General features: G+C 34.8%; 62 protein-coding genes, 3 pseudogenes and 4 riboswitches (1 of these 69 running past the window's edge). Of the genes and pseudogenes, 9 read left to right on the forward strand and 56 right to left on the reverse strand.

Translation table 11 applies throughout. The features are described 5' to 3' along the window. The first annotated feature begins 130 nt into the window (after positions 1-130). Positions 131-316, forward strand: a complete 186-nt coding sequence (locus tag ACFHWD_RS13730; RefSeq protein WP_179977302.1) for a hypothetical protein — start codon at positions 131-133, stop codon at positions 314-316. Between the two features lie 658 nt (positions 317-974). On the opposite strand, the gene ACFHWD_RS13735 is transcribed toward ACFHWD_RS13730, so the two are convergent. Together ACFHWD_RS13735 and ACFHWD_RS13740 are read right to left on the reverse strand one after the other, a co-directional pair. Further along, positions 975-1490, reverse strand: coding sequence for a DUF4829 domain-containing protein (locus ACFHWD_RS13735; protein WP_236035195.1), 516 nt, complete (start codon positions 1488-1490; stop codon positions 975-977). Positions 1491-1637: 147 nt separating this feature from the next. Next, on the reverse strand, positions 1638-2006 hold the full coding sequence (locus tag ACFHWD_RS13740; RefSeq protein WP_179977301.1) for a BlaI/MecI/CopY family transcriptional regulator: 369 nt from the start codon (positions 2004-2006) through the stop codon (positions 1638-1640). A gap of 406 nt (positions 2007-2412) precedes the next feature. Between ACFHWD_RS13740 and ACFHWD_RS13745 the strand changes: the two genes are divergently transcribed. Continuing rightward, positions 2413-3036: a TetR/AcrR family transcriptional regulator gene (locus tag ACFHWD_RS13745; RefSeq protein WP_378062345.1), complete on the forward strand. Its 624-nt coding sequence runs from the start codon at positions 2413-2415 to the stop codon at positions 3034-3036. Positions 3037-3062: 26 nt separating this feature from the next. After that, positions 3063-5429: a PEP/pyruvate-binding domain-containing protein gene (locus tag ACFHWD_RS13750; RefSeq protein ID WP_378062347.1), complete on the forward strand. Its 2367-nt coding sequence runs from the start codon at positions 3063-3065 to the stop codon at positions 5427-5429. 173 nt (positions 5430-5602) lie between these two features. Here ACFHWD_RS13750 and ACFHWD_RS13755 read toward each other — a convergent pair whose 3' ends face one another. The 4 genes and pseudogenes from ACFHWD_RS13755 to ACFHWD_RS13770 form a co-directional block, all read right to left on the reverse strand. Then, positions 5603-6076: a DUF3888 domain-containing protein gene (locus ACFHWD_RS13755; protein ID WP_150357769.1), complete on the reverse strand. Its 474-nt coding sequence runs from the start codon at positions 6074-6076 to the stop codon at positions 5603-5605. Between the two features lie 125 nt (positions 6077-6201). Continuing rightward, a pseudogene (locus ACFHWD_RS13760) lies at positions 6202-6813 on the reverse strand (undecaprenyl-diphosphate phosphatase); the annotation flags it as partial. Next, entirely contained in the window at positions 6794-7177 is a 384-nt protein-coding gene (locus ACFHWD_RS13765; RefSeq protein ID WP_229982004.1) for an alpha/beta fold hydrolase, read from the reverse strand. The gene ACFHWD_RS13765 and the pseudogene ACFHWD_RS13760, both read right to left, overlap by 20 nt. Positions 7178-7254: 77 nt before the next feature. Beyond that, a complete protein-coding gene (locus ACFHWD_RS13770; RefSeq protein ID WP_229982005.1) occupies positions 7255-7680 on the reverse strand; it encodes a GNAT family N-acetyltransferase in 426 nt (141 codons plus the stop codon). 226 nt (positions 7681-7906) lie between these two features. Between ACFHWD_RS13770 and ACFHWD_RS13775 the strand changes: the two genes are divergently transcribed. Beyond that, positions 7907-8230, forward strand: a complete 324-nt coding sequence (locus ACFHWD_RS13775) for a hypothetical protein (RefSeq protein WP_150357764.1) — start codon at positions 7907-7909, stop codon at positions 8228-8230. Between the two features lie 115 nt (positions 8231-8345). Here ACFHWD_RS13775 and ACFHWD_RS13780 read toward each other — a convergent pair whose 3' ends face one another. Both ACFHWD_RS13780 and ACFHWD_RS13785 read right to left on the reverse strand, forming a co-directional pair. Further along, positions 8346-9161, reverse strand: coding sequence for a GyrI-like domain-containing protein (locus ACFHWD_RS13780; protein WP_378062351.1), 816 nt, complete (start codon positions 9159-9161; stop codon positions 8346-8348). Positions 9162-9380: 219 nt separating this feature from the next. Next, the gene (locus ACFHWD_RS13785) at positions 9381-10313 is read right to left on the reverse strand and encodes a D-alanyl-D-alanine carboxypeptidase family protein (protein WP_378062353.1); all 933 of its coding nucleotides are present in this window, start codon (positions 10311-10313) and stop codon (positions 9381-9383) included. 238 nt (positions 10314-10551) lie between these two features. Between ACFHWD_RS13785 and ACFHWD_RS13790 the strand changes: the two genes are divergently transcribed. Beyond that, on the forward strand, positions 10552-11256 hold the full coding sequence (locus tag ACFHWD_RS13790) for a VanZ family protein (RefSeq protein ID WP_229982008.1): 705 nt from the start codon (positions 10552-10554) through the stop codon (positions 11254-11256). Here ACFHWD_RS13790 and vanS read toward each other — a convergent pair. The 18 genes and pseudogenes from vanS to ACFHWD_RS13880 all read right to left on the reverse strand — a co-directional run bounded on the left by vanS (position 11246) and on the right by ACFHWD_RS13880 (position 24859). Then, positions 11246-12391, reverse strand: a complete 1146-nt coding sequence (gene vanS / locus ACFHWD_RS13795) for a vancomycin resistance histidine kinase VanS (protein ID WP_378062355.1) — start codon at positions 12389-12391, stop codon at positions 11246-11248. The genes ACFHWD_RS13790 and vanS overlap by 11 nt on opposite strands. Further along, on the reverse strand, positions 12369-13067 hold the full coding sequence (gene vanR / locus ACFHWD_RS13800; protein WP_150357754.1) for a VanR-ABDEGLN family response regulator transcription factor: 699 nt from the start codon (positions 13065-13067) through the stop codon (positions 12369-12371). The genes vanS and vanR overlap by 23 nt, the downstream gene beginning before the upstream one ends. A gap of 119 nt (positions 13068-13186) precedes the next feature. Further along, entirely contained in the window at positions 13187-13318 is a 132-nt protein-coding gene (locus ACFHWD_RS13805) for a GNAT family N-acetyltransferase (protein ID WP_229982009.1), read from the reverse strand. A 25-nt stretch (positions 13319-13343) separates the two neighbouring features. Continuing rightward, entirely contained in the window at positions 13344-13550 is a 207-nt protein-coding gene (locus ACFHWD_RS13810; protein WP_150357752.1) for a hypothetical protein, read from the reverse strand. A 398-nt stretch (positions 13551-13948) separates the two neighbouring features. Continuing rightward, positions 13949-14338 carry a VOC family protein gene (locus ACFHWD_RS13815; RefSeq protein WP_150357750.1) on the reverse strand — a complete coding sequence of 130 codons (390 nt, stop codon included), beginning with the start codon at positions 14336-14338 and terminating at the stop codon, positions 13949-13951. 18 nt (positions 14339-14356) lie between these two features. After that, positions 14357-14569: pseudogene (locus ACFHWD_RS13820) on the reverse strand (hypothetical protein). Between the two features lie 75 nt (positions 14570-14644). Further along, the gene (locus ACFHWD_RS13825) at positions 14645-14875 is read right to left on the reverse strand and encodes a hypothetical protein (RefSeq protein WP_229982010.1); all 231 of its coding nucleotides are present in this window, start codon (positions 14873-14875) and stop codon (positions 14645-14647) included. A gap of 657 nt (positions 14876-15532) precedes the next feature. After that, on the reverse strand, positions 15533-16132 hold the full coding sequence (locus ACFHWD_RS13830) for a DUF2971 domain-containing protein (protein ID WP_229982011.1): 600 nt from the start codon (positions 16130-16132) through the stop codon (positions 15533-15535). A gap of 64 nt (positions 16133-16196) precedes the next feature. Then, positions 16197-16679, reverse strand: coding sequence for a GNAT family N-acetyltransferase (locus ACFHWD_RS13835; protein ID WP_150357746.1), 483 nt, complete (start codon positions 16677-16679; stop codon positions 16197-16199). A gap of 320 nt (positions 16680-16999) precedes the next feature. Beyond that, positions 17000-18730 carry an ABC transporter ATP-binding protein gene (locus ACFHWD_RS13840; RefSeq protein ID WP_378062395.1) on the reverse strand — a complete coding sequence of 577 codons (1731 nt, stop codon included), beginning with the start codon at positions 18728-18730 and terminating at the stop codon, positions 17000-17002. After that, positions 18723-20504: an ABC transporter ATP-binding protein gene (locus ACFHWD_RS13845; protein ID WP_229982012.1), complete on the reverse strand. Its 1782-nt coding sequence runs from the start codon at positions 20502-20504 to the stop codon at positions 18723-18725. The genes ACFHWD_RS13840 and ACFHWD_RS13845 overlap by 8 nt, the downstream gene beginning before the upstream one ends. A gap of 107 nt (positions 20505-20611) precedes the next feature. After that, complete coding sequence (locus ACFHWD_RS13850) at positions 20612-21571, reverse strand: helix-turn-helix domain-containing protein (protein ID WP_378062360.1); 960 nt, start codon at positions 21569-21571, stop codon at positions 20612-20614. Positions 21572-21614: 43 nt separating this feature from the next. Continuing rightward, positions 21615-22001 carry a CPBP family intramembrane glutamic endopeptidase gene (locus ACFHWD_RS13855; protein WP_273345408.1) on the reverse strand — a complete coding sequence of 129 codons (387 nt, stop codon included), beginning with the start codon at positions 21999-22001 and terminating at the stop codon, positions 21615-21617. Positions 22002-22085: 84 nt separating this feature from the next. Then, entirely contained in the window at positions 22086-22259 is a 174-nt protein-coding gene (locus ACFHWD_RS13860) for a hypothetical protein (RefSeq protein WP_273345409.1), read from the reverse strand. A 173-nt stretch (positions 22260-22432) separates the two neighbouring features. Continuing rightward, positions 22433-23125 carry a zf-HC2 domain-containing protein gene (locus ACFHWD_RS13865; RefSeq protein WP_273345411.1) on the reverse strand — a complete coding sequence of 231 codons (693 nt, stop codon included), beginning with the start codon at positions 23123-23125 and terminating at the stop codon, positions 22433-22435. Beyond that, entirely contained in the window at positions 23122-23592 is a 471-nt protein-coding gene (locus tag ACFHWD_RS13870) for an RNA polymerase sigma factor (RefSeq protein WP_273345413.1), read from the reverse strand. Before ACFHWD_RS13870 ends, ACFHWD_RS13865 begins: the two co-directional genes overlap by 4 nt. A 273-nt stretch (positions 23593-23865) precedes the next feature. After that, positions 23866-24066 (reverse strand): ribosomal protein L7/L12, encoded by a 201-nt coding sequence (locus ACFHWD_RS13875; RefSeq protein ID WP_273345415.1) that lies wholly within the window; start codon positions 24064-24066, stop codon positions 23866-23868. A gap of 463 nt (positions 24067-24529) precedes the next feature. After that, the gene (locus ACFHWD_RS13880; protein ID WP_378062397.1) at positions 24530-24859 is read right to left on the reverse strand and encodes a winged helix-turn-helix transcriptional regulator; all 330 of its coding nucleotides are present in this window, start codon (positions 24857-24859) and stop codon (positions 24530-24532) included. 141 nt (positions 24860-25000) lie between these two features. Here ACFHWD_RS13880 and ACFHWD_RS13885 point away from each other — a divergent pair, with 141 nt between their 5' ends. After that, the gene (locus ACFHWD_RS13885) at positions 25001-25813 is read left to right on the forward strand and encodes a nitroreductase family protein (protein WP_378062399.1); all 813 of its coding nucleotides are present in this window, start codon (positions 25001-25003) and stop codon (positions 25811-25813) included. Between the two features lie 418 nt (positions 25814-26231). On the opposite strand, the gene ACFHWD_RS13890 is transcribed toward ACFHWD_RS13885, so the two are convergent. The 7 genes from ACFHWD_RS13890 to ACFHWD_RS13920 all read right to left on the reverse strand — a co-directional run bounded on the left by ACFHWD_RS13890 (position 26232) and on the right by ACFHWD_RS13920 (position 30835). Further along, complete coding sequence (locus tag ACFHWD_RS13890; protein WP_150355515.1) at positions 26232-26675, reverse strand: alpha/beta fold hydrolase; 444 nt, start codon at positions 26673-26675, stop codon at positions 26232-26234. Between the two features lie 25 nt (positions 26676-26700). Further along, positions 26701-26961 carry a TfoX/Sxy family protein gene (locus ACFHWD_RS13895; RefSeq protein ID WP_150355514.1) on the reverse strand — a complete coding sequence of 87 codons (261 nt, stop codon included), beginning with the start codon at positions 26959-26961 and terminating at the stop codon, positions 26701-26703. 103 nt (positions 26962-27064) lie between these two features. Continuing rightward, on the reverse strand, positions 27065-28045 hold the full coding sequence (locus ACFHWD_RS13900; protein ID WP_378062364.1) for a serine hydrolase domain-containing protein: 981 nt from the start codon (positions 28043-28045) through the stop codon (positions 27065-27067). A 222-nt stretch (positions 28046-28267) separates the two neighbouring features. Further along, entirely contained in the window at positions 28268-28720 is a 453-nt protein-coding gene (gene def, locus ACFHWD_RS13905) for a peptide deformylase (protein ID WP_150355512.1), read from the reverse strand. Beyond that, entirely contained in the window at positions 28701-28958 is a 258-nt protein-coding gene (locus ACFHWD_RS13910) for a helix-turn-helix transcriptional regulator (RefSeq protein WP_150355511.1), read from the reverse strand. The genes def and ACFHWD_RS13910 overlap by 20 nt, the downstream gene beginning before the upstream one ends. 346 nt (positions 28959-29304) lie before the next feature. Next, positions 29305-30120: an MBL fold metallo-hydrolase gene (locus ACFHWD_RS13915; RefSeq protein WP_378062367.1), complete on the reverse strand. Its 816-nt coding sequence runs from the start codon at positions 30118-30120 to the stop codon at positions 29305-29307. A 199-nt stretch (positions 30121-30319) separates the two neighbouring features. Further along, positions 30320-30835 (reverse strand): hypothetical protein, encoded by a 516-nt coding sequence (locus ACFHWD_RS13920; protein WP_378062368.1) that lies wholly within the window; start codon positions 30833-30835, stop codon positions 30320-30322. Between the two features lie 528 nt (positions 30836-31363). Between ACFHWD_RS13920 and ACFHWD_RS13925 the strand changes: the two genes are divergently transcribed. Beyond that, positions 31364-31447: a putative holin-like toxin gene (locus ACFHWD_RS13925; protein ID WP_229982018.1), complete on the forward strand. Its 84-nt coding sequence runs from the start codon at positions 31364-31366 to the stop codon at positions 31445-31447. 246 nt (positions 31448-31693) lie between these two features. Here the strand turns inward: ACFHWD_RS13925 and rlmH are convergent, their stop codons facing one another. Then, a complete protein-coding gene (rlmH, locus tag ACFHWD_RS13930) occupies positions 31694-32173 on the reverse strand; it encodes a 23S rRNA (pseudouridine(1915)-N(3))-methyltransferase RlmH (RefSeq protein WP_150355507.1) in 480 nt (159 codons plus the stop codon). Between the two features lie 256 nt (positions 32174-32429). Between rlmH and ACFHWD_RS13935 the strand changes: the two genes are divergently transcribed. Next, positions 32430-34124, forward strand: coding sequence for a M3 family oligoendopeptidase (locus ACFHWD_RS13935; protein WP_378062371.1), 1695 nt, complete (start codon positions 32430-32432; stop codon positions 34122-34124). A gap of 89 nt (positions 34125-34213) precedes the next feature. On the opposite strand, the gene ACFHWD_RS13940 is transcribed toward ACFHWD_RS13935, so the two are convergent. From ACFHWD_RS13940 to ACFHWD_RS13965, 6 genes are all read right to left on the reverse strand, one after another. Continuing rightward, complete coding sequence (locus tag ACFHWD_RS13940; RefSeq protein WP_378062373.1) at positions 34214-35086, reverse strand: glycyl-radical enzyme activating protein; 873 nt, start codon at positions 35084-35086, stop codon at positions 34214-34216. Positions 35087-35098: 12 nt separating this feature from the next. Beyond that, a complete protein-coding gene (locus ACFHWD_RS13945) occupies positions 35099-37471 on the reverse strand; it encodes a glycyl radical protein (RefSeq protein ID WP_378062375.1) in 2373 nt (790 codons plus the stop codon). A gap of 214 nt (positions 37472-37685) precedes the next feature. Continuing rightward, a complete protein-coding gene (locus tag ACFHWD_RS13950) occupies positions 37686-38864 on the reverse strand; it encodes a PLP-dependent aspartate aminotransferase family protein (protein ID WP_150355503.1) in 1179 nt (392 codons plus the stop codon). Positions 38865-38991: 127 nt separating this feature from the next. After that, positions 38992-39822 carry a MetQ/NlpA family ABC transporter substrate-binding protein gene (locus ACFHWD_RS13955; protein WP_150355502.1) on the reverse strand — a complete coding sequence of 277 codons (831 nt, stop codon included), beginning with the start codon at positions 39820-39822 and terminating at the stop codon, positions 38992-38994. A 25-nt stretch (positions 39823-39847) separates the two neighbouring features. Beyond that, complete coding sequence (locus tag ACFHWD_RS13960; protein ID WP_150355501.1) at positions 39848-40528, reverse strand: methionine ABC transporter permease; 681 nt, start codon at positions 40526-40528, stop codon at positions 39848-39850. 39 nt (positions 40529-40567) lie between these two features. Next, positions 40568-41644: a methionine ABC transporter ATP-binding protein gene (locus ACFHWD_RS13965; protein ID WP_150355500.1), complete on the reverse strand. Its 1077-nt coding sequence runs from the start codon at positions 41642-41644 to the stop codon at positions 40568-40570. A gap of 124 nt (positions 41645-41768) precedes the next feature. Beyond that, a riboswitch (SAM riboswitch) is annotated at positions 41769-41870 on the reverse strand. Between the two features lie 145 nt (positions 41871-42015). Then, positions 42016-42129: riboswitch (SAM riboswitch) on the forward strand. A gap of 68 nt (positions 42130-42197) precedes the next feature. Between ACFHWD_RS13965 and ACFHWD_RS13970 the strand changes: the two genes are divergently transcribed. Then, positions 42198-43397 carry a M20 family metallopeptidase gene (locus ACFHWD_RS13970; RefSeq protein WP_378062378.1) on the forward strand — a complete coding sequence of 400 codons (1200 nt, stop codon included), beginning with the start codon at positions 42198-42200 and terminating at the stop codon, positions 43395-43397. A gap of 109 nt (positions 43398-43506) precedes the next feature. On the opposite strand, the gene ACFHWD_RS13975 is transcribed toward ACFHWD_RS13970, so the two are convergent. The 16 genes and pseudogenes from ACFHWD_RS13975 to ACFHWD_RS14050 all read right to left on the reverse strand — a co-directional run. Further along, positions 43507-45114, reverse strand: coding sequence for a gamma-glutamyltransferase family protein (locus ACFHWD_RS13975; RefSeq protein ID WP_150355498.1), 1608 nt, complete (start codon positions 45112-45114; stop codon positions 43507-43509). A 41-nt stretch (positions 45115-45155) separates the two neighbouring features. Then, positions 45156-46862, reverse strand: a complete 1707-nt coding sequence (ade, locus tag ACFHWD_RS13980) for an adenine deaminase (RefSeq protein WP_150355497.1) — start codon at positions 46860-46862, stop codon at positions 45156-45158. A 68-nt stretch (positions 46863-46930) separates the two neighbouring features. Beyond that, positions 46931-47028: riboswitch (purine riboswitch) on the reverse strand. Between the two features lie 33 nt (positions 47029-47061). Then, positions 47062-47442 (reverse strand): annotated as a pseudogene (locus tag ACFHWD_RS13985) (PhzF family phenazine biosynthesis protein); the annotation flags it as partial. Between the two features lie 39 nt (positions 47443-47481). Beyond that, positions 47482-48234, reverse strand: coding sequence for an A24 family peptidase (locus ACFHWD_RS13990; protein WP_150355495.1), 753 nt, complete (start codon positions 48232-48234; stop codon positions 47482-47484). 163 nt (positions 48235-48397) lie between these two features. After that, a complete protein-coding gene (locus tag ACFHWD_RS13995; RefSeq protein ID WP_378062381.1) occupies positions 48398-49765 on the reverse strand; it encodes a sensor histidine kinase in 1368 nt (455 codons plus the stop codon). Then, complete coding sequence (locus ACFHWD_RS14000) at positions 49756-50415, reverse strand: response regulator transcription factor (protein ID WP_273345431.1); 660 nt, start codon at positions 50413-50415, stop codon at positions 49756-49758. The genes ACFHWD_RS13995 and ACFHWD_RS14000 overlap by 10 nt, the downstream gene beginning before the upstream one ends. A 17-nt stretch (positions 50416-50432) precedes the next feature. Further along, on the reverse strand, positions 50433-51188 hold the full coding sequence (locus ACFHWD_RS14005) for a lantibiotic immunity ABC transporter MutG family permease subunit (protein ID WP_150355492.1): 756 nt from the start codon (positions 51186-51188) through the stop codon (positions 50433-50435). Next, positions 51189-51938: a lantibiotic immunity ABC transporter MutE/EpiE family permease subunit gene (locus ACFHWD_RS14010; protein WP_150355491.1), complete on the reverse strand. Its 750-nt coding sequence runs from the start codon at positions 51936-51938 to the stop codon at positions 51189-51191. Between the two features lies 1 nt (position 51939). Further along, on the reverse strand, positions 51940-52647 hold the full coding sequence (locus ACFHWD_RS14015) for a lantibiotic protection ABC transporter ATP-binding protein (RefSeq protein ID WP_150355490.1): 708 nt from the start codon (positions 52645-52647) through the stop codon (positions 51940-51942). A 58-nt stretch (positions 52648-52705) separates the two neighbouring features. Beyond that, positions 52706-53512, reverse strand: coding sequence for an ABC transporter permease subunit (locus tag ACFHWD_RS14020; protein ID WP_150355489.1), 807 nt, complete (start codon positions 53510-53512; stop codon positions 52706-52708). Further along, positions 53506-54078 (reverse strand): hypothetical protein, encoded by a 573-nt coding sequence (locus tag ACFHWD_RS14025; protein ID WP_378062385.1) that lies wholly within the window; start codon positions 54076-54078, stop codon positions 53506-53508. Before ACFHWD_RS14025 ends, ACFHWD_RS14020 begins: the two co-directional genes overlap by 7 nt. 106 nt (positions 54079-54184) lie before the next feature. Continuing rightward, on the reverse strand, positions 54185-55099 hold the full coding sequence (locus tag ACFHWD_RS14030) for an ABC transporter ATP-binding protein (RefSeq protein ID WP_150355487.1): 915 nt from the start codon (positions 55097-55099) through the stop codon (positions 54185-54187). 171 nt (positions 55100-55270) lie between these two features. Further along, positions 55271-56464: a sensor histidine kinase gene (locus tag ACFHWD_RS14035; RefSeq protein WP_150355486.1), complete on the reverse strand. Its 1194-nt coding sequence runs from the start codon at positions 56462-56464 to the stop codon at positions 55271-55273. A 31-nt stretch (positions 56465-56495) separates the two neighbouring features. Beyond that, a complete protein-coding gene (locus tag ACFHWD_RS14040) occupies positions 56496-56627 on the reverse strand; it encodes a hypothetical protein (protein WP_378062387.1) in 132 nt (43 codons plus the stop codon). After that, a complete protein-coding gene (locus ACFHWD_RS14045) occupies positions 56618-57343 on the reverse strand; it encodes a LytTR family DNA-binding domain-containing protein (protein ID WP_150355485.1) in 726 nt (241 codons plus the stop codon). Before ACFHWD_RS14045 ends, ACFHWD_RS14040 begins: the two co-directional genes overlap by 10 nt. Before the next feature lie 166 nt (positions 57344-57509). Next, positions 57510-57609, reverse strand: a riboswitch (TPP riboswitch). Positions 57610-57645: 36 nt separating this feature from the next. Next, positions 57646-57671, reverse strand: the 3' end of a protein-coding gene (locus ACFHWD_RS14050) for a TetR/AcrR family transcriptional regulator (RefSeq protein ID WP_106010202.1). Its footprint extends 535 nt past the window's final position; only the last 26 of its 561 coding nucleotides appear in the window; the start codon falls outside the window, past its right edge; its stop codon occupies positions 57646-57648.

The raw sequence follows: 57671 nt of genomic DNA on the forward strand, positions 1-57671 counted from the left end.
GATTCATGGTTAAAATTTATGCTATAATAATTATCAGGAGAATAAAGTGTTTTTAGTTAGTCACTCCCCAGGGTTTATCTCTTACAAAGGAGTCGTTGCGGTTAATTTGACAGCAGAGGGGGTGACATAAATGAGTGATTCTATTACTATTACATCTATAGTATGCATTACAATAGTAAGTATAGTAGGCATTTTTGCTATGCTTGCATACTTAAAAGAAAGAGCCATTCTTAAATATAAGAACAGCTCTAAACACAGTAATAATGAAATATCTATTACTGCGGATAGTGATAAAGAAAATAACTCAAAAAACTAAAATGCACCCNTCTAAACACAGTAATAATGAAATATCTATTACTGCGGATAGTGATAAAGAAAATAACTCAAAAAACTAAAATGCACCCATTCCACTAAGTGCATTTTAGCTAACTAACAAACATTAATTTTACTTAAAACCGTAACGGCTTCTTAAGATATATTATATCTACTTTGTATCTATATTATACCACAATAATTTTATTTTTAAATACATCTCATGTTAAAGTTCAACTTTAGAAAATGTCTCATTTCTATAAAAAGTAAATTGGTTTAAATACGCCTTATGATAAAGTTTAGTTACGCAATAATATAACAAAAATAATCTAAATAAATAATACTCTAAATAAGTAACTTCATTGTTTCTAAGTTGTTTAACAATAATCTTATTAACTTATTCAGGATAAAAAAATAAACACCCGGCATTAACCAAATGCTTATTTTCCCCTCTAAGTATTTTACTTAGGACATATACTATTATATATGTAAATTATTACCAAATCAAGTGTTTATTACTATTTTTTAATTAAGGAAATGTTTTTGCTCTATAATCAAAAGGGTTATACAAGTATGCGAACAATAAAATTTTGGCATTAAATAATTTTTAAAATATGTATCAGCACCATTCGTAAAGCGTGTGGTGCTGATGCATAATATACTTATCCTTCTCCTCCATCATCAATCAACCAGGGTGAATTTTTATCTTTTCTAACAAGAATGATCCATTTTTCATATGTTCCACTATCTTCAGGTCCGATTCCATCCTTTTTATATTTAACTGTGTAATTGACTTTATAAATTTTTACATTCTCTGCTTTTGCACCATTTATTATTCCCCTGCCATATTTCATATACCCTTCTTTCTCTGATGGACTTGTATCTTCCACTATGCTGTTAAGTTTAATAGATTTAAGATTTTCATCTAATGACGGCCCGCGAAGCCATTCTGTGTGTGTTGAATTCACCCCTTTTACGTTTTTTTCATTATAATATCCAAAATAATTTTTTATTACCTGCTCCGGTTGAAGCAATTGGCCTTTAGCAGTTATTATATTGCTGCTTTTATTCATGTCTTTTTTAAAAACAATATTAAAACCTACCAATGATATTACAGTTATTACCACAATCAGCACTGCCAATATTATACCCCTTTTTTTCTCTTTCATATTCAACATATTCTCCAGTCTCCCCTTTAATATTTTCTTATTATTAAATCCTGTAATCAGCAGTAAGATATTGTATATCATATCATTTCTTTTATAATGCATGAGCTCATGTTTTAAAATAAACTCCATTTCTCCGATATCATATGAAACCCTTCATCACCTGCTTTTAATCCAATGATCCAGTTCATCCAGATCATCATCGGTAATATCATTGTCCTCATGCAGCGTAGTAATAAAACTTTTTAAAGAGCCTTTATGAAATTTACGGAAAAATTCTCTGGTTTCAAATTTACGATATTCCTCTTCAGTCACAAGGGTTGTATAATAGGTTCTCCTTTTCCCTTTTGCTGCAGTTATAAATTTCTTCTTTGCCAAACGGGACAAAAGAGTCAGTATGGTTGTGTTTTTCCAGCCTTTTTTCTTTTCCATAATACCCACAATTTGCTTGGAAGATATTGGATTCTGGCTGTTCCAGACAGCCTCCATAACTTCCAGCTCGGATTCAGGAATCTTTATAATTGACAATATAAGTCGCCTCCACAGTATCAATTTTACATTTGTAGAATATATTTGTAAAGATTTTTTATTCCCTGAAGATATTGTAAATATGACAAATAAGTATAAATTATTAAGTCCGCTTTTTTATCAAGTGATTCTTAGGTTCAGATGGAGTTTGCTAATAAGGAATACTTTACTCCACCTGAACCTTAGCAGAACTTATCCAGGCGCATAGCGGTGCTTATCTCCCACTTTGAGAAAAGCAGATGTCCCAAATCTTTGATTTGATAACAGTCGCTTTCACAGAGTGTGCTGGGAGTATTAGCACTGGTAGCGTTCGGATAAAAAACTATAGACTATTTTGGTCGACAATGCTATAATGTTTTATAGACCAATCAGGTCGATTAAATAAATTGAATTAGGAGGCCGTCAGATGTTTGAAAAGTTTCATGCATTGGAACCCCATAAGCAAAATAGAATACTCAACGCAGCAATGAATGAATTCAACTTAAGGGGTTACAAGAACGCATCCACCAACAATATAGTAAAAGAGGCCAGTATAGGCAAGGGAATGTTATTTCATTACTTTCACAGTAAAAAAGATCTGTATTTATATCTATACGATTATTCAGTAGAAACTTTGATGAATGAGTTTTATGGGAAAATAGCTCTGAGTGAAAGAGACATCTTAAAAAGGCTGAGGCAGGTGATTGTCATGGAATTTGCCTTGATAAACAAATATCCGGATATGCTTGACTTTGTAAAGTCCTCATACTTCGAGGAAGCAGAGGAAGTGAAAGATGAGCTGGATATAAGAAACAGGAATTATATTGCCAATGGAAGCAGTAAAGTGCTGCAGGATGTGGATGTTTCCAGATTTAAAGCTAATGTAGATAAGGACAGGGCTGTTCATGTAATTATGTGGACTCTGGAAGGCATTTCAGCAAGAGAGCGGGAAAAATTAAAAGTTTCCTCCCTGAATGAATTGAATTATGATGATTTGCTCGTGGAACTTGACAGCTATCTGGACTTGTTCAGAAGCACTTTTTATAAATAAACAATGCGAAAGGAACTTGTATAATTATGAGTAATATGATAAGAAGTTTCAAAAATCTGACTCCTGAGGAAAGGCCGCTTGCAGGCGGCAAAGGTGCAATGCTTTCAAAAATGTATCAGGATGAGTATCCGGTGCCGGAGGGATTTGTGGTTTTACCCTCTGCTTTCCATGAAAATAAACTTAGAGATGAGGCCTGGAGTGAAATACAGAGTCTGCTGAAACAAATCAGAGATAAAAATGCAGGCTGCCTGTTTGCAGTGAGGTCCTCCGCATTAAGTGAAGACTCTGCAGCAGCTTCCTTTGCAGGAGAATTTGAAACTGTTTTAAATAGAAATACAGATGAGGAAATAAAGGAAGCTATCTATAAAGTGTTTCAATCAAAGGAATCATACAGAGTAAAAGCTTATACCTCTGTACAAGGCATGGACCAGTCCCATCAAATTGCAGTAGTTATCATGCTGATGGTTCCATCTGAGATATCCGGCGTATTATTTACTGCAGATCCAATTACCGGAAGCCACGAAAGCATGTCCGGTAATTATGTATACGGGCTGGGAGAACAGCTTGTATCCGGAGAATCCAATGCATATCCCTTTAAATTATTCAGGCCAAAGGGAAAATACGAAGGGCCGAAGGATTTTAAAAAATATTCTTCAAAATTATTCAGATATGCCTCCAGACTGGTAAAAGACATGAGATGTCAGCAGGATATTGAATGGGCAGTTTCCAAAGGCAGACTGTATATACTGCAGGCAAGGCCAATTACCACGCTGAAAGCATATAATCTGGACACCTATGAGATGAATGCCTCTTTGGACGGGGATTATCTATGGACAAATACCAATGTAGGTGAAGCCATGTCTGATGTTTTTACTCCCTTAAGCTGGTCTGTAATAAGAACACTTGATGAGGAACAATCAATCATTCCAAATTATTATCTGTTTTCAGGCAATATATGCGGAAGAATGTACTCCAATGTCAATGTGGCGTTGTCCATGTATAAGGCATTTGGCAGAGATTATAAACCGGTGCTCAAAAAAATGAACTATATATTTGGAAAAACCACAAAGAACATGGATATTCCCGTATATCCCTTTTCAGGTTTGCAATTATTAAAGGTTATGCTTCCAAGAATAGGACATATGTTAAAATGCTCAAGAAAAATTTCAAGATCAATACCTCTCTATATAAAAGATACACCTGCATGGTGCAGAAATATGAAAAAACGTATAGAACAGGTAAATGACGGGAATGAATTACTTGAATTATGGAAAGAAGAACTCTGGCCCTACAACTGTAAAATATTATTGGCGGGCCGCTATGCACCCAGAAAAAAAATAATGGCCCTGTTCAAGCTCAATGAAAAACTTCCAGAGCTTTTGGGAAAAGAAGCTGCAGATGCTTTGCTTTCCAGTTTAGGCGGCAATTCCAGCCTTGAAAGCCTGGGGCCTGTTGTTGGAATTTCAAAAATAATCAAGGGAGAAATGACCAAAGAAGAATACATGTTGAAATATGGTCACAGGAGCCCTCATGAATTTGAATTATCCATACCGGATCCATCAGAGGATAAAATGTGGCTTGAAAAACAGATAGAAGAAAATAAAAGAACGGGAGTGGATGCGGAAAGCCTGCTGAAAAATCAGGAAAAACAATATATCCTGGAAATGAAAAGATTAAAGAAGAATTTTCCATCTAAGTATGCTCAAATAAAAAAGCAGATTGAAGAGGCCTATGAGGGAAGTTACATCAGAGAGGCACTGCGTTCGGAATGGACCAGGGTATTCAGTGTCAACAGGACTTTTGCACTTAAAGCCGGCCAGATGACAGGTATTGGCAATGACGTCTTCTTCCTGTATATTCATGAAATCCTTGATTTACTGACAGGAGACAGATCAGCTCTGGAGCACATACCTGCAAGGCAAAAAAATTACGACAGCTACAGAGCTCTGCCTGCCCTTCCGTCCATTATCAGAGGTCGCATAGATCCTTATAAATGGGCCAAAAATCCAGATAGAAGAGTGGATTATTACGATTTTACCTCACCTGCTGATACAATGAGTTCAAATTTTGAAACACTGAAAGGTTTCCCGGGAGCTGCAGGCAAAATTGAAGGTCCGGTTCGAATTCTTAAGGATCCGGAAGACAGCGGTCTGTTCCAGCCAGGTGAAATATTGGTAGCATCAACCACCAATATAGGGTGGACTCCCATATTTCCGAAAGCCGGAGCTATCATTACGGATATAGGTGCACCATTATCCCATGCAACAATTGTAGCCAGAGAACTCGGTATTCCGGCAGTTGTTGGATGCGGCAGCGCCACTTCAAAACTTAAAACCGGTGATAAAGTTTTGGTTGACGGAAGTCGTGGAGAAATTCAGATTTTAGATAAATAACTGCATGTAAATATAATCAGATTTTCCGGACTTGCCTGCCATACAATTACAGAAGTATAGAAAAATATAGTTCAAGGCAAAAGGCAATCAGCTTTATTCTGCTTAAAAGAAGTGCTACATTGAACCTGCTGAAAAACAGTCAATATAACACTTCTTTAATGAAGATTTTTACATTATGGCAGCTTCTTTTTTATAATATCTTGATAGTATGATGGTAATTCATAATTTCTGATATGCTCAAATTTTTCAACTTTAACTCTGCCTGTTGAATTTATTTTAATAGTAATATAATCAAGTCCTACATCAAGGTGTGGACCAACATAGGGATGAAGTTCTAATTTCACACAAAAATCAACTGTTTCATTCCCACCCAGTCTATCTATGCTCAATACAGAAATATCATAAGGTGCTATTACAGGAGATACTGATAAATATTCTTTATAGTAATTATCCACTGCATTCTGTAAAATAGGCAGTAATAGCGTCACAAGCATATCCTGATATAATTTCTCTTTTGAATTTTGAAGTGCAATACAATGTTCTCTCAATCCAAATTTAACATAATTATATGAAGCAGCCTTAATATTTAACGGAATATAGAAAATTATCAACAACGCTAAAAATAAAGTGTATAGTGACTTTTTCAAACCTATCACCTCAACAAGGGCTTTTTTAATAGACTGTCATTATTTCAAAGCAATTATACAATAGTCTGATATTTCATATTATCTGCTCATTTAATTACTAAACTTTTTAAAGCAAAATTACCCCGCTAATGAAATATCCCTGTAAATCCTGCAGCTAATACCACCACTGCAAATATCATTCTATACACTGCGAATATTCTCATAGGTTTCCTTTTCAAATAAAGTATAAACTTGTTGACTACTATCAAAGCCACTAAAAATGATACCAGAAATCCTACAGCAAGAGATATTATTTCCATAGATGTAAGGTTTGCCATACCGCCAATCTTCAATATCTCCAGGGCGCTCATCCCCACCATAACCGGAATTGCCAGGAAAAAGGAGAATTCCGCAGCAGCAACTGTAGAAAGCCCCGATACCCATCCGCCTATAATTGTTGAAGCCGAACGGGACATTCCCGGAATTATGGCCAGGCATTGAAATGTGCCAATTATCAGGGCCTGTTTTGCTGTAACATTCAATCCACTGTCTCCGACACTTTTATTCCTGAATTTATTCTCAGCATATATCATCCATATACCGCCTAAAAACAAAGTCACTGCCACAGATACCGGTGTGAAAAGGTATTTGTCTGCCAGATCATCCAGCAGCAGCTGACAGATAACTCCAGGAATGCAGGCAATAAATATGACAAACCAGAATTTGAATCCGGATTTTTCATAGCCCACCTTCTGCGGAAGAACAAACTGACAACGTGGATACCCACATAGAATTTACACTAGAATTTTCATTGACAACTTCATCAAATATTCCATTTACAAAATCCTCTTCCTTATAGGTTCCAAATTCATAACTTGATGAGCCACGGCTACTTTTATCCAAATTAGCTTCACTGAGAATGATTGTTTCGATATTCTCCCTGCATTTATTGGCAAGTTCAAGTGCAACAGGCCCGCCCAAGCTATGTGCAAAAACAATTTCGGGATAATCAAATGATCCGGCACAGCCCAGGCCATGAATAAATAATATTGGCGTATCTTCACCAGGTAAGTCGTGATACCTGATCTTGCTGTTCATATTGTCTACTATGTATTCTTTCATATAAAAGATCCTCCTATTAAATATAAATACTTAAAATCTTCTTAAGCATTAAGCAGATTGGAAATTTACAAGCTTTATTATTCATCATATTTTATCCACATATTCATACCAGCGCCATCGTTTTCATTGGGACGTTTGATAAAACCAAGCTTTTCATAAAATGGTTCTTTGCCTTTAGCTGATATTAATACAATTTTAATTTTCCATTCTGATTTAAGTTGAGATTTTAAAAACAATATTAATTCTCCAACCATTTTCTTGCCGATTCCGAATCCTTGATGTGATGGTAATACCATCACATCAGCTAAATAGGCAATATATCCACCATCCCAAAGGATTCTGGCGCTGCCAATTATTTTATTTTTTTCATAGCAACTAACCACCATCCTTGAACGGTTAATGCCAGCTTGAGCCTGCTCTTTATTTAAAGTGTCCCAACCTACCGCATCTCTGAGTCTATTATAATCATCAACACTAATTCCATTTTTATATGAAAAGTCCATTTTATCATCTCCATCACAAATTACTAATTTGTCTACATTTTATTTAAATAATCTTTACTACACATTTAAGTACTATAGGTAGATTATAGCATTATATACAATAACCTGCCCCACTGAATAATTTTTTTATATAGCCAAATTTTAAGAAATCACTTACCCACCTATATTATGACTTACCTTTAGCGACTCAATACCATTTGAAAAATCCAGCATAACACCCATACTTATGACACTTCCTCCCCTGGATTACAAAAGATATTTCAAGTGGATTACGAGAGGAGACGAGACAGCTGAAAAAAATGTTTTAAAATGGCTTGGATCGGAAGAGAAAATTTACAATTGGCACAAAACGTACAGTGAAATGATCACAGAGGTGGCTCATAGGACAAAAACTGCTTTGATTGACGTGAGATCGGAAATTCTCAAACAAGATGACTACAATAGATTTTTGTGTATAGACGGTATTCATCCTAATTTAGATGGACATTCCCTGATTGCCAGTGTAATACTCAATTTTCTTAAAGACAATTACAGCTTTTTATTGATTTAATCAATTTAATACTGCTGGATTAATCAAAAAACTGGTTTCTATATTTTGAAAGAAACCAGTTTATATTTCTATATGGGCAAAATTCACCCAAACTCAAGAATCAATTTGACAGCTTTTATTCCTTGCCTATTGGAAAATAAACTTCCGTTATAAATTCATCGGGGCTGCATTTAGATTCGGGACCCTTTATATATTCATCATGGGGGGCTCCAATTATTTTGTAGGAATTTTTGTCAATCCAGTCTAGGATTTCCCTGTAGGATTCACCAATTTCACTATAGGGACCTATAAAGGTGGTATGGCAGTATAGGCCTCCTTTTAGAATTCTTGTTGATATTTGGGGCGTTTTCAATTCTCTGTCCACAGGTATGCAGATCTCTATGTCCGCATTATTTGGATCAAAGTCTTCATCATAGTACAGAGTCATTATGTTTCCCTTAATGGATAAGTTGTTACTGGAGACAGCTTCGAAGACTTTACCGATTAAATTTCCTATATTGTCCATTAAAATAGTATCTCTCAGACTCAAAACTCTTGTGTCCTTTAAGGTATTTATTGAAATATTGAAATTTCGCTTTGAATTCATTATATCTTCACCTTTCTCTAATTTATTTAAAGAATCTTTTAATTCAAGCAGAATATTCTTGGAAGACTGTATTTGAAATTCAATTTCATGTATCTGCTTTGACAATAGTATGGTCAAAGTGATATTGGTACTGTCTTCCATAATTTGTTTTATCTGATTTGATGAAAATCTGTATCTTCTGAGTTTATTTATTTTCAATATATCCTTTACCTGGTGCTTTTCATAATATCTGTATTGATTTTCAGGGTTGATAAAGCTTGGCTTTATCAATCCCAGGGTATCGTAATACCTGAGCATCCTGGTGGAAATTCTTCCAATTTTCGAAAATTGACCTATATTATACATAGAATCCTCCTAAATCTTATTCCTCTTCGAAGCGGTTAATTATATATTAAACTTTCACATAATGTCAAAGTCAATAGATTTTTGTAATTTTCTTATAAAAAGCTGACCTTCTGAGTTTATTGAAAAAAATGAACTCAATAAATTTGAAGTACAGGACTTAATTCAATATTTTGAGTGTACTTTTGAGCTGAGCCGATATGGAAAACTGTTTAGAACTTATTATTTTCCCATACTGTTGTATACAGCCAATGCATCGGTAATATTATATTGTTCCGAAGGGTGATCCCCTCTGGCACCAGCTGAAATCAGAATATATTCTTGTCTTCCCACCTTGGCGAGACTGGCGAGACATAGGCCAGCTTCATCGGTATATCCGGTTTTTCCTCCTAAAATTTTTCCGTCAATAATATCTTGATTTTTGAGCTCTTCAAACATGGTACTGTAAAAGGTTATCCCGTCGGAATGCCTATTGGTAGGTGGTGTGGAATGACTGGAGGAAGTAAAAATCTCCCTGAAAGTATCATTCTGCAATGCATAGCTTAAAAGGACAGCCAGATCCTTCACTGTTGTGTAGTGGTTCCCATCATGAAGTCCGGTGGTATTTTCAAAATGAGTATTGTCCATACCAAGATCTGCCGCCTTTTGATTCATGATTTTTACAAAATTCTGCTCTGATCCCGCAATTTGATCTGCAAGCCCGATACAGGACTCCGCACCGCTTGGCAGCATTACTCCGTATAACAGATCCACTGCCCTGACCTGCTCACCAGGCCGAAAACCTGCCATTGATGCACCTGCCCCGTACAACCCCTGAAATGTGGAGTTGGTAAGTCTTATTTCCTCATTAAGATCAGGTAAGTTTTCTATTGCAACAATAGCTGTCATAATTTTAGTCAAGGAAGCAGGATAGATTTTTTCTTCGCTGTTTTTCTGCATCAGGATAGCATGATCTTTTAGACGGATCAGAATTACATTGCTGCTGTTCAGCTTATTAGGAGATATGGAGACAGTTGAATCTGGATCCACCTTGAAAATATGTTGGCTTTCTGGGGTGATGATGGCTTTATAAACATCAGAGGCAATAACAGCTATCAGTAAAAATATTATAAATATGCATATTATTGAGTTTCCATTTTTTACCTTTTGCATCATATAAAACAGCTCCTTATTCTGTACTGATATTATTTAACCACAGAAAAAAGAGCCATGTTGGAATTCTATCTTATGAATTTCTTAAGATTTTCTTATGACGGTAGCTGTATGTTCATGGCTGTAAAAATAGGAATAGAACTTATTAAGGAGGAAATCACCATATCTTAAGGTTTTATTAAGACATTTCTTTTTTTAATATGCTATTATAAACGAGTTAATTACAACGGAGGTGAATTTAATGTTTATTATTATGATCTCGATTACATGTTTTATTGGTACTTTGCCATTCTTGATTCCATACTACATGCTGCTTACTTCTCAAAGCAAAAAGATTGGCTGTAAACTGTCAATTGAACATTTCATAATGGTATATATCTTTGTGTACTACCTTACTGCTGTGCTGAGTTTTACTGGTATTCCTTCCATAAGTGATATTGTTCATAACAGCTCTGGAGTAATAACCTCAAAGGGGTTGAATCTTTCGCCCTATGAGGTTAATCTGATTCCATTTCTCTGGATTACAGAGGGTGCTCGTCCATATATAGAAAACATATTGCTTTTTATACCCCTTGGATTTATGCTTCCATGTATCTGGAAAAAGTATGAAGTGTTATGGATAACAGTACTATCCGGTATTACATTCTCTCTTGCAATAGAATTGAGCCAGCTGTTCAATAGAAGAATAACGGATATTGATGATTTACTGATGAATACTATAGGAGCGTTGATGGGATGGGTAATTTTCAAGCTGCTGAAAGAACATTTGTCAAAATTGCAGGACAGGGCTTCTGCCCAAAGTACCAGTATGGAAAAAATTCCATTGCTCCTTGATACAGAGGAATGCTTTTATATGGCCAGCGCATTTGCCGGTATGCTCTTTGTGTTTCACCCATTTTTAGTACCTTTACTGCAATTGGTATTTAAAATTAGAATTAATGTATAAGTGGAAGCACCACAGTAAAGACTGTGTTTTCTGTATTACTTTGCACGAAAATATTGCCTCCATGGGCGTTTACTATTTCTTTGGCAATAGCCAGCCCAAGTCCCGCACCACCTGTATTGGTAGAACGGGATGTGTCCAGCCGAAAAAATTTCTCAAATATAGTCTCCAGTTTTTCCTGAGGGATAGGATTACCTTGATTGGTAAAAGTTATAACAATATTTTTGTCCTTCCGTTCAGCAGAAATGTCAATGACGCTGTTTTCATAGCTGTAGGCTATTGCATTTTTCAGAATGTTATTGAACACGCGGGCCAGTTTGTCTGCGTCTCCCCACAGAGTGAGGCTGTCAGGTACATTGACAGACACCTGTTTTCCCTGTGGAGTCAGTATTGGATAGAATTCGTCCGCCATCTGCTGGAGCATGAACAGTAAGTTGATTTTTCCTTTATTCAAAACAATAGCTTGAAGATTAAATCTTGTGATCTCAAAAAACTCATTTATAAGCTGTTCTAGTCGATAAGCTTTTTCCAATGTGATACCCACATATTTTGCCTTCTGTTCAGGAGGCATATCAGGAGCTTCATCCAGAAGACTTAAGTAGCCTATAACGGAGGTCAGAGGTGTTTTTATATCATGAGCCAGATAAACTACCAGATTATTTTTGCGCTGCTCCGCATCAAGAGCAGCTTTCTTTTGCTTTTCCAGGTTGCTTTTTATCTGATTAAGCTTATTTTCCATAAAATCCAATTCCGGCGATAATGTAATTTCTTCATCGGATTCCTCAGTAAGCTTATCCATTTCAGTACTTATTTCATCGAAATATTTGGTGAACCATGAAACAGAAAACCGAAAAAGGATAACTAAAAATATTAGAATTGCAACAAAAAGAATCATTTCCATATTGTTGCGGATCACCAGCTGATAGATTTCCTGTGCATCCGAATTTTCAAAATGAAAAGTGATGACTAAATATTGAACGATACGATCTCCGATCTGTCCGCGAAGGATATGACGCAGTAGATAAACAGTCACAGCGGCGGCAGCTGTAATCAGAAGCATTTGAAAAAATACTTTCTTTTTCAATTTCGAATAATCATTTCTTCGTTTATGTATCTTACTTTTCAATTTTATAGCCAACCCCCCATACCGTTTTGATATATTTAGGATGCTCTGCGCTGTCCTGCATTTTTTCCCTTAAATGCCTGATATGAACCATTACAGTATTATTGCTGTTGGTGAAATACTTATCTCCCCATACCTTATGGAACAATTCATCTGAACTCACCACCCGTCCGCGTTTGGAGCAAAGGACCCAGAGGATTGAAAACTCTGTAGGAGTGAGAGACAGCTTTTTTTCATTCAGCGTACATTCATGGGTATCCATGTCCAGTACCAGACCGGAAAAGGCAATCAAGTGTTCTTTCTGGTTTGGCTCTGCAGAATTATATCTGGTAAATCTCCTGAGCTGCGCCTTGACACGGGCAACAAGCTCCAGAGGGCGAAAGGGTTTTGTTATATAATCATCTGCACCTAATGTCAATCCGGTAATTTTATCAATTTCCTCTTCTTTAGCAGTCAGCATGATAACAGGAAAATTATGATTTTTCCTGATTTTCCGGCAGAGAGTAAAGCCATCAATATCCGGCAGCATGATATCAAGTATCGCAAGCTCTAACCGTTCCGACTCAACACACCGGATAGCATCTTGGCCGTTATAAAATTTGTATATTGTAAAACCTTCATTTTTTAAATAAACTTCAATTAAGTCCGCTATGGACTTCTCGTCGTCTACAACCAAAATATTGATACTCATAGGTTCTGTCCTTTCTTCCTGATTAAACATTTATTATTATAGTACTGCAAAACAAAAATTTACATCATAATAATTTTCTTATAATTTTTCAAACAAATTGGATTTTACCTTTCGGGCATTTATTCTAAAACCATTTGAATATGTGGAATTCCATCTTCTAAAAACTCCTCTGATACTTGCTTAAATCCTGCTTTTTCATAAAATTCCTTTGCGTAAGATTGAGCCTCTATTTTTATTCTATCTGCATTCATCCTCTCTTTTGCAACCTTTATACCCTTAATCAATTCTATTAAAAATTACTGTCCGTTCCTTAAGAGAAATCTTCCCAACTTGATATCCATATTGAGTTAGCTCCTTTTTATATCTTAAAAAAGAATGATCCATCTCAATTCCTGCTATATCATGTATTTCATCGAAAGATAATTTCATTGACGGGCTGCCATTCCTTTGGATGTATTCCCATAAAGCTGTATATTTACTCATAACATTTCGCTCCTTTGTCAATTGAGTAATTCGCTTTAATTTAATATAGTGAATTAATTCTTACTTAATGCCCTCTATTTCAGATTTGAATTTATTCTCCCAGTTCTTTTCTTAAATCTTCTATATAACGCGATTGCTGTCTTTTTAGATAAAAACCTGCAAATAAATTCATTATAGGATTATTTACTGATATCTCTTCTGTAAATTTAACCTGCGTACCATCATTAACAGGACTAAAAACCCCAATCCAATGACCATTCATATTTACTGTTACTTACAACTACTTCCCACACTATTTTAACATCTGCTTTAAATGCAGCAGTAATTGTTGATTTTCTCATAGTATACATTCTCCCTGATAAATTACTAATCTATAATACCCAACGTTAAATTGGGATTTATTTATTAAATGAACCAATCTCAATAAGATTGCCCTCTGGATCTGCAATATAACATGTCCTTTGACCCCAAGGTTCTGTTGTCGGTTTCATCACTGAGTCTACTCCTTTAGAAATGATATTTTCATATACTAAATCCACATCCTCATGTTTAGGAACACTTAAAGCAATCTCATAATGACCATTTATACCATTAGCATAATTGAATCGTTTATTCGTCATTTTTTCAAAATCATTTCTTCCGTAAAACATAAACAATATTCCATCTTTTTTTAACATTACATTTGGTTCTTTTCCATCCCAATGAATTTCAAATCCAAGGATATTTTTATAAAACTCAACCATGATTCTCATATTACTAACAAATATTCCAATACCATCCAATTTCATTTTAATCTTCCTTTCAAGTCACTTTTTCTTTTTTAATTTTGGAGTAGGAAGTTCTTCATACATCTCCATAATCAGTTGATATAGGAGCTCTTTATTATCAACATTCTCAACCAAAAGCATTGCTTTTGCAACATCATAAGGTTATTCTCCCATCATTTTTCTAAAAGAAATATCATCCAGTAAATCTAATTGTCCAATAATAAAATCTAAATATTCCTGACTAGAAGCCATATCTTACTCCTTTGCAAACTTACTATTTATATCACTCAGCCTTAAATTATTCTTATTTATCATATAAAAATCAAGTTACTTTTCATCTATTTTTACTCTTAACATTTTATTCTTAACTTTTACTGCATATTTTAATTCATATGCTGGTACACCATTATTAATTGTTTTTACAATTCCATCCATTTCCTTTTTTATCTTTTCTTCATTAACATACCAGACAAGTACAATTGATTTTTCTCTCCAAAATGCCCCGTTATTAATACCAAGTAACCAATATTTAGGTTCATCATTTTTTGCCTTATACATTACACGTGACGCTAAAACTTTATAAAAATCGATTTTCCATCATACGATTTAATTATGATTTTTCCTGTTGTTACAATTACATTATTAGATAAAGTTTTGTTATTTTCAGTGTTATTTATCTCACCTAGCATTAAATAATCTTTATTTCTCATTTTAACAATAATGTGTCATAAAACTGTATCGGCTAATCTCAATTAAGGTATAATACCAAATCCCATAACAATTAATATACAGTATATAAATAAAATTATATTCCCACCAAACCCTACCTTGGACAAAACTCTACCAACCTTATTTTCTTGTATATTTGAAGGTTTGATATAGCCTATACCTAATACCCAGTAAACAAATAATAGAAATAAATTCAAACTACTTAAAACCATTATTGGCAGCCATTCAGAATCGCTTATTCTTAATTTCACCATCCAGGCATATATGCTAAAAATAAGTAATAAGCATGATAAAATAACTAAAGTGGTTCTAACAAATTTAATGATCTTTTTAATAATAACACCTCCTAAAATTCATATTTTTTCTTTTTTGGTTGGTGTATAATAAATTACTTTTGCGTATCAACTACTAATAAAACCATTTTAATCTCATTTCCCAAATTACTATTTATAATATTCAACATTAAATTGGAATTTGTAATTACCACTATCTATAACTTGATTTTGACTCTATAACATCTTTCTCCACACCTAATAATTTCTTTAGAATATGCTTTATATCATTTTTGCTTAATAAACATTTCGGTCCTATACATATTTCTTCTATAGAATCAGGATCAAAATCTAGTTTCACAAACTCTGTGATATTATTACTTTCAATAACCCTAAAATCATGTTTTAATTCTATTGATTTCCATTTTTCTTGAAATGCACCATGGCTATCAACTATTTTTAGCTTTTCTAAATCAAACCCAATAGAAACCCCTTTTCCGCCTTCTGCATATGCTCTCCATTGACTTAATATATCTGATTCTTTTGAAAAGCAACAAATATATATGCTCATCTGTCCCTTAGAATTTAGACACTTTACTAATTCCTCAAAAGTGAAATCTATATTTGAGCGCATTTTCATCATATTGAAAACTGATTCAAATTCATTCTCATTGCTTTTCTCATCGTTCAGTCTATCCAGATACCACTTTATTTCTAAATTATCATTCATTTTCAATGGATCTGAAAGATAAATTTGTTTACTTTTTAAAATGTTCAAAAACGTGCTCAAAGAGCAATAGTAATAGCCTATCATAAAATACCTCCATTACAAATTACTATTTTATAAATGCTAGGCTTTAAATTAGAAATTTATCAACTTAAAAAGTCAAACGCATATCATACCAAACTGCTCCGCCATGTGTTGATTCTGAAATCCCTTCATTTTTAAAACCAAATTTTGCATAGTAGTGCAGCAGTTTTTCTTTGCAGGTAAGCACTAACCCCTTACGTCCCTGCGTCCTGGCATCGGCAATAACCTTATCGATTATTTTTTCTGCACAACCTTGTCTGCGATACTCGGGGATAGTATTTACACCAAAAATCATCTGCCACTGACCATTTTCATCATGTAAACTGGCATCTTCAAACATCTCATCGCATAATTTTGATTCATTTGTCACCATTCCATTTACAAAGCCAACTAGTCTTCCATCATCCTCCAAAAGCCAAAAATGATTAGGATACACAATTAATCTCTTTTTAAAATCGCTTTCTGAAGCAGCTTCCGCTGCCGGGAAGCATATTGACTCAACAGCAGTAATGGCTTGTAGATCTTCAATGGTTGCAAGTCTTATATTCATATTTATTAACCCCTTTATTTATTACAATTACTATTTGTCTACATATTGTTCAAATATTTTTTACTACACATTTAAGTGCTATAGGTAGATTATATCATTTTATACAATATCCTGTACCTTTGAATAGCTTTTTTTACATATATTAAAGATATTAAAAAGCCTTAATCACTGGCAAAACAGCAATTAAAGCTTTTTAGTTCTTTAGATATAAAAATAAATTTTTCCGGATTTTATCATTTCCATATACCCAATTATAGAAATAGATGACATACAAAAATCAAATGAGCAGGTAAAATACAAAAAAACAAAATTATATACCATTATAATTTCCATGAAGCAGCCTCCATCTGTATCTTAGCCATATGCCTGTATATCCCATCTTTTCCGGCCAGCTCTCCTGGCGCACCCTGTTCAGCTACAATGCCATTTTCCAATACTACAATTTTGTCAACACCTGCTACCGCTCTCATTCTATGCGCAATGACAAGTACCGTTTTGTTTTTAATAAGCCTGGATAATGATTCCTGTATCATAGTTTCATTTTCAACATCCAGTGAAGCTGTGGCTTCATCCAGCAGTATAATAGGTGCATCCTTCAAAAATGCCCTGGCAATAGATATCCTCTGACGCTCACCGCCGGAAAGCTCAGAACCATTCTCACCAATTACAGTATTCCACCCCTGCGGCAGTTTCTCCACAAACTCACTGCAATGAGCCAGCCTTGCGGCCTGTATGACTTCTTCATCCGAGGCATCTTTTCGGCCAATACGGATATTCTCCATGATGGAATTATTAAATAGTGTGACATCCTGAAAAACAACAGCATATAGAGACATGAGAGTTTCGGGATCGATTTTTGAAATGTCCATACCGCCCACAGTAATTTTCCCTCTGCTGACATCCCAGAATCGCAGAGCCAATCTTGATACAGTGGTTTTTCCACCTCCGGAGGGGCCAATCAGTGCAGTAACTTCCCCCTGTCTGGCAGTGAATGATACATCTTTCAATACAATTTCACTGCCATTATAGGCAAATGCAACATGATCAAATACGATATCACAACCTTTATTTGTAAGTTCTTTCGATCCCGTCTGTATTTCATGTCCAAGAATTTCATCCATACGCTGGCACTGGATATCGGCGGAAATAATTGCTGCCAGATTCTGCAGTGACATCTGCAGAGGATCGTATAATCTTGATACCAAAAGCAAAAACATAAAGAAGGTCAAAACATCCAGGCTTCCATCTACAAGAAGTATTCCACCAACCAATGCAACTGTGGCAATTCCAAGTTTTAGAACCATCTGTGCAGCTACAACAAAAACAGCAGTTCCAAGTTCTGTAATAATTGCACGCTTCTCAACAGCTTTAATTTTTATATCGAGCTCATTCATATATGCCCTTTCCGCATTGTTTGCCTTAAGATCCCTCAAAGATTCCAGGCATTCCTGAATTCCATCTGCGCAATCCATCTTTACCTTCATCTGTTTTTTTCCCAAACTGTGCTGTACTCTTGATGAAAAAAGGACAATTATAAAGGAAACAGGAAGCACCCACAGTGCTGCAATGGCCATACGCCAGTCAAAGAAAAACAAGCTCAGTGCAATGATAAAAGTTGAAATAATGGAACCGGCAAGTTCCGGTATCCAGTGAGATGATGCTGTTTCCAATGTGGAACAATCTGCCATAATGGTACTTGTCAAATCCGATAAATCCTTCTTCCCGAAGAAAGAAAGTGGAAGCTTCCGCAATTTCTCAGCAAGTGATATTCTCCTGACACCACTCTCCAGATATGTTGCAAAAAATGTTGAATTATATTGAAAATACGTTGCTGCAAATATAAGTACAAGACACACTGCAATTCCAAATACATAAAGTGAAATATGACCATCACCAATATTTTTATCCATCAAATCATAAACCAGATAATAAAGAAGACCTACAGGCAGTATAAGTACAATATTTGATAATGTACATGCAGCAAATGCTTTTATCATATCTTCTGCGCCTTTTTCAGAAAGGGCATATTTATGCCGCAGTCTTTCAGCCAATGTCATTTTGCACACCAACCTTCCATTTTACAGCACTGTTATACTCCCTCCACATATTTGAGTATAATCCTTGCTGCCCTATTAATTCAGAATGACTTCCGGATTCACATATTTCCCCGTTTTTCATTACATAAATGCGATCCGCCCTCATTACGGTGGACAACCTATGTGCTATCATAATTACCGTTCTTCCCTTTGACAAAGCAGAAAAGGCAGCTTGAACCTTGGATTCATTGTCGGGATCGGCAAATGCTGTTGCCTCATCAAGTATAAGAATTGGTGCATTTTTAAGCATTGCCCTTGCAATGGAAATACGCTGCTCTTCTCCACCTGAAAGATAATTTCCATTTGTTCCAATTATGGTGTCTATTCCATCTGAAAGTTTTCCTATAATATCGTCACACCTGGCATCCTTCAAGGCCTTAAGCACTTCCACTCGTGTTGCATCCGGCCTGGAAAGACGGACATTTTCAAAAATTGACATTTTTAAAAGTTTGCTGTTTTGAAAAACAAAAGAAACATTATCCATCAATTCTTCTTTGGATATATTTTTTACATTCACCCCGCCTATGGTAATCCTGCCGCTGTCAACATCCCAGAAACGCGGTATTAAACTTGCCAGGGTTGTTTTTCCGCCGCCGGAGGGACCTACAAAAGCCACATGCTGCCCGGAGGCAATGTGGAGTGAAACATGGTTCAGTGCATTTTCCTCTGCACCTTTATAACGAAATGACACGTCATAAAACGCAACCGAATTGTCCTGCGGATGTTCATGTTCTTCACTGTCATGCAATGGTTCCATCTTCATTATGCTGCCAATTCTCTCCATTGCATCCTGAACAATCATAATATTTTCACTGGAGTACATAATCTTGTTCAAAGTAACTGTTATAACAGGTGTGATGATTATATAGAACAGCAGATTCAACAGGAACTCTCCCGTGACCCCATCCGCTGTAAAAAATAAGGCCGCCGATATCAGCACTGCAAAAACAGCATTAATAGCTGTGGTGTAAAATATCATGGGCAGACGCAAATCTTTTGTATAGGAAATTACCCATTTCTGATAATTATCAATTGATGCCTTAAATCGCTTAAAGGAAAAAACAGATTGTCCAAATGTTTTTAATACCGATATCCCCCTCACGTATTCAACCGCCTCATTTGACATTTGCTCCAAGGAATTCTGATATTCCTTCATTTTTTGCTTCATTCTGCTTCCAGTCATTACAGACATAATTCCAAAAGCAATTACAACTGGTATCAAGCTCAGAATACCAAGCCGCCAGTCAAATACTAAAAGCATTGCGAGAAGACCAACAGGTGCAGCCATGGCACCTGCACGATCAGGCAATTGGTGGGCCAGATAAGTTTCCGTAGCTGCACTGGACTCATTTACAATTCTCCTTATCTTTCCGCTTCCAATATCATCCATAAATCCTAAAGGCAGTGTACTGATATGGCGCATGGCCTTCGATCTTATATTTGCCTGAACCCGAAATGCGGCAATATGGGAGCATAGTAAAGCAGCTACATAAATAAGTATGGACAGGGCAGAAAAAATTACAGCCATCCAGCCGTACTGCACCAGGTTTTGGGAATAAGTAAAACCCGTGGCAGCTTTCAGAACCTCCCTGATAATCCTCCATATATATATAAATGGTATCAGCGCCACAAGTGCACTTGCTGCAGACAATACCCAGGAGGCCATTGTCAGGTATCTGAATTTCCCTGCATATTCAAATAGAGCTGACATAATAGATCTTTTCTCCATTTCAAATTCTCCTTTCCTGCAATTCTTGAAGTACATTCCCCGTTACACAATTTATTCTAATTTATTATGTCTTCACCTTCTACTCTATTCAGACCCCGATGCTCCATTTAGACATTTTTTCGATATATGCTGGGATTTATCCCAATCACCTCTTTAAATGCCTTTGAAAATTTGCTCGCATTGTTATATCCAAGGCATACTGCAATATCATTGATCTCCCTGCCGGTGTTTTTCAAAAGCTCCACTGCCTTCTGCATTTTATATGTCCTTATAAAAGAATATATACTGTCTCCATACATTTCTTTAAATACAAGTTTCATGGTGGTAAGTGGAATTTTGAATTGTGATGACAGTTCATCCAAAGTAACTTTTTCAGAAAGATCCACTGTTAAATATTTTTTTATCTTCTTCACTGTATCCACCTGCTTTTTCGGGTAGTACCGTTTGCTCTGCTTCAATTCTTCTTCCTCCAAACTGCTTAAGAAAAGGAGAATTTCTAAAACCTTCACTTTGTAATATCCTTTTCTTATCTTCTCAGACACTGAATACAATTCAGAAAAAATATGGTGTATACTTTGATTTTCCCTTATTATTAAAAAATTTTCATTATTTCCGAAAAATTTACTCTTCAATTTTGACAGATCAACTGAAACTTCATCTAAAATACAGGACAAACACTCGGGTACTTTATCAAAATCCAGAGCAACGGTAATTCCATGAAAGTGACTCAATGGAAAATAAGAGCTTTTATTTACACTGAATTTTCGATTTATTGCAAGACTGCCTCTAGAAAGATACAAATACTCTCCTTTTCTGCTTTCACACTCAATTATCCCTTCCCTGCAGTGATTGATTTCCAAAATATTTTTTGGAGGTTCTACATCAACGCTTACAAATTGTGCATGAACGTCATTATAAATCAGCTCAATACCGGGAAATACCGAATAACTCGTCATAACGGCACTGCCTGTAGGATTGTCAATTTTATAAATCGCACAGTCTTTATCTTTTTTAACTACACATACCTGACTTCCATATAATTGCTTGTCTCTATCTGTTACATACACAATACCACCTCACATACAAAATATATATAAGTTAATCCACTCACTAAAAATAATCCAACAAAGCATGTACCAATATAGGAATATAAATTGAATCTGTCTTCTTCAACAATTTCACAAAAACATAATTTGCGATTATATATCCTATTATCATAGACAAAACAGATACAGAAACTGATCTATGATATAGAATAATACCTATAATTGAATGTGCAGCTCCCCACAGAGTTCCTGAAACAATTACAGATAATTTTTCTCCGAGCCTGGATTCCAAAGAAGTAAAGAGATATGCCCTGAACAAAAGTTCCTCTGTAAAAGCAACTGCAATTAAATAATGCACAGCATTATATACACTTTTAATGCCATCGTATTTTATAATAAAAACAGCCGCATAAATCAAAATCAATACAAAAGTAATTACTGGATAATTCAATTTAAATCTCAAAGTTTGAAATGATCTTTTTTCTACAAGACATCCTATTCCGACAAGAATTATACACATTATAATAAAAATACTTTACTGTACAGCTTTATAGATAAAATTTTTGTCGGATAGATTTTTTGACAATATCAAATGATTTCCAGTATATAACGCATATATGTATAAAAATACAAATAAAATATATGATATACTAATCACTATAGGAATCCACAATTTTTCTTCAGCTAAGTCTTCCATAACTTTTGTCATACATCCTGTGCTCCTCTGCAATTATTTCTATAGATTAATAATGAGAATTATTATCAACCTATAGAAATAATAATATCATCCACATCTAAAACAGTCAATAAATATCCACCAGCTTAGCTGGTGGATATTTATCTTCTCTCTTTGTATTTATATTACAACACATTTTTATACGTTTATTTTTTCCAAAGAAGAACTGCTTTCGAGGAATTCTTTTGCAATTCTTCTGTAGATAGCTTTGGAATGTGCGAGTAATCCAGATAATACACCGCTGATATATCTTTTTTTACCTCTATAAATCTGGACCCATCATAATTTAAAAAATCATTATTGTTAATTGTATACTTATATTGCTTATCTTTTTGTGGCTTAGAAAAATACTTTGTCCATATAGTATCTGTGTAATAAATATATGCAACATGTTGTTTTACACCATTTTTTTCAATTGTGGTATTCCATTTATACGAACAGTAGTAATCATCCCCGTTAAAATAAGCATCAACCATCCCGTTATCTCCCTTTTTCACACTCACTAGGCCATTTTCGTAGGGAATTGGCATCTGGTAGTGAAAGATAAATGAAAATCCTCCTAATAATACAGCAATTGTACATATAACTGAAATAACTGACACCATAACATTTTTTCTAAACAGCTGCCTTTTTATTCTTTTTAATATATCAAATTTTGCTTGCTCTGCTGCTTTCTCGTCATTAGTTTGAATGAAATCGTCCTCCATATCATCAAGGTATTTTTTGCAGGTATCACACTCCAGCAAATGTTCCTCGATAATGGTACGACTTTCGTCACTGCAAACATTATCATGATAGAGCGGCATTAAATCTTTAACTACTTCACAGGGAATTTTCATTTTAACACCTCCTTGATTTTGATCTTTGCACGATGAAATGTGACTCTTGCCCAGCTTTCTGTTTTTCCAAAAAGCTCAGCAATTTGTAAAAAAGATAATTCACCAAACACCCGTAAAGTAAAAACCTCTTTATATGGTTCATCTAAAAAATGAAGTGTTTTATGTATTTCCCAAACTGTTTCACTATCTATTAATTTTTGCTCAATACATTCACCTTCATTTTCTTCATGGGATTCAGCCGTAATATGTTTATTTTTTTGACATATGGAAAAATAAGTATTTTTTGTTATCTGACACAGCCAAACTCGTATTTTACAGTCTCCTTTAAACTTGTCTATACTTTTTAAAGCTTTAAAAAATGTTTCCTGGGTTATTTCCTCTGCCAAAGTTTGATTACGGCATAGTGACAGAGCATATTTATAGACATCAGCGAAATATTGAGAGTATATAACTTCAAAATCAGCCACAGTTTCACCTCTCTCTCATATATAAGACTCTCGAAATCAAATTTCGTTACAGTCTTTTTAAAAATTTTAAGCATTTATTGACTTTACATCAACAAATGCTTTTTTTATTTTTATAATATATATTTCCTATTTGTTTGTCCTTCAAAAAGTGTATTTAGATTACAAAGATTTTCAATAATAAATACTCCTCGCTTTTGATGTAATAACATTCTTTTGAACATATTTCCATAAAGCAGTATACTTACTCATAACATCTCTCTCCTTAAAAATTTGCTATTTGTCCTGTGTATCATTTAAAGAATCAATATAATCCTTAGCTTCTTTTAACCCGGCCCCAGTAACCACTCTATATTTTTTAATTGCTTTAATTTTTTCTCCTCGTGATACAAGATCTTTCAATTCTTCAATAATTTCCTTTTTCAATTCATCACAAACACCAACACATTTAGAAATCTTATTTAATTTTGAATTCATACGATTAACTTCACTTCATAATTGATTAATTTATAAACCCACAAATATTATTACCGAAATACCTACCAAAGCAATTCCATTATCCATATGTGATCTCCTCAGTTTTTAATAATAAACGCACAATAAATCTTACTATTGTGAATTACTATATGTTACATGTGGGCTACCGGTATCACTTATCCCTTTTCAAAGAGAGGTGATATAATGAGTAATAACATCTTAATGTTACTTTTTGAAGCAGTATTATTCCTTATTCCATTGTTAACATTTATAGTTTTACTCATTAAAGAAATAAAAAAATAGTAGCTCCTACCGGCAAATGGTTGCTACTATACTATTTTTATTTATATAATAACACATTTTATGATCTAAAATCATATTTCCATAAAATTTTTATCATTATTAACCTCACCTAAATTCACCAAGCCCATTTATATCAGCCTCTCATCACAAAAAATCCACGTTATTTATTTGTATTTATATATTCATGTGCCCATTCAGATAGGTTTTCTAAAATTGGAATAAGAGTTTTCCCGGTATAGGTAAGAGAATACTCTACTCTAGGTGGTATTTCATTGTATACAACTCTATTAATAAGTCCATTTTCTTCAAGTGATTTAAGCTGCTGTGTAAGCATTTTTTGTGTTATTTTAGGCATTTTCTTTTTTAATTCTCCAAACCTTAGAGTATTGCTGCTCAAATACCAAAGAATAATTGGCTTCCATTTTCCACCTATTATATTTAAAGTTAATTCCATGGAACCTTGGTATTCTGTATTTTTATATTTTATTATTGGGAACACCTCCTTAAATAGTATACAAATGGTTACTATAGCACTTATAAGTGCGTACTTGTTATGTTCTACATTGATGTATATTATTATAATGTAAGTAACTTTCGTATACAAATTTTAAACAAAAATGAGGCGTAGATGGTGAAATTAATTAAGATAAACAAAGAGAAATGTACTAAATGTGGAATTTGTACAAAAGTGTGTCCAACAAAATTTTTACATATGGATGAAAATGGGCCAAGAGAGGTCGTTGAAAAAGTTTGTATCGGTTGTGGACAATGTACTGCAGTGTGCCCTAATAGTGCAATTGATAATATGAAGACTCCTTTAAAAGATCAAGTTAAACTAGAAAAATTTCCTGTAATAAATGAATTAGCAGCTGAAAAATTTCTTAGATCACGCAGATCAATTCGCTGTTATAAAGACATACCTGTAGAAAAAGAAAAGCTTATAAAATTAGTTAATATTGCAAGACTTGCCCCTACGGCAAGTAATAGCCAGGGAATTTCATATATTATTATTAAAAATAAAGAATTGCTTAGAAAATTAACAGAAGCTGTAATGGAGTGGATGGAAGAACAAGTAACTAAGTCATCAGGATACTGGAGTTTTTCTGCTCATGTTAAAGATTATAAGGAAAATAAAAACGATGTAATACTACGAGATGCACCTAATTTGATTCTAGGAACTGCTTCTAAAAATTTAAAAAATAGCAGACAAAATACAATTTCACAGTTTACATATATGGAGCTTTTTGCAACCTCTTTAGGACTAGGAAGCTGCTGGGCCGGACTATTTGAAATGTGTGCTTTTGCAGAATATGCACCTCTATTAAATTTGATTAACATTCCCCAAGATAAAGTAGTAACAGGTGTTGTTATGGTTGGATATCCAAAATATAAATTTCAGAGATTAGTTACTAGAAATCCACTAGAAGTTAATTTCATTGAATGATATTTGATTATTTAATGTTAATATTCATACACGTCCACAATCATAAGGATTGGAACATAGAAGATAAAAAAGAACTGCTTTACTTTCTCAAGTTGGGATTTATACTTTATAGCTTATCTTTATCAAATCCATGGCAAATTTTTCTGACTGTACCATGCAATATTCCCCATGATCCATTTGTGATATCATCCGAAATTTTGTATCTGGAAAATTCTTTTTTACATAAGCAATATCTGACTTACGATTTAATTTTTCGTTTTCTCCATACCAATACATTATTTTACATTTGACAGGTAAAGGTATTGTATTCGGCATAGAATAATTATTACAAGAGTCAAAAACATTCCATATTGTTTTTGCACTTATATGCTGAATAAATTCATATATTTAATCTATTGCCTCTTTGCCGTATTTTTCTTCAGAATAAGCTAAAGTAATAGCTTTTCTTGCTACGCTTTGCTATTTCTATTATCAAAAAATCCCTTACAGCAAGCATTCGAGTAATTAAATATGGAAGCTGATATGGTGTAATTCCACCATCAATCACTATATTTCTAATAGTAAGTTTGCTGTCGGACAGCATACGAATTGCAAGACCTCCTCCTGCAGAAAGTCCATATAAAATATCAATGGCTTGATACCCTTTTTGCAACAACCATTCCTCCATTTTTCTGCATACATCCTCAATACTAGTAAAATAACTGTTATTTGTTAGGTCATGACCTGGAAGTGCAGGAATTATAACATGAAAATAATTTTTTAATATTTTTATAGAAGGTTCATACCATTTCCAACTCATACATGCGCCATGAAAAAGAATTAGTATCTTATCATATTCCACTCCAAATTCATATATATTCATACTATATTTTTCCTCCACAAATTTACTATTTATGTTTATGCCAATTATAAAAATCTTTTAGTTCTGCTTTACGTTCCTGTGGTAAAGCTGTTTTCTTAACACCGTGAATTGCACCCTCTAATGCCAGCAATCTATGAATACATGCAGAAACATCAATTTCTTGTATTTTCAGCCACGCCTGTTCTGCACCAATATCTTTTAATTCATCATAAGTAAATATGCCTACTTCATTCAACTGCCTTTCAACTTCTTTTCCGATATTAGGCAATTTTGATAATTCTCCCATAATAAAACTTCCTTTCAAATTACTGATTTATGTTATTCAAACTTAAATTGGAATTTGTAGTGTTTCTATTATGCTCATAGTCTCTCCGATAAATTGAGATTCACTATACACAATTCTCAAACATTGGTTCAATATACTCTTTAATAAGTTCTATTCTATCCTTAGCATCTGGCATAAAAAGGGAAGCAATAGAAACTACCATTTTTTTCTTTGTATTGACATAAATCACATTTCCTCCATCTCCCAAAGCTGCATAGATATGTTCTTTATCATCAATAATCCACCACAGATAGCCATACGACAGCTTGCCCCATCGGCTATTTTCCTTTGTACTCTCATCTATCCATTGAGCCGATACAATTTGTTTATCCTTCCATATTCCGCCATCTAAGTACAATTGACCTATTTTTGCCATATCCATAGGGGTCAAGGTAAGACCCCAACTTGCTGGATTTACCCCTTGCGGGTCAACAACCCAACCGCTAACATTTTTATCTTTGAGAAAGGCAAAATGTTCTTCTTTATTATGTAACACCACATTGTGTCCAACATTAATTCCCAATGGCGAAAATAAATTTTCTGTTGCAAACTCAAGCACTGATTGTTCTGTTGCTTTTACAAGAATGCCCGACAAAATATGTGTTCCTACGATAGGAGAATACCTAAATTCTCCTATCTGCCCCTTACCTCCTAATAAGTCAAGTGCAGCTTTTATCCAGTTATCGCTTGCGAAAAACTTTTCGTATGGTTCTGACTTACATTTATACGGAGCTGTCATAGTCAGCATATTCTTAATCGTAACGCTCTGTATCGTTTTTTCACCTCTTTTAATAGTGTAATCTGGGAAAAAATCCAATACTTTCTGGTCTATACTTTTGATATACCCATTATCTATGGCGATACCAATCAATGCAGAAAAAATACTTTTTGTTACCGATGCTACATGGATGGTGTTAGTAGCAGTATATTCATTAAAGTAGTTTTCATATAATGTTTTACCATTTTTTAGTACAATCATACCCGCAATATTGTTATAGTTACTGTTTATTGTCTTTTCTAACTCTATCATTTTTTCTTGATTCATATGATCTCTTCCTTTACCTAAAGGATAGGTTAATTAAAAAATTTTTTCAACAACTATTTTTAAATAAATCAAGAAAAATAGATTAGCTATATTTCAAACTAATCTGCAACTTCTAGTTTATTGTTCCGTTGGATTATATAAATAACCTTTGGTTTGACGGCTCGGTAAATTACTAATTTATAATACTGGACCTTAGATTTATATTTGTCTGTATAAATGAAATCATCTTATATATTCGGTAACTAAATCTGTAAAAAGGATACCTTCTAAATGATTTATTTCATGGCAGAAACATTTTGCCAAATCTCCTGTACCTTTTAATATAATTTTATCCCCATTTTCGTTTAATGCTTGTACTGTTACTTTTGCAGGTCTATTTAATTTTCCTACTACATTAGGAATACTTAAACATCCCTCTATAACTTCTTGTTCTCCTTCCTGCATGATTATCTCTGGATTAATTAATTTTATGAGTCCCTGCCCCATATCTATTACAACTAATCTCTTCAATATTCCAACTTGTGGAGCTGCTAATCCTGCACCATTTTTTGAATTATACATAGTATCAGCCATATCTTTTAAAATTTGTCTTATTTTATCATCTACTATTTCAACTTTTCTGCTTTTTTTCCTTAGTATTTGATCATCAGAAAGCCTAATTTGTCTTAGTGCCATTTAAACAACACCCCCTGCTTTGTTGTGCTCTCGATTTTCTTTCACTTTCTTCAAAAAGAAAAATATCCTCTATGGATTCATGAAAAACTTTAGAAATATCATATGCTAACCATATGGAAGGTTCATATTTTTCTGTTTCTATAGAATTAATAGCCTGTCTTGATACCCCTATAAGTTCTCCTAATTGCTCTTGAGTTAATCCAAAGGCTTCTCTAAATTTCTTTAATCGATTTTTCATAAATTATCACCTCTGTAATGTTTACCTTACATAACAAATATAACATTCTTTAACACTGATATCAAGTTAACCTTACTTAATAAATAAGCTTATTAACAAAAATAACAGTATTTGGAACATAGAAAGTAAAAAAGAACTTCTTCACTTTCTCAAGGCTAAAAAAATGCTTAGATATACTAAAGATATTTAGACTTGAAAAAACACTATCATCACCATATCATATTTTTCACAGTGACAATAGCGCTTATCTTCTTAGTACTTAAATAAATCTATGCTTGATTTTTAACGCAAAATTTTTATATTATAATTTATACAAAAACATGAATTTGTCGGCTTCATGCTATATTTATAATTTTTGCAGCATCTCATAACTCAATGTACGAAATACCTGACAATAATTTTGGAATCCATCCTGCCCGATGATATAAATATTGGGCATGTAGTCCAATCCTTTTTTTGAATACATAATACGTTCCAATCCATTATCTATAGCTGTATGATTACTTAAAGCCACATCTACTTTTCTACAAATTGCTTCACTTATAAAGTAATCCAATGACTTGAGATATTGTTTCACTTCATTCTTTGTCCATGGTGGTGTCGTTCCTCCCCATAATGCTGCCATGTGAGTTTCTCCTTTTTCTTTTACAGGGAACATGTAGCTTAATCCTCCCGGAGTATGACCAGGAGTACCATAAACATATATCGTCTTATCACCTAATGTTATGGTATCACCATCCTGGATATAAACATTAATTTTGTAATCTTTCCACGTTTCCGGTCTATCAGGTTTTGTGGGATATTCATTCCAAAAAATATCATCTATTTTAGAAAGATAGGTATCAGCATGATATCTTTCAACAAACCATTTCCCGCATCCAGTATGATCAACATGTCCATGTGTCAAAACCAGTTTTTTTATTGCAGCGGGATTCCAGCCAACATCTTCAATGGAATCTATTATTGCCTCAAAAGCTTCTTTTACCGGCCAAATAGCATCTATTACTATCAGCCCATCACTTGTTTTCAATACAAAACAGTTTGTCTGCTTTTGTGCAACAATTAGCAAATCATCAAAAATCTTAGCATATATGAAAAATGACATATCTTCCATTTCTCTGATTGTTTCTTTTGTAAAAACTGGTCTATTTAATCTATTCATTTAATATACACTCCTCTGTACAGTAATAATTTTATAGTTGCACAAAGGATAAGCGATTTCTTGGATGCATTCGTAAAAATATCTTCACAACTTCACCTTCTCTACAAATTATTATATTTATCTGTATATTACTTTTAAATAATCTTTGTTCGCATTTTGAGAAAATTCCATACTGATTCGCCAGTATATATCATAATTATTAAAAATATAAATTATACTCACTAGTTGGGATCTCATCTTCTAATCCTAAAACTCTGGGCCATAATCCTGTCTCAGCAATAATAAATCCCATAATCATTCCCATATGGCTATGTAAATGTCTATGTTGTGCAAGAATTAATGCAAACCTTGTCCATTCACAGTTTTCAGGCTTTGTAAGAAGTATATCATCTGTTATACTATTAAGATACTGATTTATTTTCTCTTCAATTAATTGAAAATAGTGGTTTAATTCATTTCTTGATAATACTTTATCTGTTTTAACATCCAAATTATTTAAGTCCTTAATATGAAATGACGGTTCCGAATATTTTCTTGGATTTATATACCACATATCCAAGGAATGTAATGTATGGTAAATATGTTTCCATAAAGGCATATCACAATAATTTTTATTCCAATATTCATCAGATACACAATCCATAACATTGTTTATACTCCATAAAGCGCGTTTTGTTTGGTCTTTAATTATCTCAGTATAATTTGTTTCATCCATTAGCCTATACACTCTCCTAAAGAATTATTATAATCTTTGCTCCACAATAATTTACTACTGTAAATTAATTTATAGATAGATTATATCATTATCTTCCGATTCAATCCTACTTCCTTCAAATCCCAGATATTGTCTCCATTTTGAATGTATACAATTATTCCACAGTCTTTCAGTGAAAACTCATCTATTGTCTTTCCTTCTAGCTTGCATATGTTGTTGAAGTATTCCTCAATTTCCTAGAGTACTTCTCTATCTATTTGCGATTTCCTCTTCAGCAGTTTAATATTTTTAATGTTTTGATAATTCTCACGTTCCCATCCTCCAAATATAAAAAATAAAGTATTTATTGACTATACATCAACAAATACTTTTTATAAGATATATCTAAATAGGAAAATAATACCAGATATAGAATTATCTCAACAGTCATGTTATAATTTATTAGTACAATTAAATAGGTTGCATGTGGGCTACTGGTATCACTCATCCCTGTTGAAGGGAGGTGATACAATGAGTAACAGCATTTTAATGTTACTATTTCAAAGTGGTTTGTTCTTAATATCACTATTAACATTAATAGTTTTACTTATAGAAAAAATCTCAAAAAAATAGTAGCCCCGCTTCGCAATTGGATACTACTATTTTTATTAAAAAATTTAGTGATACCAGTTGCCTAAGCAACTAGATTGTACACTACAGGATGTTGCCAGCATCCTGTTTTTATTTTCTCTCTTTGTATTTATATTATAACACATTTTATGATTTAAAATCATATTTTTATAAAAATTTTCATTCATATTATTTTAAACATATCTCTTTAACCCTCTCACATCAACCCTATTCCATAAAAAAGCTACGTCATTTGTGGTAAGGTTCTCCCTTCAGTATCTTAAAAGCTCTGTAAATCTGCTCCAGAAGCATTACCCTGAAAAGCTGATGTGGAAAAGTCATTTGAGAAAAACACAATTTACAATTTGATTTCTGTAAAATTTCCTCAGAAATACCCAGAGAACCTCCAATTATAAAAATTATGCTGCTGTTTCCCTCCAGGGCAAGCTGCTGAACTTTATAGGCAAACTCCACCGAGGACATCATACTTCCCTTTAAGTCAAGAGCTATTACATAACTGCCTTCCTTTAAATATTTCAATATCTTTTTGCCTTCCTTTTCCCTTATCATGTCCTCCTCTTTTTCTGAAGCTCCATCCGGAATTTTCTCATCCATGACTTCAATGATATTCAGCTTGCAGTACCTGGAAAGCCTTTTGGAATACTCAAAAACCGCATCCTTCAAATATTTTTCCTTTAATTTCCCCACAGAAATTATTGTAATGTTCATATCGTCCTCCACTTTTCAAATTGTTAATTTTCAAAACAAACATAAAAAAATCTCTCCTCTACTAAAACTGGAAAGATAGACAAAAAAACAAGTATACAAAACAATACACTGCAGCTGCAGTGTTAAGATATTACCTTTCATTATATTATTTATATTTTATCAGATTTGATTCCAAACATCAAATTATCTATTTTCAAAATTCAATCACATATACTATAATGTTAATGAACTCAATTTGTATTGGAGGTTTATTTAAATGAAATTCAGTGAATTTAAATATGAAAGACCTGACTATGAGAAAGTTAAAGCATCAATTGATTCTCTTATACGTGAACTGAAAATCTCTAACAGTTTTGAAAAACAACTTGACTGCATAAATCGTATAAATCACATTAGAAACCACCTTCAGACTATGGGAACTCTAGCTGAAATAAGGCACAGTATAAATACAAAAGATAAACACTATGACGAGGAGCAAAATTACTGGGACAAATACTCACCGCTGTATAATGAACTTGACTTTACATTTTACAAAGAGCTGATTCACTCAAAATTCAGAAAAGAACTGGAAGAGAAACTTGGCAGACAATTTTTCACTTTGGCTGAATTTTCCCTAAAAGCATTTTCCCCTAAAGTAATAGAGGACTTACAACTTGAAAATGCACTGTCATCACAATATACCAAATTGCTGGCTTCTGCAAAAATTCCCTTCATGGGTGAAACCAGAAACCTTTCTGAGTTAACGCCTTTTATGCAGGACAAGGACAGAGAAGTGAGAAAAAATGCTTCTGATGCCAAGTACAAATTTTTTACAGATCATGAAGATGAAATTGATAAAATATATGATGATCTGGTGAAAATAAGAGATAAAATTGCCAAAAAACTGGGTTTCAAAAACTTTGTGGAGCTAGGTTATATAAGGATGAAAAGAAGTGACTATAATCCACATATGGTAGCCAATTTCAGAAAACAGGTGAAAAAATACCTCGTACCCGCTGCTTCAGAACTCTATGAAAGACAGAGAAAAAGGCTTGACCTTGACAATCTTACTTATTATGATGAAAACTTTGAGTTTGCCACTGGAAACGCCAGGCCAAAGGGAACTTCAAAATGGATAGTGAAAAATGCCCGTAAAATGTATTCTGAGCTATCTGACGAAACCGGGAAATTCTTTAACTTCATGCTGGAAAAAGAACTTTTGGATCTTATAACCAAAGAAGGTAAGGCTGGTGGTGGATACTGTACTTATATACCAGATTACAAAGCACCTTTCATATTTTCAAATTTCAACGGAACCTCAGGGGATGTAGATGTCTTGACTCACGAGGCTGGGCATGCCTTTCAGACTTATCTGTCCCGATGGATTGACATTCCAGAATGTATTTTTCCAACCTACGAAAGCTGCGAAATACATTCAATGAGCATGGAGTTTTTCACCTGGCCCTGGATGAATCTGTTCTTTAAAGAAGATGCAGATAAATACAGATTTGCCCACCTTGAAAGCGCTGTAAAATTTATTCCCTATGGTGTTACGGTGGATGAGTTCCAGCATTATGTTTATGAAAATCCTGAGGTCTCTCCTTCTGATAGGAAAAAAGCCTGGAGAAATATAGAAAAGAAATATCTCCCTCATAAAAATTATACCGGATGTGATTTTCTTGAAAAAGGATGCTGGTGGTTCCAGCAGTCCCATATATTCAATGTACCTTTTTACTATATAGATTATACACTGGCACAGATATGCGCCCTTCAATTCTGGAAGAAAGCCATGGACAATAGAAAATATGCCTGGAATGATTATATAAAAATATGCAAGGTGGGAGGCACAAAATCCTTTTTGGAATTGGTAAAATTGGCTAACCTTAAATCTCCTTTCGAAAATGGATGTATAAGTTCAATTATGAAACCTATAAATGAATGGTTCAATTTAATAGATGACAAAAAACTGTAATTTAAAAATAATTTAAAATGATATGAGGTTACAAAATTAATAGGATTGTCTCAAATAATCGAAACAATCCTATTAAAGTAACTTCTATATTATCTATAATCCGCCAGTTCAACCCCCGTGCTGCAGATCAATTGCTTTACACTATCAACTTCATCAGATCCCGGCGTGACAAATTCATTTTTGAATCTTCCCAACCCTATAGTTTCATATTTACCTTCTCCTAAATTATGATAAGGTAAAATTTCTATTTTCCCATTAGGTACATATTTCTTTACATATTCAGCTACAGCCGTAATATTTTCTTCTTTGTCATTTATTCCAGCGACAAGAGGAATTCTGACTACTGTTTCCTTTTTTAATTTTCCTATTCTTTTAATATTTTCTAAAATCAACTTATTACTTACACCAGTTAATTCTATATGTTCCTTTTCATCCATATTTTTTATATCTACAAATATAAAATCAAGCTTTTCAAATATATCTTTCACTTCATCCCATATAAAATATCCACTGGTCTCAATAGCCATATCAATTCCAATACTATAGCTTTCATCTACAAGAGCTCTCAAAAAATTCTGCTGAAATGTTGCTTCACCTCCTGAAAAAGTTATTCCTCCATTCGATTCCCTGAAAAAAACCATATTTTTTCTTATTTGATCCATAACTTCTTTAACAGACATGTACCTTCCAACAATTTTTCTTGCACCATACGAGCATACATTAACACATCTGCCGCAGGTCACACAATTTTTTTGCTTTGTAGGACACACTTCAATACATTTTCCGCATTTAACACATTTTTCCTTAAATACTGCAAGTTTAGGCTTAACTGTCCATGTTTCTGGATTACAGCACCATTTACATCTCAACGGGCATCCTGATAAAAATATAGTTGTACGTATTCCATTTCCATCATTTACTGAAAAATTTTGTATCTGGGATACATATCCTTTTTCACTCATACCACTCATATTCTACATACTTTCATGTACTGTTCTTGCGATAATTGCATCCTGAACTTCTTTTGACAAATTCACAAATTGAGTACTATAACCTGCAACACGAACTAACAGATCCTTATAATCTTCAGGTGATTCCTGAGCCTTACGCAATATTTCGTTAGACACGGTATTAAATTGTACATGAAATCCTCCCAATGAAAAATATGCTCTGATTATAGCCTCTAAATTTCTAAGTCCCCTATCTGACTTTAAAAATTCAGGTGACAATCTCAAATTCAAAAGTGTACCCCCTGTGTGTACATCATGATTGACCTTTGCTGCTGATTTCATTGCAGCAAGCAGCGTGTTCGTATCGCTTCCCGTAAATGGCGATACTCCCTCTGACAAAGGTGTTCCTGCCTTTCTGCCGCAGGGCGTCGCTCCTATTACTCTGCCTGTAGGTATATAATTGGAAATACCCATAAATGCCGAATTGAATTTAGAACCAAAAATATCTTTGTACTTTGTAACTTCTCTATAATAAAAATCAGAAATTTCCACTGCAATGGAGTCTACATATTCATTGTCATTTCCGTATTTTGGAACTGACAGTGCTTTCTTCCGCAACTCTTCATATCCATTCCAATCCACATCCATTGCTTTGTTTAGCTCCTCAAGAGTAGTAATATCTTCTTCAAAAACCAACTTTTTTATTACAGCTAGAGAATTTGATACAACTCCCAAACCTATTCCTGTTAAAACAGGCCCTATATTGTACTTGGCACCGCCTTTGCTCAAATCTCTACCTTTATCCATACATCCATCCACACAGGTTGACAAAAATGGCCTTGGAACTAGCTCTGTGTGGAGCTGTTGCGCTATTACCGTTCCAATAACAGTATGTTTTATTAAATTTGCAAGCTGTTTCAAAAAGGCGTTTTTCACCTCTTCATAAGTATCAAATTCAGATGCATTTTTTTCGCTGAGCCCCATAGATTCATGAGTCAATCTACTTTTACCTTCATTTAATGCATATTCAAGTGCTGCCCCAAAATTGATATTTGCCGCTGATGTCCATTCCCCTGTCTTCCTAAAATGAGGTACTACACAGCCGCAATTGTTCCAATCCCTCGCATCTTCAGGTTCATACCCCGCCCTCAAAAGCATCTGTGAGCCAACGTTATCATTATGAATGGCAGGAAATCCAGTTCCCGTTTTAACCAGCTTGCATACTGCCATTAAAAATTCTTCAGGACATCCCGAATGAATTCGAACGCTTAAACCCGGCTGATGGGTTTTTACATTTGCTGTTGCCTTAAGGCACATGTATGATAGATCATTTGTGGCATCACTTCCATCTCTTTTTCTGCCACCAACCGTTAAATTTTGGAATTGATTATACCCTGCAAAATAACCAGCTGTATTAGAAGATATTGTCCATATCCATTCGGATAGCTTAATCCATAGAGCTTCTATTAATTCTTGAGCTTTTTCCTCTGTTATTTTATTTGATTTAATATCAGATTCATAATAAGGGTACATATATTGATCAAATCTTCCTAAATTAAGGGAAAGAGGGTTCTCAGAAATTATACAGCCCAATTGCACAAACCATAGAAATTGAATTGCTTCATAAAACGTTTCAGGTTGATTTTCAGGCACCTTTTTACATATTCTTGATATTTCCATCAATTCATTTTTCCTCTCAAGGCTGTTTTCTTCTCTTGCAAGCTCTTCTGCTTTATCAGAATACCGATTTGCAAATTTTATTATTCCAGAAGCCACAATTTTTACAGACCTGTAAAAATTCACTTTATCAATGTTTTCCACGGAGGTTTCCTCCAATTCACTTAAATGCTCTTCAGCTTCACTCTTAATTTTCCCATACCCTTTTGCAAATAATATATCCTGGTAATCCGGAGTAATTTCGCCAACTGCCTGTCTCCATTTTGAATCAGTATCGATTATCCCAGTATCAATCAGTAATTTTGCAGTTTCTTTAGGTACTCTTTTTAAGAAACATTCTTCCAGGGATTTACCTTTCCAATATGGAAATATTTTATCACGTACAAACTGCCTCTGGCTATCTGTAATATAATAAGGATCCTGGGGCCTTTTATCAAAGGAATCCATCTCCTTGTCAACCCATTTCCATGAATATTCAGGAGTAAGTATGCCGGTTCTCTTAAATTTTCCCGCTGTTCCCACAATCAGCTCATTCTCAAATATATTTACAGGGAGCTCTTCACATGCTTTTAAGAAAGCTTTTGCTCTTCTAATAGACAATGGTTCCCCCTCTGTACTCTCATGAGATTCAGTCCAAATTTTTGCTCTTTCATAACAAATAGATGGCTTTGAGTTTAAATAACCCTGCCTAAGCTCTTCAATTCTATCCGTAACACTCATCATCACACCTCCATAATAAATTCATATAATTATTTCTATATAATATATGTATATTATATATTGTATACAATATTCATGTCAATGATCTTGTAAATATAAACACAATTTTTATTTAAAAGCTGACACTTTAATTTAACGATAAAAATTACAGAAACAAAGAGAAACTGTTACACTATCTGTGCAACAGTCTCATAAAAATTATTTTACCAAGTTTTCATATTTTATTTAAAGCCTTGTCAAATTCAGAGATCAAATCATCTACATCTTCAAGACCTGTAGAAATACGTATTAGGCCCTTGGATATACCTGCTTTACGCAGTTCATCATCATTTAGTGCCCTATGTGAAGTCTTTACGGGATATGATACAGATGTAGCCACACCTGCTAGGCTAGGTACAAATTTCACAGTGTCGAGTGCCCTTATAAGTTCATAAGCTCCCCTTTCACCATTTACAACATCAATGCTCAACATTCCTCCATACAAACCATTGATGAAATTTTTACTGGCCATTTTGTTGGAAGGTGAAGATTTCAATCCAGGATAATGAACTTTTTTCACTTTACTGTGCTTCTCCAAGAAATCTCCCAATTGCATAGCATTTTGGGAATGCTTAATCATTCTAATTTCCAGAGTCCTAAGACTTCTTATAAGAAGCCATGCATCAAAAGGACTCATCATAGGTCCATAGAGTGCAGATATATTTCTTATATTTTGAGTAAGATATTTATCTGAAACCACAATTCCACCAGTTACATCACTGTGGCCACACAAATATTTTGTAGCGCTATACACCACTATATCTGCTCCAAGTTTTATTGGTTGGCATACTATAGGAGTGGCAAAAGTGTTGTCCACAATCAATTTGGCTTTATGAACATGAGCAATATTTGATATTGTCCTCAAGTCAGCAACCTCCATAAGCGGATTCGATATAGTTTCCACATACACCAATTTTGTATTAGGTCTGAAATATTTCTCTATGGAATCATTTATAGTATTCACAAAAGTAACATCTATATTGAATTTACTCAATTCATTCTTAAGAAATTGATAAGTTCCACCGTATAGTACATTATCTGCAATTATATGATCTCCTGCCTTTACCAGAGATAAAATAGACATGGAAACAGCTGCCATGCCAGATGAAAAAACCTGCGCATCCTCTCCTTCATCGATACTGAACATTATTTCCTTCAATGCATCATGAACTGGATTTCCATTTCTGGAATACACATACCCTTTGGCCTTTCCCTCATAGACTTCATCCAGTGTTTCCACATCATCAAAAGCAAATACAGAAGTCATAGAAATAGGCAAAGTCTTGGATTTAGAAATGGATTCCGGATTTTGTTCTCCACGGTGAATGAGCTTTGTAGCAAAACTTCTATTCATAATAAACTCCTCCAAATACTGCTAATATTATTCTTATACTTACAACTTATATAACATCTATTTTATCTAAATCCTCTACACAAGTAAATATCTTTATAAAATAATATTCTCTTCATTTTAATCAGACTTAAAAAACAGGAATTTCTGATCCTTTATATGTGTCTTTTATAAGCTGTTTTATCTCGTCAGTCTGATAGGCTTTAACCACCTTTTTATAAGTGGCATTGTTTTTATCTTTATCTCTAGCTGCAATTACATTTATATACGGCTTTGCATTTTTATTTGATACATCCTCTAGATAAATTGAATCCTTAACTGGATTAAGTTTGGCATCTATAGCCACACCACTGTTTATTATAGCTGCATCTACATCTTCAAGTGATCTGGGAATTTGGGTAGCAACAAGTTCTACAAATTGAATATTCTTTGGATTTCCAGTTACATCTTGAAGTTTTGGTAGAAGTCCCACTCCCTCTTTCAATTTTATCAAGCCTGCACTTTGAAGCAGGTTCAATCCTCTGCCCTCATTTGTAGGATCATTTGGAATAGCTATTTTTGCACCTTCTTTAATGTCTTTAATGGATTTTATTTTATGTGAGTATACTCCAAGCGGTGCGAGTACAGTCTCACCTATAGCACTGATTTTCAGATTGTGTTGTGCTTTAAATTTATTGAGATAAGCATAGTGTTGAAATGAATTCAAGTCAATTTCACCATCGGAAAGTGCCATATTAGGACGTACGTAATCTGAAAAACTCACAATCTGCAGATCAATATTTTCCTTTGCCAGATTTTCTTTAACTTTGTCCCAAATCTTATGATCATCACCGGTTATGCCTATCTTAACCACCTGCTTTTTACTGCTAGAAGTTTGTCCAGCACTGTTACTAGAACCACAGCCTGCCAAAACCCCTAAAGATAATACGAGTGTTAAAAATAACACTAAAATTTTTTTCATTACTAAGACCTCCCTAATCTTTAAATTAATGTGTTGTTATTTTTGATAAAATATCTCCTACAAATTGAATGACATTTACAATAATCAAGAGCACAATTATAGTAGCTACCATAACATCTGTCTGGAAATATTGATATCCATAGCGTATGGCGAAATCGCCAAGACCCCCTCCTCCTACAGTACCTGCCATAGCAGATAATCCAATAAGACTTATAATTGTTATTGTAAGAGAATGAATGATTCCCGGCAGTCCTTCAAGAAGCATTACTCTGAAAATTATTCCAAAGGGACCTGAACCCATTGATTGCGCCGCTTCAATTACTCCCTTATCTATTTCAAGCAGCGCAGATTCAATTTGCCTGGCAATAAATGGAGTACAGCCGAATATAAGAGGCACCAGGGCTCCTCTTGTACCTATGGTAGTACCTACTAAAAGTCTTGTAAGTGGGATTATAGCTGCAAGAAGGATAATAAATGGTATAGATCTGAAAATATTTATTATTTTGCCAAGTATACTGTTAACAATTCTATTTTCAAGTATACCTCCTTCTTGTGTAACAACCAGGGTAATTCCCATTATTGTTCCAGCTACTGTAGATATAATTCCTGAAACAGCCACCATATAAAAAGTTTCAAATATGGCTTTTAGCATTTCAGGATATAAATTCACCAAATTTGGTGCTATTTTTGCTAAAAATTCATTCATTTTATCACCTTCAAAAATTTAAAAATTCATATTTTAGATTCAATTACTTCCAACTTTTAATTTATCACTATCATTTTTAATACCTACGTATTCCACATGTATGCTATTTTCTTCAAGGTATGCTATTGAATTATCTATACTCTCATCCGTTCCATTTAACTTCACTATCAAATTTCCTATAGGTACATTTTGAATAATTTCTACATTCCCAAATAGTATACTGGCATCTATTTTAAATTTTCGAGAAATTTTCGAGATAAATGCCTGACCTGTTTTTTGCCCTGTAAAGGATATTTTAACAATACTTTCTCCTTCAGTTACCTGTTTAAGTTCACCCATCGAACTTCCCTTTTCAAGAAAATCATATATTTTCTCATAATGAAATAGTGAAGATATAAATTTTTTGGTTATAGGAGCTTTTGGATTTGTAAATATATCTATTATATTCCCCTGTTCAACTATTTCACCAGAATCTATTACTGCCACTCTCTGACATATTTCCTTTACTACCTCCATTTGATGAGTTATTACTACTATAGTCAATTTCAAATTTTCATTAATACCTTTTAAAAGTTTTAAAATTGACTGAGTTGTCTGTGGATCCAGAGCCGATGTGGCCTCGTCACATAAAAGCACTTCAGGATCATTGGCCAGTGCCCTGGCAATTCCAACTCTCTGTTTTTGCCCGCCGCTCAGCTGTGAAGGATACACTTTTATTTTGTCATTTAGTTCCACCAGTCTTAAAAGATCCAGTACTTTTTTCTCTATCTCATTTTTGCTAAAGCCCTTTCTCTTTAAAGGATAGGCCACATTCTCAAATACCGTTCTATTTTTCATGAGATTAAAATTTTGAAATATCATTCCAATTTTTTCTCTGCTCTCTCTCAATTCTCTTGGAGATAAACGAGTTAGATTCTTTCCATTTACGATTACTTCTCCGGAAGTCGGCTTTTCCAATAAATTTATACAGCGAATTAAAGTGCTTTTTCCCGCTCCACTGTACCCTATGATTCCAAAGATCTCACCAGCTTTAATGTGAAGATTGACATTTTTTAAGGCTTCCACTGTATTAGTTTTACCTGTATAAATCTTGTTGATATTTTTTAGCCATATCATACTTTTCCCTCCTCTAAAATCATCTATTGCAATTTTACAGTAATTTTATTCATAAAAAATCCCCTTCCTAAAAGAAGGGGATACACGGCATTAAAAAAAACCCGCGGAAGGGTTTTTATACCTTTCCTCATCTTTCAGAACAACGTTCTGCTGGATTTAGCACCATCACACAAATGTGGTTGCTGAAACTTCAAAGGGCCAGTCCCTCAGTTTCTCTTGATAAGGATATATTCAATTTTTTCAAATTACTTTATAAGCTAAATTATACAACTTATTTTTATTATGTCAATATGTAATTTCTAATAATCATTTTTGTTGACAAAATTACTTAAAAGCTCTATTATGTTTAGTAGTCAGTTTAATATGCAAAATTCTTATCCAGAGAGGTGGAGGGAACGGCCCTTTGAAACCTCGGCAGCAGATCTTTTTAAAAGATACTGTGCCAATTCCAGCAAGTTTATTTTTATAGGCTTGAAAGATAAGAAGAGAATTTAAATATCTCTTCTTTGTTTCAAAGAAGATTTTTTTATGCAAAAAAGAGGAGGTTTTTATTATGAACATAAAATATATCAAGGATTTTCAACAGGACATAATAAATGGAATCGAAAATAGCAAAAATGCTTATATAAATATAAGCCACCAAATACACAGTCATCCTGAGATAGGAAATGAGGAATTTTTTTCTTCCAAATTACTTATAGATACCTTGAAAAAGGAAGGATTTTCTATAGAAAAAGCAGCAGCAGGCCATCCTACTTCTTTTATAGCCAGGAAAAAATCAAATAAAAATTCCAGTACAGTTATCGGATTTTTGGCAGAATATGATGCTCTTCCCAATTTAGGACATGCCTGCGGCCACAACATCATAGGCACGGCAAGTACAGCTGCAGCTATTTCCCTGTCAAAGCTTATAGATGAAACTGGCGGGGAAATTGTTGTATTTGGTACTCCTGCTGAAGAAGGAGGAGAAAATGGCAGTGCAAAAGCGAGCTTTGTAAAACATAATTTATTTAAGGATGTAGACGCCTGTATGATGATTCATCCTGGAAATGAGAACTATAGAACGGTTAAATCTCTGGCCAATGACCCAATTCAATTTGAATTTATAGGAAAAGCCGCTCATGCAGCAGCTTGTCCTGAAAAAGGAATAAACGCCCTTGATGGAGTAATCCAATTATTTAATGGAATAAATGCCCTAAGACAACATGTAACCAGTGATGTGAGAATACACGGTATAATAACCGATGGCGGATATGCCCCAAACATAGTTCCGGATTATGCCAGAGCAAAATTTTTCATACGTGCCTCTGAAAGAAATACCTGCGATCAGGTTACAGAAAAAGTTAAAAATATTGCCAGAGGAGCATCTTTGAGCACAGGAACTAAGGTTAACATAAGTTTTTTCCAGAATAAGATAGATAATTTTCTCGTAAACGACAAATTTGATGATGTGTTTGCAGAAAATCTAGAATCACTGGGAGTTCATATAAAAAATAAAATTCCAGAAGGGCTTGGTTCTACAGACGCGGGTAACGTGAGCCATGTGGTTCCAACTATACATCCCCATATAAAAATAGGAGATGACAAATTAGTAGGCCATACTCCAGAATTCCGTGAAGCCGCTATATCAAAACAAGGAGATAATGCTCTTATAATTGGAGCCAAAGCTCTAGCACTGACAGGCCTCACTCTGCTTACTGATAAAAACAAACTCAATGCAATTAAGGAAGAATTCAGCAGGCAGCATTCCTAAAAAATATTTACAGGTATCCACCTGAACCTTTATCCGATGGTTGCCGGCACTTATCTACAACTTTAAGGAGTTGATAGTTTTAGCAATGGTAGCGGTCGGATAAAATTACCTACCAGGAATATACAGTACCATCACTTCTCCAATCTGTACCACCGAATAGAACTCCATTTTCATTTTTCCATATTATCTGTCCCCTGCCAAATACACTTGTATCAATTTCATAATCTACATCATGACCTCTTTCATACAAATTCTCTGCCAAATTTGAAGAAAACTGCTTTTCAAGGCTTACATTTTTACCTGAGGTCCAGAACCATCTGGGTGCATCCAATGCCGCCTGAGGATTCAACCCAAAGTCAATAAAATTCATCAGTACTTGAATATGCCCCTGCGGCTGCATAAATGCTCCCATAACTCCGAAGGGACCTATGGGCCTATTACCTTTCATCAAAAATCCTGGAATTATAGTATGGTAGGGTTTCTTTTCAGGTTCCAGGAAATTTACATGATTTGGATCAAGTGAAAAGCTATTTCCCCTATTGTGAAGGGCAATTCCCGTTCCAGGTACAACCAAGCCAGAACCAAAACCCATATAATTGCTCTGTATATAAGATACCATGTTTCCCTCGCCATCTGCAGTGGCAAGATAAACAGTTCCACCGTTTATATTTTTATACACCTTGGGCATGAAAGCAGTTTCTGTTATTTGCTTTCTTCTCTCTTCTGCATAAGATTCAGATAATAAGTCTCCTATATTGACTTTCATTTTTTTTGCATCAGTAACATATTTTAAAGAATCTTCAAAAGCCAATTTTATGGCTTCAATCTGCTTGTGACAGGTATCCACTGAGTCTTTTTCACCAAATTCAAACCCCTTCAGTATATTAAGTGCCATTAAAGCTGTTATTCCCTGTCCATTTGGAGGCATTTCATATACATCATAGCCCCTATAATTTACACTTATTGGATCCATCCACTCCGGTTGAAATTTTTCAAGATCCTCTCTTCTTATGTATCCACCAGTATCTTTGGAGAATTTATCTATTTTTTCCGCCAGTTCTCCCCTGTAAAAAGCTTCTCCTAAGGTCTCAGCTATAGTTTTTAAAGTTTTCCCGTGATCCCTTAAAGTTACAATTTCTCCTATCCTAGGTGCTCTTTCCTTAGGTGAGAAAGTTTCAAACCAGTATTTAAATTCGTCACCTTTCAAATAATGTTTGAATTCTCTGTAGGATTTTTCCCAAAGGTGCCCTACAGTAGGCGTAACAGGATAACCTTCTTCTGCATATTCCACAGCAGGTGCTAAAAGTTTTTCAAAAGGAAGCTTCCCAAATCTTTTCCAAAGCGCCGACCATGCAGCAGGAATACCTGGAACATTTACAGGTGCCCATCCGAACCTCGGCATTTGTTTATACCCCTTACTTCTCAACATATCCACAGATATTTTTTCTGGTGAGGGTCCACTGGAATTTAAGCCATAGAGTTTTCCCTTATAATAAACTATCGCAAAAGCATCTCCTCCAATTCCATTGGAAGTGGGTTCGCATACAGTTAAGGCTGCTGCTGCAGCCACAGCAGCATCTACAGCATTCCCTCCATTTTTTAGAATCTCAAACCCAGCCTCTGCTGCAAAATTCTGTGAAGTAGCTACCATCCCATTCTTCCCATAGGATACAGCCCTGGACGTTTTATATGGATTATATAAATTATCAGATCTCATAGTTATCCTCCCAAATATATTTAATTGCATAATTGCACTTCTTAATTTTCTGTTATCATTTCAATTTTCTCCACATCAAATAAGCCCTTATCCGTAAGTCGGATTTTAGGAATGACAGGAAGTGCCATAAATGACAAAGTAATAAAAGGATCTATTCCATCATGAACTCCCATTTTCCTGGCAGTATCAATCATAGTCTTTACTTTCCTCTGAACTACACCACTTGGCAGATTACTCATCAATCCCCCAATTGGAAGAGGCAAACTTTCAATTATCTTTCCATTTGAGGCAATGACATATCCGCCCTGTAGTTTTTTTAAACAATTAACTGCAGCAACTATATCTCCGTCATTATCGCCGGCAACTATAATGTTATGGGAATCATGAGACACCGTAGTTGCAATTGCACCTCTTTCTATTCCAAATCCTTTTAATGGAGCTACTGATACATGATTTGTCTTTCCATGCCTTTCTATTACACAGAGTTTATTATAGTCCCCATTTGGTACAAAAATATCTCCCTTTCCTGGAATTTTTTCAAAAAGATGTTCTGTTGTCAGTTGTCTTTTTACAATTTCTATTACGTGATTTTTCTGTTTCCTTTTCAGCAGCAATCTTTCTTCATCAATAGACTTAAAAATAACTGTATTTAACATTTCTTTTTCTTTAATTTCATATTTAAACAGAGATAGATAATTATCGTCTATAATATGTCCAGATTTTAAAACAAAATCCACTTTTACCTGATTTAAATCCTTCAAAACCACGATATCTGCCATATACCCTGCGGCAACGGCTCCATGATTTTTAAGTCCGTAAAACTCAGCTGGGTAATAGGTAGCCATTTTAATTGCTTTAATAGGTGGTACCCCAAGCTCAATAGCCTTCTTTATATTATAACTTATGTGACCTTCCTTCTCAATATCGTCTAACTGTTTGTCATCAGTACAAAACATGCATTGTTCAAAAGGAAGTTTCTCATGAAGAATTCCCTTTACAATGGTTTCCAAATTTTTAGCTCCACTTCCCTCTCTTATTAAAATGTGAAAACCCGACCTCATCTTTTCAAGTGCTTCCTCAAAAGTAATACATTCATGATCATCGTCAATGCCTGCCATACGATAGGACTGGATTTCTTTCCCCTTTATTTCAGGAGCATGTCCATCTATAATCTTATCCTCAAACAGAATAATTTTATCCATTATCTCCTTTTTACCCTCTATTGCATCATGAAAACACATAACTTCCCCAAGTCCAAGAACTCTAGGGTGATTTCTGTATTTTTTCATATCTTTTGCAAGAAATTTACCTGCTCCATTGGTATCGAATTGAGTAGCTGGTACCGATGAAGGTATCATTATATATATATTAAGAGGTATATGCTCCGTGGCATCCAACAAAAAATCCAACGCCTTCTCACCTCTTACATTAACCAGCTCATGGGGATCAGCAATCAACGTGGTAGTTCCCCATTTGAGAATCACTTTTGCCAGTTCAAGGGGCATGACCATGGTTGATTCCATATGCATATGGGCATCTATAAAACCCGGTACAATGTACTCACCAGTACAATCTATTTCTTTTTCTCCACTATATTTGCCAATTCCAACGACCGTATCTTCTACAATGGCCACATCGCCTTTAATTATTTCTTCTGTAAATACATTTACTATATTGCCTCCTTTTAATACAATATCCGATTTTTCATTTCCCATTGCTGCACTTTGTTTTTTCACTCTATTTCTCATTAATATTCTCCTTTCTCATTTAGAGAAAGGTATAAAAAAACCAGCTACCGAAAAATAATTATAATATACCTATCTCTAAATATACTTATAATCAACTATTTACGGTAGCTGGTAGAAACGCTCAACCTCATTATGAGCTTATATAAGTGACCTATGTTAACTTTTATTTAATTAAATTATACTATATAAAAATTTTTTGTCAATTCTGAATAATATTAATATCTCCTATCATATAAGGTACAGCTCTTCCACTTATTTTAACTCTATCTCCAGCCATCTTGCAGTACAATATTCCCCCACGTTCTGATAACTGCTTAGCTACCATTACCCTTTTATTCAATATCCGTGACCAAAATGGTACCAAATTGCTGTGTGCTGACCCCGTTACAGGGTCTTCATTTACACCGAGTTTTGGATAAAAACAACGTGACACAAAATCCACATCTGTACCTTTAGCTGTAACAATAACTCCTAACCCCTTATCCAGTTTTACCATCTTAGAAAAATTTGGGGTTAATTTTTTAACCTGCTCTTCTGTTTCTAATACTATAAACAAGTCTCTCGATAAATATGTTTTTATATTATACTATACTATTATTTAGACAATTATCAATATTCTTTAAAATATATAAAAATTCAGTATATCAACACCCCAAAAAATAGTTATAATTGAGGCCATTGAAATAAATGGTCCAAAAGGTATATAGTCTTTTCTGGATTTCTTACCTGATAAAATCAGAATCACTCCTGCAGCTGAGCCTAGTACAAAAGCTAAAAGCATCATCACCAGAGTGAATTTAAACCCCAGAAACAGTCCACAGAAAAGACAGATTTCCATGTCACCCCATCCCATTCCTCCTCTTGTTGCAATTATAATACTTATAAAAAATATTCCACCTAAAATTCCTCCAAGAATAAAATTCTTTATTTCAAAACCCATATACCAATACAATGCAATAAATATCAGAGCAAAGATAATACCTGCTGCCGTTGTCTTAAAATAAACATCAGTAGTGTCAAAATCTATCATTCCCACTACAATTAAAACACTTATAAATATAGCATATTTTACAAACTCAAGACCTATTCCCAGTTTCGCATAGAGCATCAGATATAGAAGTGCTGCAGCAGATTCTATTACAGGATATCTTACAGATATTTTTACACCACAGTGTCTGCATTTTCCTCCTAGTACAATGTAACTTATAATGGGCATCAGATCAAACCACTTTATTTTAGCACTGCAGTTTGTGCAGTGTGAAGGAGGATATACAACGGACTCGCCCCTTGGTATCCTGTAAATACACACATTTAGGAAACTTCCAATGGCAGCTCCAAAAATAAAGATAAAAGCAGCAAGATAAATATTCATATACACTCTCCAATTTCTATATAATTTATAGTATATACCTTTTTACATTATGAACAAATCTTGCTGCGAATATTCCGATTATGCATATATTATCAAGGATGGCTTTTCTATAATCATCCGAAATATACGGTGGTAAATATTAAACTAAAAGAGGATGCTTTAGCTAGAATGGTATTTCAAGTATTACAAGAGCTCCTCCCGTAATTTTAGAATTTGATAATTTTATACAGCCTCTATGAAGCCTTACAAAGGACTTGGCAATAAAAAGTCCCATTCCATAATGATCTCTTGAGTTTCTGCTGCTGTCACCCCTGTAAAATTGTTCCCCGGCCAGCTGCAGTTCCTCCTTTGAAAATCCCCTTCCACTGTCTTCAACTGAGAAACTTATCCTGTGATCCTTTCTCTCCAGTTTGAAATTAATCTTTCCACCTTCCGGGGAATATTCAACTGCATTTGATATAACATTTAAAAGGGCCCTGTACAGTAAATTTTCATCTCCACGAAAAAATTCCGGTACATTTTCCCCTTTGCTGTTCTCAAATTGAAGATCCCTCCTAGCTGCAAGAGCCTTCCCCTGGCTTTCCACCTTTTTAAAAAATGTTTTCGTATCTATTTTAACCGGATTAAAATCAATACTGCTTTCCGATTTTATCATATCCATAAGCAGTTCCAGATAATGTTCAATTTCACCGGCGCTTTCAAGAATATGCTGGTTGTATTTCATAGCCTCAGAATCACTGCAGCTCTCTTTCATAAGTTCTGCATTTCCCCTTATAATGGTAAGTGGTGTTTTTATATCATGGGCCAGTGAAGAAATTTGATTTTTTCTTGCACTTTCCATATTCCACTGTTTTTCCAGTGAATCCTTCAATGCCCTTTTCATCTGATCCAAAGAGTTTATAACTCTATCAATTTCATGGATTCTTGAATGCCGGGGACTAAAATCAAGATTCCGCTGTTTTATCCTTTCTGTAATTTTCATCAATATATCCATCTCTTTTGAAAAATATCTTCCAAATCTTGCAGAAAGTAAAAGTACCTCCATTATAAAAATTAAGAATGCAAGAATATATAATAAATTTTCAATATCAGGAAAATATTTCCTAAGAAATAGATTTGTAAACTGCGCTCTCAGCGGATACCTGACAATACAGATTTCATTACTTCTGTAAAAAAACTTGTAATAGCCATTTCTCCCTGAATTCATTTTATTGTTTTTAAAATCCCTCCATACCTCCTGAAATTCCCCGGCTTTAAAATTTCCATAGAGAACTTTGCCCTGCCTGCTGTAAACACCATACTGGCAGCCTTCAGGCACCAGAGCTTCAGTTACCTTCTCCGCCCTTGCAATTTCATTCCCATTTTGCTGGATTTTCTTTTCAAAATAATTGGCTGGAAATACAATATTTGCTTTCAGCATAAAATCAAATCCAAAGAAGACAAACAGAAAGAGTATAAAAGTACTGAAAATAAAATATATAATATATTCCACAAATAAACTTCTAAAGCTTTTACTATTCTTTAAACCCATTTGTAGCCAATCCCCCAGACTGTCCTTATTGGATTGCAATTAACGCTGCCAAACTTTGCCCTTATGTTTTTTATATGCTCCACTACGGCAGAACTGTCGCTTTTCCCGTCAAATCCAAATACGGACTCATATATCTTCTCCCTGGAAAACACCTGGCCGTGGTTTAGTGCTAAAAATTCACTGATTTCATACTCGCCCTTTGTCAGAGGCACCAGTTTGTCTTTTACATAAACTTCTTTTGCGGACATTTTAAATTTAATTTTTCCCAGGGCAAAACTGTTGTGTTTCTCCCTGTGCTCTCTTCTTAGATGAGCTGCCACACGGGATCTGAGCTCTCCAATTCCAAAAGGCTTTGTAATATAATCATCTCCACCCAGTCCAAGTCCCTTTATAATGTCTTCTTCAGAGGTCTTCGCCGTCAAAAATATAATAGGGCAATCCACCAGATCACGGATCTTCCTGCAGAGGGTAAATCCGTCCATATCCGGCATCATTATATCCAGAAGTATCAGATCGTAATCCTGACATTTTTCCACCGTAAAATTTGAAAAATTGCTGACAGCAGTAACTTCATGTCCTTCCCTGGAAAGTGCAGCTTTTATAATTTCAAGAATACCCTCTTCATCGTCAATTGCCAGTATCCTAGCCATTTTATCACCTCATCTGCTCAATCTCCGTTTCTTCCCTCAAAAGAATGAAAGAAAACCACACTTATTATAATTATAGCAATTGTCATTACAGTGCAGGTATAAATTCCACTTTTAAAATCTTCTATAATATAGGCACTATTTGCAGTATTTGCATTTAAACCAATATAATAATAGGAAAATCTCACTCCAAAGGCACAGGGAATCCACTTCCATATTCCATCTCCAAGGCCTGTGAGCATCAGAGCTGAAATCAGACTTTCCCCGATTCCAAGACCTATGGACGCCCCGCTGCCAAATCTCAGGCTGCAGAGTACATGGAGAAAATATAGGAATACCATGCTTGAAAAAAGCAGTAAAACAATTTTTCCATAAATTGCTGCAGAAATGAGATTATCAACCTTTGAAAACTTCATTCCAGCTGCAAAAACACCTGCTGCAATGGACAGGGAAAATAACTCCAGCAAGAAAAGCATGACTATTTTGCTTAAAAATCCGGCCGTCTTGTACTCTGCCGTCAAAAGCTGCTGAAAATTTCCCGCATCTGCTTCCTGCTCCGCTGCACTACCTGCCACTATTCCTATTATGAGAGGAAACCCTATGGACAATACTTCGAAATATCCTGATATCTTCGAAACTGCATTTACAGTGGAATTTGAATAGTAGGCCACAAATGCCGCCGATATAAAAAATGGTACAAGAACATGAATCCACAAAAGAGAGCTCCTCTTTATTTTCTGGAAATCCGCCCTGACAAGCCTAAATAACTGAACCATCTATTTTGCCTCCTGTCTTTCATACCACTTTGAAGTTGCAAATGCAAGTACTAAAAACAAAACCAGAGAAATTGCAATTCCAGGCAAAATGACACCCTTTGAAAGAAGCTCCGGCCTGAAAGTCTGATTTCCCGGGACAGCCGGCAGACCATTTGGAAGAATCTTTAAAATGGGACACATGAGCCTTGCGGGAATGGCATAAGGTACCATCCAGAGCAAACTCTTCACTGCACACAATATCCCAAGTACCATATAAGCTGCCATATTTATGATAATTGTGGGGAACATACCTATTTTGCTTCCAAGAAAAAGGTAAAGGGGAATCTGCCACAAAAAAGTGAGTACGAGTACTAAAATTCCTTCAAACTGATTTAAAAGAGGCAATTTGAAAATACCTATACCCAGGAGGTTACCGATAACTACAGCACCGGCCAGAATAACAGCTGAAGCTTCCATCATAATAAGTATGCACAAAAATATCTTTGACATCCACACTTTTTTAAGATCCACCGGCAGTGGCATCACTGCCATGTTTTTCATTCTGCAGTCCTGTCTTGCCACAAGGGTGCACAGTATGGATATCATTCCCGGAAGTATCATTACATACCACCAGTTATAGACAGTTTGATGGAAATAAGCTGCAGAAAGGAAAAGGGACACTATTATTGTAAAAACAGGTGCCAGAAAAACAAGTTTTTTTGAAAAACTGTGTTTTATCTTCAAAGCCTCGGACTTAAAATATGCTGTCATGCTATTCGCCCTCCCTTCTGTATTTCCCTGCAACTTCCACAAAGAGTTTTTCCAGATCCTCTCCTGCTTTCATATCTCCCTGATATCCCAAGACTCCACCTGAAATAATTCCTATTTCCCGGGCCACCTGTTCTACTTCACTGAGTATATGACTTGACAGTATAACTGTTATACCCTGCTTTGGAAATGATCTTACAAGCTCTCTTAACTGCTGTATTCCAAAAGGATCAAGTCCGTTGGTTGGCTCGTCCAAAATTAAAAGCTTCGGATGGTTTATAAGGGCCAGAGCTATACCAAGGCGCTGCTTCATACCCATGGAAAACTGATGTGCCCTCTTTTTTCCCGTATTTTCAAGGTCAACCATACCCAGAACTTCGTCAATTCTGCTCTCCGGCAGTCCCAAAACTGTAGTTCTCACCTTGAGATTTTCTCTGGCAGTAAGGTTTCCATAAAGAGGCGGGGACTCAATAAGTGCCCCTATATCCTTTAAATTGCTCCTGCTCCAGGACTTGTTTTCAAATAAGATCTTCCCGCTTGTGGGATGAAGCATACCTGTCAGCATTTTCAGTGTGGTGGATTTTCCCGCCCCATTGGGTCCCAGAAGTCCATAGATGGAATTTTTCTTTATCTTGAGGGATATGTTCTTCACCGCATATTCCCCCTTGAAGGTTTTACAGAGATCACTGGTTTCCAAAATCAAATTATCCATTTCAATCATCCTTTCCTGTACAAAGATGATAACAGATAATTATAAGGATTCTATAAGGTCAGCAGTTGAATTCTTTCTTTTTAAAAATTTTTCTGCCTGCAAAATAAAATGCTGCAAAGTAAACTGCAGAAGTTGCATCTGCCATGAGCAGGGAAATCAAAGATACATTATCCGCTCTCAACTTCTCCATAAGTCCCAGCACACCTATGGGTGAAAAACTGCTTGTAATCGTAAGCCTGTCCGAAACAGTCAGGAATATGGAAAGTACAATGCCGATTGTTATGCTCACATTCTTATTTCTTATAAACATGGACATAAGTCCTATTATAAGGCCGAAAGAAGCCACAGGCACAGCTGCCGACAGATAGATGAACATAATCCTGAAAAAGCCGTGAAAGCTCACTGCAAATACCAGGGAGCTTATAGCAAAACCAAACAGGAAAGTCACTGCCACTACTGAAAATGAATACAAGATCACAGCCAGCACTTTGGCTTTAAAAAGCTGTTCCCTTTCTCCGGATAATCTTATAAAATATTTCATATTTCCACTGAAGAAATCTTCACCGAAAATCTCCACTGAAACCACTACCATAAAAAACACAAAATAGGGTACTACTGTCCTGAATACAAATTCAGTGCTGAACAGCTTTAAAAATATTACACTGTTCACATTCAATATTTCCATTTTAAGCTGCATGCTGTAGTTTCTCGTTTTAGGAACACCGTTTATTATATTCAGTCTTTCAATGTGCATCATGTAACATATGGCCCCAATCATAAACAGCACAAATACCAGCAGTATGCATGTCTTTTGAGAACGCACAATCTTTATTATCTCGTTTTTAAAAAATTTCCAGGTCAACATAAAATCTCCTTTCTTACAAACAGCCTTATATCCATAAAGGCGAAAAAAATTGAATATGCCAGAAACAGTACAATATCGGAGCTGTGATACCTATTATTTAAAACCCACTCCCACAAAAATCTTCTGGGAGTTACATCTCCCAGGACCCTGGGAATAAAGTCGGACATTATAACCAGCAAAAATACCAGGATACATATTATTCCACTGTTTTTAAAGAGTATGCAGATCATGGCATATATGAGAAGCACAGGTACCAGGGCTGCAGTAAATAAAGCTGCTTCCTTCAAAAGCTCCGCTTTCCAGCCATAAACCTGCCCACCATTTCTGCACAAATAGATAGTTGTCAAAACTGCAAAGACAAGCAGTAGCATGCTTTCTGTTATAAAAACAAGTGCCGCCGCCTTTGCTGCAAACACCTCTTTTCTGTTCTTGTAGAGCAGAAAAAATTTCATGCAGCCGCTTCTGTAGTCCTGTGTAAATATATCCGAAACCACCGGTGCCAGAATTATAGGTATAACAAAAATCTGGGTTCCCAAATTGGATTTTAAAAAACCGCAATAAAGCATATCCTTTGGGGAATTATCTTAAAATACAATATTGTCAGCAAGTATAAATAGAAGTATTGCGCCTCCATAAATAAATATTCTGGAAGAGGCAAAAAATTTTACAAGCTCATTTTTTATCATACCCACAGTATCCAACCTCCTCCATAAAATATTCTTCAAGAGAAGTGCTTTTTTTGACAATATCATTTATCTCCACATTTTCTTCTGCCATAACTTTATTTATCAATTTGAAATCCCCCCTGTTTATTTCTATGGAAACTCCACCTTCAATATCATGCATTTCCAGGCAATAGTCCTTTAACACCTTTTTCAATTTTTTCGCTTCACCCGTAAATATGCTGTACCTTTCCCTGTCAGCGTTCAAAAGTTCATCCACGCAGCCCTCTGCCAGAATTGAGCCTTTATTTATGACTGCCACCCTGCTGCACAGATTCTGCACTTCATTTAAAATGTGAGAACAGTATATAAAAGTAACTTTCTCGTCTTTTGAAAGCTTTTCTACCAGGTTCCTCATATCCCTTACACCTTCCGGGTCAAGACCATTGGTGGGTTCATCCAATATAACAATTTCAGGTTTGGATAGAAATGCCCTGGCCACCGCAAGCCTCTGTTTCATACCCATGGAATAATTTGAAACCCTCCTGTCCTTATATTCCTGAAAATGTACCATATTTAGGACTTCCATTATCCTATCCTCTTTCAGATCCAGTACATTGGCATACAATTTCAAATTTCTGAAGGCGGACAGATTATTGTAAAAACTTGGACAATCTATCATTGCACCTATATCCCCCGGGTTCTTATATTTATCTTTGACAATATTTCTTCCTTTAATATAAATTTCCCCGCTGGAAGGACTTACAAGCCCCAGTATGCTTTTTATAGTGGTAGTTTTCCCTGCCCCATTGGGACCTATAAATCCGTATATATCGCCTTTAAATACTTTAATGCTGATATTTTTAAGTACCTGTTTGCTTTTATAGAATTTGTTCAGATTTCTAACTTCCAAAATAGGTTCCATGCTTTTCCCTCCTGATTTAAAAAATAAAACCGGAAACTTTCAAGATATCAATACCCTTGAGCTTCCGGTTTAAATATTAACAGATATCATATTCAATTTTATCTATATTTCCAAATCAGCCGCTGTGGATTCATAAAAGCATACTGATTATTACGGCAATGAATAAAAATTTTACGTTGGTGAAGTTGTATCCTTAATCCATAATTCCTGGATAAATTCACTGTCTTCAGCACTTGTATTCATAAAAACATTATTGTATTTTTTCTCTATTATATTCTTTGCCGTGTAAAGCCCCAGGCCTCTGTCCTCTCCTTTAGTAGAAAAACCTTTCTCCCATATTTTATGAATCACGGGCCTTTCACCTTTGAAATTGTTTTTAAAAACCAAAACCACATAAGACCCTTTGTTGAAGGCACAAAAATACATCCGGGGCGTGTCACATTTCCCTGCGCCTTCAAGGGCATTGTCCATAAGTATTCCAGCTATCCTGCACAAATCCATTATATTCATGTCAGCCCTGGATATGTCCTCCACTATCTCTACTTTCACCTCTATATTTTTTGAAAGTGCCTCTATGAGTTTGGCAGATATAAGGGCTTTCAAAGCTGAAATCCTGATATACCTAAGTTTGTCTATATTCGTACTGCTCCAATTTATATGGTCATCCATATGCATAACATTTTCATAAAAAAATTTCTTAATTCCTTTTGTATCTCCACTGTCTATATACCATTTAAGGGGCAGGAGCATATTTTTATAGTCGTGCTTGAACTTTCTCGTCTGTCCGTACATTTCTTCCACTACAGAGGCATATTCCTCCAGACGATGCCTTTCTTCAGCTTCCCTTTTTAATTCCAGCTGTATGCCTATGCTCTTTTCATAGTTATATATTATGAAAAGTATGAGCACAATTGAAAAGAGAGGTATCACAATGGGTATATACCAGTCTATTACAAAGGAAAAGCCGCCGTAACTTCTGGAATTCACGTAGGGGTATATGAGCCTTATACTCACCATTATGGGTATGCTCAGAGCAAATATCAATCTGAGCCTTGCTCTCCAAAGTGAATCTTTCGTGTATCTGTTTCTGCCCTTAAAAACAGTATTCTTGAGTAGGGATATTAAAAACACACCTGCAAGTACTACTGCATACACCATTGCATAATTTATTATATAGGAACTGCTTTTCCAGTAAAAATAAGCCCCGTTAAGGGCTTTGAGCATGACTTCTATAAAGTATATGGAAAATATAGCCATGAGCACTTTCAAAGTATCCATCATATTTTTACTGTTTTTTAATTCAGCTATTGTCACAGCAATAAACAATGGAAACACTATGACATAGGAGCCTGTTTGAAGTACCATTCCTATTAGATAAGAAGTTAAAAAATGTTTTTTAGCTTTGCGAAAGTCTGTTTTGTATCCAGACAGAATCCATATTGAAATACAGCACAATATACTGACAGGTAATAGGAGGAAGCACAAGCTCCGTGAAAAGTTTACTTAAGTGGAATTCTTTTATAAGCATCCTTTAAGCCCCCTTTTATATCTGAAGGAAACATAACATTTTTCCCCATTTGTCATGATTATCCTGTTTGACTTCATGTCCACTTCAGCAATCTTGTCCCTGTTGACAATATAGGATTTATGGCATCTGTAAAAATTGGAAGTAAGCTTTTTTTGCACATCCTTCAGACTTCCGTAAAATTCAACCTGCCTGTTTTCTTCATGAACCCTTATCCTGTGCGCTGCAGCACTGGTTTCTATAAAAAGGATGTCTTTCAATTTTATATTGATAATCCTGCAGTCTTCATCTATAGAGATATACTTGTCCTTTGAACTCTCCCTATAGTAATCGCCATAAGCTTTAAGCAGGCAGTCTTTCACTCTGTCTGTAAAATTCTCCTCGTCTTTTGCCACATAATCCATGGCCTCCACCTTGTATTTAAACACCATATAGCTCATTTCCATATGAACTGTAGTAAAAATTATAAATCCCCGGGGATCAAAATCTCTTATCTTTTCACCCAATTTTATGCCATTCATGCTGCACTTCAAATCCACATCCAGAAAATAGATACCTGTAATATCCCGCCTTTTTATATATTCAATTACTTCCATGGGATTTTCGGTACACAGGGATATTTTCAAATCAATATTCTCCTTTAATATAATGTCTTCAACAACCTTTTTGAATTTTTCCCTGTAGGCCGCGTTGTCCTCACAAATCAAAACTTGAAGCATAATTTCACATCCTGTTGACTTAGTATTTATTTATATTTTACTACAGCACTAGGTAAATTCAAAAGATACCTGACACATATAGGCATTTTGATTAAATTAATCCTATACTTATGTTGGATAAAATAAAAAAGTGCTTATTAGGAAACAATAAACACTTTATAACTATTAAAATAATTAGTTTGCTCCCTACGCCAGTATTAGCTTAAACAGGTTCAAAGAGTCAGGTTTCAGCCTTCTCAACTAAAATGGTTCCTCTGCAAACACATATATTAAATTTTACATTTTATTTTTTTGTAATAACCTTAAAGGGACATTTGTGTGAAAAAGT

The organism is Clostridium sp. MT-14, from assembly GCF_042436595.1.
GTDB lineage: Bacteria > Bacillota > Clostridia > Clostridiales > Clostridiaceae > Clostridium_B > Clostridium_B aromativorans.

Excerpts from the sequence above, each read along its gene's own strand:
- ACFHWD_RS13730 (WP_179977302.1), top strand. The coding sequence starts at position 131 with ATGAGTGATTCTATTACTATTACATCTATAGTATGCATTACAATAGTA.
- ACFHWD_RS13735 (WP_236035195.1), bottom strand. The coding sequence starts at position 1,490 with ATGTTGAATATGAAAGAGAAAAAAAGGGGTATAATATTGGCAGTGCTG.
- ACFHWD_RS13745 (WP_378062345.1), top strand. The coding sequence starts at position 2,413 with ATGTTTGAAAAGTTTCATGCATTGGAACCCCATAAGCAAAATAGAATA.
- ACFHWD_RS13750 (WP_378062347.1), top strand. The coding sequence starts at position 3,063 with ATGAGTAATATGATAAGAAGTTTCAAAAATCTGACTCCTGAGGAAAGG.
- ACFHWD_RS13765 (WP_229982004.1), bottom strand. The coding sequence starts at position 7,177 with ATGAAAGAATACATAGTAGACAATATGAACAGCAAGATCAGGTATCAC.
- ACFHWD_RS13770 (WP_229982005.1), bottom strand. The coding sequence starts at position 7,680 with ATGGACTTTTCATATAAAAATGGAATTAGTGTTGATGATTATAATAGA.
- ACFHWD_RS13775 (WP_150357764.1), top strand. The coding sequence starts at position 7,907 with ATGACACTTCCTCCCCTGGATTACAAAAGATATTTCAAGTGGATTACG.
- ACFHWD_RS13780 (WP_378062351.1), bottom strand. The coding sequence starts at position 9,161 with ATGTATAATATAGGTCAATTTTCGAAAATTGGAAGAATTTCCACCAGG.
- ACFHWD_RS13785 (WP_378062353.1), bottom strand. The coding sequence starts at position 10,313 with ATGATGCAAAAGGTAAAAAATGGAAACTCAATAATATGCATATTTATA.
- ACFHWD_RS13790 (WP_229982008.1), top strand. The coding sequence starts at position 10,552 with ATGTTTATTATTATGATCTCGATTACATGTTTTATTGGTACTTTGCCA.
- vanR (WP_150357754.1), bottom strand. The coding sequence starts at position 13,067 with ATGAGTATCAATATTTTGGTTGTAGACGACGAGAAGTCCATAGCGGAC.
- ACFHWD_RS13805 (WP_229982009.1), bottom strand. The coding sequence starts at position 13,318 with ATGAATGCAGATAGAATAAAAATAGAGGCTCAATCTTACGCAAAGGAA.
- ACFHWD_RS13810 (WP_150357752.1), bottom strand. The coding sequence starts at position 13,550 with ATGAGTAAATATACAGCTTTATGGGAATACATCCAAAGGAATGGCAGC.
- ACFHWD_RS13815 (WP_150357750.1), bottom strand. The coding sequence starts at position 14,338 with ATGAAATTGGATGGTATTGGAATATTTGTTAGTAATATGAGAATCATG.
- ACFHWD_RS13825 (WP_229982010.1), bottom strand. The coding sequence starts at position 14,875 with ATGTATAAGGCAAAAAATGATGAACCTAAATATTGGTTACTTGGTATT.
- ACFHWD_RS13830 (WP_229982011.1), bottom strand. The coding sequence starts at position 16,132 with ATGATAGGCTATTACTATTGCTCTTTGAGCACGTTTTTGAACATTTTA.
- ACFHWD_RS13835 (WP_150357746.1), bottom strand. The coding sequence starts at position 16,679 with ATGAATATAAGACTTGCAACCATTGAAGATCTACAAGCCATTACTGCT.
- ACFHWD_RS13845 (WP_229982012.1), bottom strand. The coding sequence starts at position 20,504 with ATGGAGAAAAGATCTATTATGTCAGCTCTATTTGAATATGCAGGGAAA.
- ACFHWD_RS13860 (WP_273345409.1), bottom strand. The coding sequence starts at position 22,259 with ATGACAAAAGTTATGGAAGACTTAGCTGAAGAAAAATTGTGGATTCCT.
- ACFHWD_RS13865 (WP_273345411.1), bottom strand. The coding sequence starts at position 23,125 with ATGAAAATTCCCTGTGAAGTAGTTAAAGATTTAATGCCGCTCTATCAT.
- ACFHWD_RS13875 (WP_273345415.1), bottom strand. The coding sequence starts at position 24,066 with ATGAATTCAAAATTAAATAAGATTTCTAAATGTGTTGGTGTTTGTGAT.
- ACFHWD_RS13890 (WP_150355515.1), bottom strand. The coding sequence starts at position 26,675 with ATGAATATATATGAATTTGGAGTGGAATATGATAAGATACTAATTCTT.
- ACFHWD_RS13895 (WP_150355514.1), bottom strand. The coding sequence starts at position 26,961 with ATGGGAGAATTATCAAAATTGCCTAATATCGGAAAAGAAGTTGAAAGG.
- ACFHWD_RS13900 (WP_378062364.1), bottom strand. The coding sequence starts at position 28,045 with ATGAATCAAGAAAAAATGATAGAGTTAGAAAAGACAATAAACAGTAAC.
- def (WP_150355512.1), bottom strand. The coding sequence starts at position 28,720 with ATGGCACTAAGACAAATTAGGCTTTCTGATGATCAAATACTAAGGAAA.
- ACFHWD_RS13910 (WP_150355511.1), bottom strand. The coding sequence starts at position 28,958 with ATGAAAAATCGATTAAAGAAATTTAGAGAAGCCTTTGGATTAACTCAA.
- ACFHWD_RS13915 (WP_378062367.1), bottom strand. The coding sequence starts at position 30,120 with ATGAATAGATTAAATAGACCAGTTTTTACAAAAGAAACAATCAGAGAA.
- ACFHWD_RS13920 (WP_378062368.1), bottom strand. The coding sequence starts at position 30,835 with ATGGATGAAACAAATTATACTGAGATAATTAAAGACCAAACAAAACGC.
- ACFHWD_RS13925 (WP_229982018.1), top strand. The coding sequence starts at position 31,364 with ATGTTACTATTTCAAAGTGGTTTGTTCTTAATATCACTATTAACATTA.
- rlmH (WP_150355507.1), bottom strand. The coding sequence starts at position 32,173 with ATGAACATTACAATAATTTCTGTGGGGAAATTAAAGGAAAAATATTTG.
- ACFHWD_RS13935 (WP_378062371.1), top strand. The coding sequence starts at position 32,430 with ATGAAATTCAGTGAATTTAAATATGAAAGACCTGACTATGAGAAAGTT.
- ACFHWD_RS13940 (WP_378062373.1), bottom strand. The coding sequence starts at position 35,086 with ATGAGTGAAAAAGGATATGTATCCCAGATACAAAATTTTTCAGTAAAT.
- ACFHWD_RS13945 (WP_378062375.1), bottom strand. The coding sequence starts at position 37,471 with ATGAGTGTTACGGATAGAATTGAAGAGCTTAGGCAGGGTTATTTAAAC.
- ACFHWD_RS13950 (WP_150355503.1), bottom strand. The coding sequence starts at position 38,864 with ATGAATAGAAGTTTTGCTACAAAGCTCATTCACCGTGGAGAACAAAAT.
- ACFHWD_RS13955 (WP_150355502.1), bottom strand. The coding sequence starts at position 39,822 with ATGAAAAAAATTTTAGTGTTATTTTTAACACTCGTATTATCTTTAGGG.
- ACFHWD_RS13960 (WP_150355501.1), bottom strand. The coding sequence starts at position 40,528 with ATGAATGAATTTTTAGCAAAAATAGCACCAAATTTGGTGAATTTATAT.
- ACFHWD_RS13965 (WP_150355500.1), bottom strand. The coding sequence starts at position 41,644 with ATGATATGGCTAAAAAATATCAACAAGATTTATACAGGTAAAACTAAT.
- ACFHWD_RS13970 (WP_378062378.1), top strand. The coding sequence starts at position 42,198 with ATGAACATAAAATATATCAAGGATTTTCAACAGGACATAATAAATGGA.
- ACFHWD_RS13975 (WP_150355498.1), bottom strand. The coding sequence starts at position 45,114 with ATGAGATCTGATAATTTATATAATCCATATAAAACGTCCAGGGCTGTA.
- ade (WP_150355497.1), bottom strand. The coding sequence starts at position 46,862 with ATGAGAAATAGAGTGAAAAAACAAAGTGCAGCAATGGGAAATGAAAAA.
- ACFHWD_RS13990 (WP_150355495.1), bottom strand. The coding sequence starts at position 48,234 with ATGAATATTTATCTTGCTGCTTTTATCTTTATTTTTGGAGCTGCCATT.
- ACFHWD_RS13995 (WP_378062381.1), bottom strand. The coding sequence starts at position 49,765 with ATGGGTTTAAAGAATAGTAAAAGCTTTAGAAGTTTATTTGTGGAATAT.
- ACFHWD_RS14000 (WP_273345431.1), bottom strand. The coding sequence starts at position 50,415 with ATGGCTAGGATACTGGCAATTGACGATGAAGAGGGTATTCTTGAAATT.
- ACFHWD_RS14005 (WP_150355492.1), bottom strand. The coding sequence starts at position 51,188 with ATGGTTCAGTTATTTAGGCTTGTCAGGGCGGATTTCCAGAAAATAAAG.
- ACFHWD_RS14010 (WP_150355491.1), bottom strand. The coding sequence starts at position 51,938 with ATGACAGCATATTTTAAGTCCGAGGCTTTGAAGATAAAACACAGTTTT.
- ACFHWD_RS14015 (WP_150355490.1), bottom strand. The coding sequence starts at position 52,647 with ATGGATAATTTGATTTTGGAAACCAGTGATCTCTGTAAAACCTTCAAG.
- ACFHWD_RS14020 (WP_150355489.1), bottom strand. The coding sequence starts at position 53,512 with ATGTTGACCTGGAAATTTTTTAAAAACGAGATAATAAAGATTGTGCGT.
- ACFHWD_RS14025 (WP_378062385.1), bottom strand. The coding sequence starts at position 54,078 with ATGCTTTATTGCGGTTTTTTAAAATCCAATTTGGGAACCCAGATTTTT.
- ACFHWD_RS14030 (WP_150355487.1), bottom strand. The coding sequence starts at position 55,099 with ATGGAACCTATTTTGGAAGTTAGAAATCTGAACAAATTCTATAAAAGC.
- ACFHWD_RS14035 (WP_150355486.1), bottom strand. The coding sequence starts at position 56,464 with ATGGTACTTCAAACAGGCTCCTATGTCATAGTGTTTCCATTGTTTATT.
- ACFHWD_RS14040 (WP_378062387.1), bottom strand. The coding sequence starts at position 56,627 with ATGCTTATAAAAGAATTCCACTTAAGTAAACTTTTCACGGAGCTTGTG.
- ACFHWD_RS14045 (WP_150355485.1), bottom strand. The coding sequence starts at position 57,343 with ATGCTTCAAGTTTTGATTTGTGAGGACAACGCGGCCTACAGGGAAAAA.